Origin of the sequence: Geodermatophilus obscurus (assembly GCF_900143215.1) — a bacterium.
Lineage (GTDB): Bacteria > Actinomycetota > Actinomycetes > Mycobacteriales > Geodermatophilaceae > Geodermatophilus > Geodermatophilus obscurus_A.
This window is the reverse complement of the sequence record NZ_FRDM01000030.1, coordinates 1-48,749: the sequence shown is the minus strand read 5'-3', so window position 1 is coordinate 48,749 and position 48,749 is coordinate 1. Positions and strand designations below refer to the sequence as shown.

45 protein-coding genes, 2 tRNA genes, 1 other RNA gene and 1 pseudogene are annotated in these 48,749 nt (G+C 74.5%); 15 read left to right on the top strand and 34 right to left on the bottom strand.

The window, feature by feature from the left end; translation table 11 throughout:
* Positions 1-35: 35 nt before the first annotated feature.
* Positions 36-1,304: an aspartate kinase gene (locus tag BUB17_RS19835; protein ID WP_072920408.1), complete on the bottom strand. Its 1,269-nt coding sequence runs from the start codon at positions 1,302-1,304 to the stop codon at positions 36-38.
* Positions 1,305-1,378: 74 nt separating this feature from the next.
* Here BUB17_RS19835 and BUB17_RS19830 point away from each other — a divergent pair, with 74 nt between their 5' ends.
* The 4 genes from BUB17_RS19830 (at position 1,379) to BUB17_RS19815 (ending at position 6,501) form a co-directional block, all read left to right on the top strand.
* The gene (locus tag BUB17_RS19830; RefSeq protein WP_072920407.1) at positions 1,379-2,971 is read left to right on the top strand and encodes a phospholipase D family protein; all 1,593 of its coding nucleotides are present in this window, start codon (positions 1,379-1,381) and stop codon (positions 2,969-2,971) included.
* 202 nt (positions 2,972-3,173) lie between these two features.
* Positions 3,174-3,809, top strand: a complete 636-nt coding sequence (locus tag BUB17_RS27000; protein WP_072920406.1) for a helix-turn-helix domain-containing protein — start codon at positions 3,174-3,176, stop codon at positions 3,807-3,809.
* A gap of 175 nt (positions 3,810-3,984) precedes the next feature.
* Complete coding sequence (gene leuA, locus BUB17_RS19820) at positions 3,985-5,730, top strand: 2-isopropylmalate synthase (RefSeq protein WP_244277389.1); 1,746 nt, start codon at positions 3,985-3,987, stop codon at positions 5,728-5,730.
* Positions 5,731-5,760: 30 nt separating this feature from the next.
* Positions 5,761-6,501, top strand: coding sequence for a VOC family protein (locus BUB17_RS19815; RefSeq protein WP_072920405.1), 741 nt, complete (start codon positions 5,761-5,763; stop codon positions 6,499-6,501).
* Here the strand turns inward: BUB17_RS19815 and mnhG are convergent.
* From mnhG to BUB17_RS19780, 7 genes are all read right to left on the bottom strand, one after another.
* Positions 6,489-6,896 carry a monovalent cation/H(+) antiporter subunit G gene (mnhG, locus tag BUB17_RS19810; protein WP_072920404.1) on the bottom strand — a complete coding sequence of 136 codons (408 nt, stop codon included), beginning with the start codon at positions 6,894-6,896 and terminating at the stop codon, positions 6,489-6,491. The two genes, BUB17_RS19815 and mnhG, sit on opposite strands and share 13 nt — an antisense overlap.
* Entirely contained in the window at positions 6,893-7,222 is a 330-nt protein-coding gene (locus BUB17_RS19805; RefSeq protein ID WP_072920403.1) for a monovalent cation/H+ antiporter complex subunit F, read from the bottom strand. Before BUB17_RS19805 ends, mnhG begins: the two co-directional genes overlap by 4 nt.
* Positions 7,219-7,785, bottom strand: coding sequence for a Na+/H+ antiporter subunit E (locus BUB17_RS19800; RefSeq protein ID WP_072920402.1), 567 nt, complete (start codon positions 7,783-7,785; stop codon positions 7,219-7,221). The genes BUB17_RS19805 and BUB17_RS19800 overlap by 4 nt, the downstream gene beginning before the upstream one ends.
* Positions 7,782-9,485: a Na+/H+ antiporter subunit D gene (locus BUB17_RS19795; protein WP_072920401.1), complete on the bottom strand. Its 1,704-nt coding sequence runs from the start codon at positions 9,483-9,485 to the stop codon at positions 7,782-7,784. Before BUB17_RS19795 ends, BUB17_RS19800 begins: the two co-directional genes overlap by 4 nt.
* Positions 9,482-9,973, bottom strand: coding sequence for a Na(+)/H(+) antiporter subunit C (locus BUB17_RS19790; RefSeq protein ID WP_072920400.1), 492 nt, complete (start codon positions 9,971-9,973; stop codon positions 9,482-9,484). The genes BUB17_RS19795 and BUB17_RS19790 overlap by 4 nt, the downstream gene beginning before the upstream one ends.
* Complete coding sequence (locus BUB17_RS19785) at positions 9,970-12,846, bottom strand: Na+/H+ antiporter subunit A (protein WP_072920399.1); 2,877 nt, start codon at positions 12,844-12,846, stop codon at positions 9,970-9,972. Before BUB17_RS19785 ends, BUB17_RS19790 begins: the two co-directional genes overlap by 4 nt.
* 169 nt (positions 12,847-13,015) lie before the next feature.
* Positions 13,016-14,827 carry an ABC-F family ATP-binding cassette domain-containing protein gene (locus tag BUB17_RS19780; RefSeq protein WP_072920398.1) on the bottom strand — a complete coding sequence of 604 codons (1,812 nt, stop codon included), beginning with the start codon at positions 14,825-14,827 and terminating at the stop codon, positions 13,016-13,018.
* On the opposite strand from BUB17_RS19780, the pseudogene BUB17_RS28615 reads away from it, so the two are divergent.
* The 6 genes and pseudogenes from BUB17_RS28615 to BUB17_RS19755 form a co-directional block, all read left to right on the top strand.
* A pseudogene (locus BUB17_RS28615) lies at positions 14,721-15,272 on the top strand (glutamate ligase domain-containing protein); the annotation flags it as partial. The gene BUB17_RS19780 and the pseudogene BUB17_RS28615 overlap by 107 nt on opposite strands.
* A 163-nt stretch (positions 15,273-15,435) precedes the next feature.
* Positions 15,436-15,570: a hypothetical protein gene (locus tag BUB17_RS28320; RefSeq protein ID WP_280173895.1), complete on the top strand. Its 135-nt coding sequence runs from the start codon at positions 15,436-15,438 to the stop codon at positions 15,568-15,570.
* Positions 15,571-15,648: 78 nt separating this feature from the next.
* Positions 15,649-16,560, top strand: coding sequence for a DUF5996 family protein (locus BUB17_RS19770; protein ID WP_072920397.1), 912 nt, complete (start codon positions 15,649-15,651; stop codon positions 16,558-16,560).
* Positions 16,561-16,594: 34 nt separating this feature from the next.
* A complete protein-coding gene (locus BUB17_RS19765; RefSeq protein WP_072920396.1) occupies positions 16,595-17,563 on the top strand; it encodes a pirin family protein in 969 nt (322 codons plus the stop codon).
* A 99-nt stretch (positions 17,564-17,662) separates the two neighbouring features.
* Positions 17,663-18,742 carry a GGDEF domain-containing protein gene (locus BUB17_RS19760; RefSeq protein WP_072920395.1) on the top strand — a complete coding sequence of 360 codons (1,080 nt, stop codon included), beginning with the start codon at positions 17,663-17,665 and terminating at the stop codon, positions 18,740-18,742.
* A 67-nt stretch (positions 18,743-18,809) separates the two neighbouring features.
* On the top strand, positions 18,810-19,244 hold the full coding sequence (locus BUB17_RS19755) for a PPOX class F420-dependent oxidoreductase (protein ID WP_072920394.1): 435 nt from the start codon (positions 18,810-18,812) through the stop codon (positions 19,242-19,244).
* Positions 19,245-19,311: 67 nt separating this feature from the next.
* On the opposite strand, the gene BUB17_RS19750 is transcribed toward BUB17_RS19755, so the two are convergent.
* Both BUB17_RS19750 and BUB17_RS19745 read right to left on the bottom strand, forming a co-directional pair.
* Positions 19,312-20,076, bottom strand: a complete 765-nt coding sequence (locus BUB17_RS19750; protein ID WP_072920393.1) for a VOC family protein — start codon at positions 20,074-20,076, stop codon at positions 19,312-19,314.
* Positions 20,077-20,154: 78 nt separating this feature from the next.
* Complete coding sequence (locus tag BUB17_RS19745; RefSeq protein ID WP_072920392.1) at positions 20,155-22,218, bottom strand: TPM domain-containing protein; 2,064 nt, start codon at positions 22,216-22,218, stop codon at positions 20,155-20,157.
* Positions 22,219-22,320: 102 nt separating this feature from the next.
* Between BUB17_RS19745 and BUB17_RS19740 the strand changes: the two genes are divergently transcribed.
* Complete coding sequence (locus BUB17_RS19740) at positions 22,321-22,677, top strand: Rieske (2Fe-2S) protein (RefSeq protein ID WP_072920391.1); 357 nt, start codon at positions 22,321-22,323, stop codon at positions 22,675-22,677.
* A 58-nt stretch (positions 22,678-22,735) separates the two neighbouring features.
* Here BUB17_RS19740 and BUB17_RS19735 read toward each other — a convergent pair whose 3' ends face one another.
* From BUB17_RS19735 to BUB17_RS19705, 7 genes are all read right to left on the bottom strand, one after another.
* The gene (locus tag BUB17_RS19735) at positions 22,736-23,923 is read right to left on the bottom strand and encodes an ABC transporter ATP-binding protein (RefSeq protein WP_072920390.1); all 1,188 of its coding nucleotides are present in this window, start codon (positions 23,921-23,923) and stop codon (positions 22,736-22,738) included.
* The gene (locus tag BUB17_RS19730) at positions 23,920-24,990 is read right to left on the bottom strand and encodes an ABC transporter ATP-binding protein (protein WP_244277388.1); all 1,071 of its coding nucleotides are present in this window, start codon (positions 24,988-24,990) and stop codon (positions 23,920-23,922) included. Before BUB17_RS19730 ends, BUB17_RS19735 begins: the two co-directional genes overlap by 4 nt.
* Positions 24,991-24,994: 4 nt before the next feature.
* Positions 24,995-25,936: an ABC transporter permease gene (locus BUB17_RS19725; RefSeq protein WP_072920389.1), complete on the bottom strand. Its 942-nt coding sequence runs from the start codon at positions 25,934-25,936 to the stop codon at positions 24,995-24,997.
* A 97-nt stretch (positions 25,937-26,033) separates the two neighbouring features.
* Positions 26,034-27,038: an ABC transporter permease gene (locus BUB17_RS19720; protein WP_072920388.1), complete on the bottom strand. Its 1,005-nt coding sequence runs from the start codon at positions 27,036-27,038 to the stop codon at positions 26,034-26,036.
* A 93-nt stretch (positions 27,039-27,131) separates the two neighbouring features.
* On the bottom strand, positions 27,132-28,841 hold the full coding sequence (locus BUB17_RS19715; RefSeq protein WP_072920387.1) for an ABC transporter substrate-binding protein: 1,710 nt from the start codon (positions 28,839-28,841) through the stop codon (positions 27,132-27,134).
* Between the two features lie 341 nt (positions 28,842-29,182).
* Positions 29,183-29,782, bottom strand: a complete 600-nt coding sequence (gene recR / locus BUB17_RS19710) for a recombination mediator RecR (RefSeq protein WP_072920386.1) — start codon at positions 29,780-29,782, stop codon at positions 29,183-29,185.
* A 34-nt stretch (positions 29,783-29,816) separates the two neighbouring features.
* A complete protein-coding gene (locus tag BUB17_RS19705) occupies positions 29,817-30,152 on the bottom strand; it encodes a YbaB/EbfC family nucleoid-associated protein (RefSeq protein WP_072920385.1) in 336 nt (111 codons plus the stop codon).
* A 128-nt stretch (positions 30,153-30,280) separates the two neighbouring features.
* Here BUB17_RS19705 and BUB17_RS19700 point away from each other — a divergent pair, with 128 nt between their 5' ends.
* Complete coding sequence (locus BUB17_RS19700; protein WP_072920384.1) at positions 30,281-30,721, top strand: ArsR/SmtB family transcription factor; 441 nt, start codon at positions 30,281-30,283, stop codon at positions 30,719-30,721.
* Positions 30,718-31,200 carry an SRPBCC family protein gene (locus BUB17_RS19695; protein WP_072920383.1) on the top strand — a complete coding sequence of 161 codons (483 nt, stop codon included), beginning with the start codon at positions 30,718-30,720 and terminating at the stop codon, positions 31,198-31,200. Before BUB17_RS19700 ends, BUB17_RS19695 begins: the two co-directional genes overlap by 4 nt.
* Before the next feature lie 85 nt (positions 31,201-31,285).
* On the opposite strand, the gene BUB17_RS19690 is transcribed toward BUB17_RS19695, so the two are convergent.
* From BUB17_RS19690 to BUB17_RS19635, 12 genes are all read right to left on the bottom strand, one after another.
* Complete coding sequence (locus tag BUB17_RS19690; RefSeq protein WP_072920382.1) at positions 31,286-33,547, bottom strand: DNA polymerase III subunit gamma and tau; 2,262 nt, start codon at positions 33,545-33,547, stop codon at positions 31,286-31,288.
* Between the two features lie 273 nt (positions 33,548-33,820).
* The gene (locus BUB17_RS19685; RefSeq protein ID WP_072920381.1) at positions 33,821-34,966 is read right to left on the bottom strand and encodes a pyridoxal phosphate-dependent aminotransferase; all 1,146 of its coding nucleotides are present in this window, start codon (positions 34,964-34,966) and stop codon (positions 33,821-33,823) included.
* Between the two features lie 23 nt (positions 34,967-34,989).
* Complete coding sequence (locus BUB17_RS19680; protein ID WP_072920380.1) at positions 34,990-35,895, bottom strand: amidohydrolase family protein; 906 nt, start codon at positions 35,893-35,895, stop codon at positions 34,990-34,992.
* On the bottom strand, positions 35,892-36,866 hold the full coding sequence (locus BUB17_RS19675; RefSeq protein ID WP_175561428.1) for an ABC transporter permease: 975 nt from the start codon (positions 36,864-36,866) through the stop codon (positions 35,892-35,894). Before BUB17_RS19675 ends, BUB17_RS19680 begins: the two co-directional genes overlap by 4 nt.
* The gene (locus BUB17_RS19670) at positions 36,863-38,377 is read right to left on the bottom strand and encodes a sugar ABC transporter ATP-binding protein (protein ID WP_072920379.1); all 1,515 of its coding nucleotides are present in this window, start codon (positions 38,375-38,377) and stop codon (positions 36,863-36,865) included. The genes BUB17_RS19675 and BUB17_RS19670 overlap by 4 nt, the downstream gene beginning before the upstream one ends.
* A gap of 4 nt (positions 38,378-38,381) precedes the next feature.
* Positions 38,382-39,599 (bottom strand): substrate-binding domain-containing protein, encoded by a 1,218-nt coding sequence (locus BUB17_RS19665; protein ID WP_072920378.1) that lies wholly within the window; start codon positions 39,597-39,599, stop codon positions 38,382-38,384.
* Positions 39,596-40,633 (bottom strand): ABC transporter permease, encoded by a 1,038-nt coding sequence (locus BUB17_RS19660; protein ID WP_072920377.1) that lies wholly within the window; start codon positions 40,631-40,633, stop codon positions 39,596-39,598. Before BUB17_RS19660 ends, BUB17_RS19665 begins: the two co-directional genes overlap by 4 nt.
* Positions 40,630-41,874: a M20 family metallopeptidase gene (locus BUB17_RS19655; protein WP_072920376.1), complete on the bottom strand. Its 1,245-nt coding sequence runs from the start codon at positions 41,872-41,874 to the stop codon at positions 40,630-40,632. The genes BUB17_RS19660 and BUB17_RS19655 overlap by 4 nt, the downstream gene beginning before the upstream one ends.
* Complete coding sequence (locus BUB17_RS19650) at positions 41,871-42,341, bottom strand: pyridoxamine 5'-phosphate oxidase family protein (protein WP_072920375.1); 471 nt, start codon at positions 42,339-42,341, stop codon at positions 41,871-41,873. Before BUB17_RS19650 ends, BUB17_RS19655 begins: the two co-directional genes overlap by 4 nt.
* The gene (locus BUB17_RS19645) at positions 42,341-43,183 is read right to left on the bottom strand and encodes an IclR family transcriptional regulator (protein WP_175561427.1); all 843 of its coding nucleotides are present in this window, start codon (positions 43,181-43,183) and stop codon (positions 42,341-42,343) included. Before BUB17_RS19645 ends, BUB17_RS19650 begins: the two co-directional genes overlap by 1 nt.
* 205 nt (positions 43,184-43,388) lie before the next feature.
* An RNA gene (gene ffs / locus BUB17_RS19640) (signal recognition particle sRNA small type) lies at positions 43,389-43,484 on the bottom strand.
* 208 nt (positions 43,485-43,692) lie between these two features.
* Positions 43,693-43,777: transfer RNA gene (locus BUB17_RS19635), tRNA-Ser, on the bottom strand.
* 148 nt (positions 43,778-43,925) lie between these two features.
* On the opposite strand from BUB17_RS19635, the gene BUB17_RS19630 reads away from it, so the two are divergent.
* Both BUB17_RS19630 and BUB17_RS26995 read left to right on the top strand, forming a co-directional pair.
* A complete protein-coding gene (locus BUB17_RS19630; RefSeq protein WP_072920374.1) occupies positions 43,926-44,273 on the top strand; it encodes a hypothetical protein in 348 nt (115 codons plus the stop codon).
* Positions 44,274-44,313: 40 nt separating this feature from the next.
* Positions 44,314-45,963, top strand: coding sequence for a serine/threonine-protein kinase (locus BUB17_RS26995; RefSeq protein ID WP_175561426.1), 1,650 nt, complete (start codon positions 44,314-44,316; stop codon positions 45,961-45,963).
* A 106-nt stretch (positions 45,964-46,069) separates the two neighbouring features.
* Here the strand turns inward: BUB17_RS26995 and BUB17_RS19620 are convergent.
* The 5 genes from BUB17_RS19620 to BUB17_RS19600 form a co-directional block, all read right to left on the bottom strand.
* Positions 46,070-46,154 (bottom strand) — tRNA-Ser (locus tag BUB17_RS19620).
* A 10-nt stretch (positions 46,155-46,164) separates the two neighbouring features.
* Entirely contained in the window at positions 46,165-46,629 is a 465-nt protein-coding gene (locus BUB17_RS19615; protein WP_072920373.1) for a nucleoside deaminase, read from the bottom strand.
* An 85-nt stretch (positions 46,630-46,714) separates the two neighbouring features.
* The gene (locus BUB17_RS19610; RefSeq protein WP_072920409.1) at positions 46,715-47,374 is read right to left on the bottom strand and encodes an HAD-IA family hydrolase; all 660 of its coding nucleotides are present in this window, start codon (positions 47,372-47,374) and stop codon (positions 46,715-46,717) included.
* Positions 47,375-47,484: 110 nt separating this feature from the next.
* Complete coding sequence (locus BUB17_RS19605) at positions 47,485-47,982, bottom strand: tRNA adenosine deaminase-associated protein (protein ID WP_072920372.1); 498 nt, start codon at positions 47,980-47,982, stop codon at positions 47,485-47,487.
* Complete coding sequence (locus BUB17_RS19600; RefSeq protein ID WP_072920371.1) at positions 47,979-48,641, bottom strand: O-methyltransferase; 663 nt, start codon at positions 48,639-48,641, stop codon at positions 47,979-47,981. The genes BUB17_RS19605 and BUB17_RS19600 overlap by 4 nt, the downstream gene beginning before the upstream one ends.
* Between the last annotated feature and the right edge of the window lie 108 nt (positions 48,642-48,749).

The following is a 48,749-nucleotide window of genomic DNA, read 5'->3' as shown; positions in this document are numbered from 1 at the left end:
GACGCCGACGCGCAGCCCGTCGCTGCTGAAGAGGCTCATCGTCCCGTCCCTCCGTAGACGACGGCCTGCGCCTCGTCGGTGCCGAGGTCGAAGGCGTCGTGCACCGCGCGGACGGCGAGGTCCACATCGGTGTCCCGGCACACCACGGAGATGCGGATCTCCGAGGTGCTGATTAGCTCCAGGTTGACACCGGCGTCGGCCAGCGCGCCGAAGAAGCGCGCGGACACACCCGGGTGCGAGCGCATGCCCGCCCCGACCAGCGACACCTTGCCGATGTGCTGGTCGAAGGTGACGTCGGTGTAGCCGATGGTGTTCCTGACCTTCTCCAGCGCGGCGAGGGCCGCCGGCCCGTCGCTCTTGGGCAGCGTGAAGGAGATGTCGGCGAGCTTGCTGGCCGCGGCCGACACGTTCTGCACGATCATGTCGACGTTGACCTCGGCCTCGGCGAGCACGCGGAACAGCTGCGCGGCCTCGCCCGGCCGGTCGGGCACCCCGAAGACGGTGATCTTGCCCTCGGAGCGGTCGTGCGCGACGCCGGTGATGATGGCCTGTTCCACCGTGAGGTCCTCCATCGAGCCGGTCACCGTGGTGCCGGGGAGCTGGGAGTAGGAGCTGCGGACGTGCACCGGGATGCCGTAGCGGCGGGCGTACTCGACGCAGCGGAGCATGAGCACCTTCGCCCCGGAGGCGGCGAGCTCGAGCATCTCCTCGTACGTCACCGTGTCCAGCCGCCGGGCGTTGGGCACGATCCGCGGGTCGGCGGTGAAGACGCCGTCGACGTCGGTGTAGATCTCGCAGACGTCGGCCCGCAGCGCCGCGGCGACGGCCACGGCGGTCGTGTCGGAGCCGCCGCGGCCGAGCGTGGTGACGTCCTTGGTGTCCTGGCTGACCCCCTGGAAGCCGGCGACGATGACGATCGAGCCCTCGTCGAGGGCGTCGCGCAGCCGGCCGGGCGTGACGTCGATGATCCGCGCCTTGCCGTGGCTGGACGTGGTGATCACCCCGGCCTGGGAGCCGGTGAACGACCGCGCCTCGTAGCCGTGGGTGTTGATCGCGATGGCCAGCAGGGCCATGGAGATGCGCTCGCCCGCGGTGAGGAGCATGTCCAGCTCGCGGCCGGCCGGGTTGTCGGTGATCTGCGCGGCCTGGTCGAGCAGCTCGTCGGTCGTGTCACCCATCGCGGAGACCACGACGACGACGTCGTCGCCGGCCCCCTTGGCCGCCACGATCCGCTCGGCGACGCGCTTGATGTGCGCTGCGGAGGCGACGGACGAGCCGCCGTACTTCTGGACGACGAGGGCCACGGGTCCACAGGCTACCGAGGTCCCGGGGCGCAGCCGTGCTTGCGTCCCCCTGAGCAGGGCGCTGTGATCACCGGGTGGACGACGTGGAGCGCTGGCTGCTGACGGCCGAGGAACGCGGCAACCCGGCGACGTCCCTGCCCGCTTGCACCGAGGGCAACCTCGTCGAAGCGCTCGTGCACGGCGGTCCGTACTTCGACCGGTTGGTCGAGTGCGTCGAGCGGCTGGACGCCGGGGACCACCTGTTCTTCACCGACTGGCGGGGCGACCCGGACGAGGAGCTGCGCCCGGGCGGCCCCACCGTGGCACAGCTGTTCACCGACGCGGTGCGGCGCGGGGTCTGCGTGCGCGGTCTGGTGTGGCGCTCGCACGTGGACTGGATGTCGTTCAGCGCGGCGGAGAACCGGGCGCTGGACGACGAGGTCGAGCACGGCGGCGGCGAGGTGATCCTCGACCAGCGGGTGCGCCGCGGGGGCAGCCACCACCAGAAGCTCGTCGTCCTGCGGCACGACCAGGACCCGACCCAGGACGTCGCCTTCGTCGGCGGGATCGACCTGTGCCACGGCAGGCGGGACGACGCCGAGCACAGGGGCGATCCGCAGCCGCTCGCGATGTCGGCGGCGTACGGGGAATCGCCACCGTGGCACGACGTGCAGCTGATGCTCCGCGGGCCGACCGTCGGCGTCCTGGACACCATCTTCCGCGAGCGCTGGGACGACCCGACCAACGCCGACTCGGGCAACCCGATCGCGTGGGTCCTCGACCGGCTGCGCGGCGCCCGGCTGGACCCCACCCCGCTGCCGCCGCAGCTGCCGCCCCCGTCGCCGTGCGGGCCGCACGTGGTGCAGAACCTGCGCACCTACCCGGCGATCCGGCCGCCGTACGACTTCGCGCCACGCGGCGAGCGGTCGGTGGCCCGCGGCTACTCCAAGGCGATCCAGCGAGCCCGCCGGCTGGTGTACCTGGAGGACCAGTACATGTGGTCCGGTGACGTCGCCCGGCTGTTCGCCGACGCGCTGTCCGCCAACCCGGAGCTGCACCTGGTCGTCGTGGTGCCGCGGGTGCCCGACCAGGACGGCGCGGTCGCCGAGCGGTCGCAGTACGTCGGGCGCTGGCAGGCGCTGGAGATGTGCAAGCGTGCCGGGCGCAACCGGGTGCACGTCTTCGACGTGGAGAACCACGAGGGGACGCCGGTCTACGTGCACGCCAAGGTCTGCGTGGTGGACGACGTGTGGGCCAGCATCGGCAGCGACAACTTCAACCGGCGCTCCTGGACCCACGACAGCGAGCTCTCCTCCGCCGTGCTGGACACCACGCGAGACCCGCGTGAGCCCCGCGACCCGGCCGGCACCGGTGACGGCGCCCGGACCTTTGCCCGCGACCTGCGGCTGGAGCTGGCCCGCGAGCACCTGGACCGCGCGGCCGACGGGAGCGAGGACGACGACCTGATCGACCCCGACGCCTTCGTGGCGGCGATGGATGACTCGGCTGCCGAGCTCGACGCCTGGTACGCCGGCGGCCGCCGGGGTCCGCGCCCGCGCGGCCGGCTGCGCGAGCACTCCCCGCCGCGGTTGTCGCTGCCCACCCGGCTGTGGGCGACCCCGGTCTACCGCCTGGTCGACGACCCCGACGGCCGTCCCTGGCGCATGCGCCTGGCCAAGGAGTTCTGAGCCCTCGCGGCTCCGCCACCGTGGACAGCAGTGGACACGGGCGGGGTGGGTCGTCCCGGTCCCTCAGCCCCTGCTTCGCCCTGTGAGCAGCGCCCGAGGATGCCGGAGGGGGTATCCCGCGTCTGGCTTCGGACGATCAGGACTCGTCCACAGGTGCGGCCGGTTCGGCCCGTGCACGCGCCTTCCACCGCACCATGGCCCGGTGGCGGACGGCTTCGACCTCAGCGGAGTGCTCCGGCGCATCCGGCGCACCGCCGACCTGTCACAACGGGAACTGGCCTCGGAAGCCGGGCTGAGCGTGTCGGCCGTGGCCCACGCCGAGGCAGGGACCCGGGACCTGCCGTCGCGCGCCCTGGCGCGGGCGGCAGGGCTGGCCGGGTTGCGTCTGGTCCTGCTCGACGCCGACGGACGGGAGGTGGCCGGCATGGACCCCGGCGGTGCACGGGACGCGACCCGACGCCGGTTACCCGCCCACCTGGACACCGAGCACACCGAGGCGGTGGCCGACCGGTGGGCGCACCGCCCGGACCGGCGGCAGCCGTGGTTCACCTTCGGCCTCGACCGCACCGCGCGGGACCGCCGGCGGGCACGGGCCGGGACGCCGGAGGACCACGACGTGCCTGTGCCGGGGAATTCGCCGGCCGAGCGGCGGGCCCGGCGGCAGGAGGCGGCGCGCCGGCGCGCGGCGGAGGAACGGGAACGCCGGCGCGCGGCCGCCGGGGAGCCGGCCGACGACGGCCTGACCTGCGCGTGTCCACCCGGGTGCGACGAGGTCGACGACGGCTCGGGACCGCCCAGGCATGCCGTGGACTGCCCGTGTGGCTGTGACCTCGCCTGACTCGCTGCTACCGTGGCCCTGTGCGCGGCAGCCTCCTGCTTACCCGCCGCGGCGAGGCCCTCTCCTAGGTCGGCCCCCTCGCCGCGGGGACCCGCCGTGACCGAGAGCGTCCTCGGCGCCTGCTGACCGCCCCACCGGAGCTGCGTCCAGCCCGCGCCCAGAGGAGCGAGAACCCGTGAGCAGGAACCTGAGCGAGAACCATCCGCACGTCCGGTACCCCCAGCAGCCGTCGGGGATGCCGATCTCCCGCTATGCCCCCTTCGAGCCGATCGTGCTGCCCGACCGCACGTGGCCGGAGGCGGTGACCACCCGGGCCCCGCGCTGGTGCGCCGTCGACCTGCGCGACGGCAACCAGGCACTGATCGACCCGATGACGCCTGATCGCAAGCGGCGGATGTTCGAGCTGCTGGCCCGGATGGGCTACAAGGAGATCGAGGTCGGCTTCCCGGCGGCCAGCCAGACCGACTTCGACTTCGTCCGCCAGCTCATCGAGGACGACCTGGTACCCGACGACGTCACCATCCAGGTGCTCACCCAGGCCCGTGACGAGCTCATCGAGCGCACCTTCGAGTCCCTGCGCGGCGCGAAGCAGGCGATCGTCCACCTGTACAACTCCACCTCCACCCTGCAGCGGCGGGTCGTGTTCGACTCCGACCGGGCCGGGATCGTCGACATCGCCGTCCACGGCGCGCAGGTGGTGCGCAAGCTGGCCGAGCAGATGACCGGCACGGAGGTCTTCTACGAGTACTCCCCCGAGTCCTTCACCGGCACCGAGCTCGACTTCGCCGTCGAGGTCTGCAACGCGGTCACCGACGTGTGGGAGCCCACCCCCGACCGGCCGACGATCATCAACCTGCCGGCGACGGTCGAGATGGCCGAGCCGACGGTCTACGCCGACCAGATCGAGTGGATGCACCGCAACCTGGGCCGCCGGGACGCCGTCGTCCTGTCGCTGCACCCGCACAACGACCGCGGCACCGCCGTCGCCGCCGCCGAGCTGGGCTACCGCGCCGGCGCCGACCGCATCGAGGGTTGCCTGTTCGGCAACGGCGAGCGCACCGGCAACGTCGACCTGGTCACCCTGGGCCTGAACCTGTTCAGCCAGGGCATCGACCCGCAGATCGACTTCTCCGGCATCGACGAGATCCGCCGCACCGTCGAGTACTGCAACCAGCTGGGCGTGCACGAGCGGCACCCCTACGGTGGCGACCTGGTCTACACCGCCTTCTCCGGCTCGCACCAGGACGCGATCAACAAGGGCCTCAAGGCGCTGGAGGTCGACGCGGCGGCCGCCGGCAAGCCGGTCTCGGAGATGCCGTGGGCGGTGCCGTACCTGCCCATCGACCCCAAGGACGTCGGCCGCACCTACGAGGCCGTCATCCGGGTGAACAGCCAGTCCGGCAAGGGCGGCGTCGCCTACATCATGAAGACCGAGAACCAGCTGGACCTGCCGCGCCGGCTGCAGATCGAGTTCAGCGCGGTCGTCCAGCGGCACACCGACGACGAGGGCGGCGAGGTGACCGCCCGGCAGATGTGGGCGGCGTTCTCCAGCGAGTACCTGCCCGACCCCGACGCCCCGTGGGGCCGCTTCTCCCTCAGCGGTCACCGGCACCGGGCGCACGGCGACCAGCTCGACGAGATGGTGGTCGAGCTGGTCGACGGCGGCGTCCCGATGACCGTCGAGGGCCGCGGCAACGGGCCGATCGCCGCGTTCGTCGACGCGCTGCGGTCGGTGGACGTCGACGTCCGGGTGCTCGACTACGCCGAGCACGCCATGTCCGCGGGCGGGGACGCGCGCGCCGCGGCCTACGTCGAGTGCGCCGTGGGCGACCGGGTGCTGTGGGGCGTGGGCATCGACCCGAACATCGTCACCGCCTCGCTGCGCGCGGTCGTCTCGGCGGTGAACCGGGCCCAGCGGTAGCAGCAGGAGTCCACCGCCGGAGGCCCCGCGATGTCACAGCTGACGCCCTACCTCACCGTGCGCGACGCCCGGGCGGCGACGGCCTGGTACGCCGACGCCCTCGGCGCCCGCCTGGTGGGTGAGCCGCACGTGATGGACGACGACCGCATCGGGCACGCCGAGCTCGACGTCGGCGGGGCGACGCTCTACCTCGCCGACGAGTACCCCGAGCTGGGGCTGGCCGCGCCGGACGCCGGCCGGGTCGGCGTCACGCTGCACCTCGCGGTGTCCGACGTCGAGGCTGCCGTCGACCGGGCCGCCGCAGCCGGCGCGACCGTGGAGCGGCCGCCGTCCGACGGCCCCGGCGGGCGCACCGGCGTCGTCGTCGACCCCTTCGGGCACCGCTGGATGCTGCAGACGCCGGATCGCGGACCGGCTGCTGCGCGACCGCCGGTCCGGCCCGGCGACACGGTCCACCTGACGCTGCAGGTGCCCGACGGCGCGCGTGCCCGCGACTTCTACGAAGCGGTGCTCGGCTGGTCGCTGGGCCCCGGGCGGGTCGACGACGGCTGGGAGGTGCCGGGCCAGACGCCGACGGTGGGCCTGCACGGCGGGCAGACCTCCGACCTCGGCGCCGTCCCCTTGTACGCGGTCGACGACATCGAGGTCGCCGTGGCCGCGGTCCGGACGGCGGGCGGGCGGGCCGACGAGGTCACCGGGCAGCACTCCGGCCGGATGGCGGAGTGCCGGGACGACCAGGGACTGCCCTTCCGGCTGGCTCAGCTGGGCTGAACGGGCCCGGGCTCCTCGGGCGGGGCGTCCTTGGGCTCGTCCCCCTGGTACCACACGTCCTGGTGGCCGGCCCCGCGGAACTCGTCGACCAGCAGCAGGTCGCGGCGGACGTGCCGGCGGCGGTAGGCCACCCGGCTGATCAGGTGCGCGCTGACCGGTGCGGTCAGCAGCTGGAAGGCGGCCACGAGCAGCAGCATCCAGGCGTTGGCCCAGCCGTCGAGCCGGATGGCGGCGCCCACCATCACGAGCAGGACGCCGAGCACCTGGGGCTTGGTGCCGGCGTGCATCCGGGACAGCACGTCCGGGAAGCGCACCAGCCCCAGCCCGGCGGTGAGGCACAGGGCGGCGCCGGCCAGCAGGCAGGCGAACGCGACGACGTCGGCCAGCGCCGTCACGGCTGCTCCCCCTGCGCCTCGGCCGCCAGCGGCAGGCCGAGGTCGCGGCCGTCCCCCGTGCGGGAGCGCAGCAGCATCCCGCCGATGTAGCGGGCGACCGAGACCGAGCCGACGAAGGCCAGCAGCGACACGACCACCAGCACCGGCACGACCGTCGGGGAGCGCTCCAGCGCGGCGTAGACCGCCAGGCCGGCGGAGATGATGACCAGCAGGGTGTCGGTGGCGACGACCCGGTCGAGCAGCGAGGGGCCGAGGGCCAGCCGCACGAGCGCCAGCAGCGCTCCTGCACCGATCAGCGCGTACAGCGCGAAGCCCACCACCGTCACGGCGCCAGCACCCCCTCATCCCGGTGCCCGTCGAGGGCGGCGAGGTCCGCGGCCGAGCCGAACGCCCGGACCAGGCGGCGTTCCACCACCAGGATGTGGGCCTTCTTCCGCTCCACGTCCTCGAGGTCGCGCGCGGGCAGCAGGTGGCAGGTCATCACCCGCAGCTCCCGGTCCAGGTCGAGCACCAGGGACCCGGGGACGAGCGAGGTCGCCTCGGCGACCATCGTCAGCAGCAGGTCGGAGTCCGCGCGCAGCTGCACCTGCACGATCGCCGTCCGCCGGACACCGCCGGGGCGCAGGGTCTGCCAGGCGACCTCGGCCCCGGACACGAACAGGTCCGCCGCGAAGTGGCCGAAGAAGACCAGCATCGGCAGCGGCCGCACCCGGGTGCCGCCGACCACGTGCGGCAGCGGCAGCAGCGTCAGCACGGCCAGCGCGACGAGCAGGCCGGAGAGCAGGTTCGCCCAGGACCAGGTGCCCCAGAGCAGCACCCACACCACCACCAGCCAGACGACGAGCGGGACCTGGTGGCGCAGCCGGGTCGCGGCGGGCTCGATCGTCATGGCACCTCTTCCGTCCCGAACACCGACGTGGTGTAGGGGGTGCGGTCGATCAGGTCGGTCGCTGCCCGGTCGGCCAGGCCGTAGAGCGGTCCGGCCAGTCCGGTGAGGGCCACGGTGAGCGCGACCAGCGCCGTGGTGGCGCCCACCATCGTCCGCGGCAGCGGGCGCAGCGCCCGGACCGCTCCGGCCGCGGGTGGCAGGTCGGGCTCGGCCGCCGTCGCCACCGCGGTGTGCCGGCGCCAGGCGTCCTGCAGCGCGGTGCGCGACCCGCCGTCCGCGGTTCCGCCACCGTCACCCGAGGCCGCGCCGTTCCCCTCCGGCCGGCGCCGCAGCGTGGCATCGGCGGCCGCGGCCGCGGCGGTGTCCTCGACCGGCGACTGGTTCGGGGACCGCCAGAAGGCGCGGGTCCAGATGCGGGCGACCGCCAGCAGCGTGAGCAGGCTGGTCACCACCCCTCCGGCGACCAGCGTGAACGCGACTGCGCTGCCCTCGGCGACCCCGGCCTGCAGCAGGCCGAGCTTGCCGATGAAGCCCGACAGCGGCGGGATCCCGGCCAGGTTCATCGCCGGGACGAAGAACAGCACCCCCAGCAGCGGCGAGCGCCGGGCCAGCCCGCCGAGCCGGTCCACCGCCGTCGTCCCGCCCTGGCGCTCGACCAGCCCCGCGACCAGGAACAGCGTCGTCTGGATGGCGATGTGGTGGGCCACGTAGAAGACGGCACCGGCCAGCCCCGCCGCCGTCCCCAGGGCGATGCCGAACACCATGTAGCCGATGTGGCTGACCAGGGTGAACGACAGCATCCGGCGCAGGTCCCGCTGCGCGACCGCGCCGAGGATGCCCACCAGCATCGTGGCCAGCGCCGCCCACATCAGCAGGTCGTCGAGCGCGCCCCCCGGGAACAGCAGCGTCTGGGTGCGGATGATCGCGTACACGCCGACCTTGGTGAGCAGGCCGGCGAAGACGGCGGTGACCGGGGCGGGTGCGGTCGGGTAGCTGTCGGGCAGCCACGCCGAGAGCGGGAACACCGCGGCCTTGATGCCGAAGGCGATGAGCAGCATCGACTGCAGCAGCACCTGGGTGCCCTCGGGCAGCTCCCCCAGCCGCACCGCCAGCTGAGCCATGTTCACCGTGCCGGTCGCGGCGTAGACCAGCCCGATCGCGGCGAGGAACAGCAGCGAGCTGGTCAGGCTGACCACGATGTAGGTGATGCCGCCGCGGATGCGCGCCGCCGTCCCGCCCAGGGTGAGCAGCACGTAGGAGGCCATCAGCAGGATCTCGAAGCCGACGTAGAGGTTGAACAGGTCGCCGGCGAGGAAGGCGTTGCTCACGCCCGCGACCAGCACCAGGAACGTCGGGTGGAAGATCGACAGCGGCGTCTCCTCCGACCCGTCGGCCGCACCCTGCCCGACGGCGAAGACGAGGACGCCGAGCGCCACGGTCGAGGCGACGACGAGCATCAGCGCCGACAGCCGGTCGACGACCAGCACGATGCCCAGCGGGACCGGCCAACCCCCGACGGAGACCGAGGTGGCGCCCTCGGCGTCGGCCACGAACATCAGGACCACCGAGATGGCGAGCACCGCCGTGAGCACGGTGGTGCTGAGGGCGCGCTGGAACGACGGGTGCCCGGAGACCAGCAGGGCGCCGGCCGCCCCGAGCAGCGGGAGCAGCACCGGCAGCGGGGCCAGGACCTCGATCACCGGGTGCCGCTCCCCGCCGGCAGGTCGACGTCGTCCGCCAGCTCCTCCAGGTCGCCGGCGAGGGAGTCGGCGTGGCCTGCGATGCGGTCCTCGGGGGCCAGCTCGTCCGGGTCGAGCTCGTCGGCGTCGGGAGCCTTCCGGGCGGCGACCCGGCGGTCCTCCTCGTCGGTGCCGACCGCCTCGTTGCGGGCGAGCCGCCAGGAGCGGTGGATGATCGCCAGCAGGAACGCGGCGACGCCGAAGGTGATGACGATCGCGGTCAGGACCAGCGCGTGGGGCAGCGGGTCGTTGAACTGCTCCGGGTCGGCGTAGCCGAGGATCGGCGCCAGGCCCGCGGGCCCGCCGGCCGACAGCACCAGCAGGTTGGTGGCGTTGCCCAGCAGCAGGAAGCCCAGCAGCACGCGGGTGAGGCTGCGGTCGAGCAGCAGGTAGACCCCCGCCGCGTAGATCCCGCCGATCATCAACGGCAGCACGATCGTGGGGGTCATCGCAGCACCACCTCCCCGGGGGACAGCTCGATCGGGTCCTCCTGGTCCTCCTGGCGGTCCAGCTCCGCACCCAGGCTGCGCAGCACGTCGAGGACCAGCCCGACGACGATCAGGTACACGCCGAAGTCGAAGAACAGCGAGGTCACCAGCTTGACGTCGCCGAGCACCGGCAGCGTGACCTGCAGGATCGCCGTCTGCAGCACCCCGGCACCCAGCAGCAGTCCCGCCACACCCGTGCCGCCGGCGAAGAGCAGCCCGCCGCCCAACAGCAGGCCCGGTGCGACCGGCGCGGCCTCGCCCAGTTCGTAGCGTCCACCGGCCAGGTAGCGCAGCACCAGCGCGAGGCCGGCGACCAGGCCGCCGGCGAACCCGCCACCGGGCTCGTTGTGCCCGGAGAACAGCAGGTACAGCGAGAAGACCATGATCGTGTGGAACAGCAGCCTGGTGATGACCTCGAGCACCACCGAGCGCCGGGCCGGGTCGAGCGTCGCGGTGGCGGCCAGCCAGCGGTCCCGCGGAGCCCGCCGGCCGCGCTCGCGCTGCTGCGTCAGGTCCGCGCGGGTCACGCGGTCGACCCCGCCGGTGCGGCCCCGGAGGAAGACCAGGCTGGCCACGCCGGTGGCGGCGACGACCACCAGGGAGATCTCGCCGAGGGTGTCCCAGGCGCGGATGTCGACCAGCGTCACGTTGACGACGTTCTTGCCGCCGCCGAAGTCGTAGGCCGGCCCCGGCCAGCCCGCCGACACCGGCGTCGCGGTGCGGGCGGACAGCGCCACCGCGCCCACGGCGGCCATGAACGCGCCCACCGCGACCGCGATGACCCCGCGGACGGCGCGCTCGCGCGGCCGGTGCCGCTCGGAGATGTCCTTGGGCAACTTGCGCAGCACCAGCACGAAGACCACGAGGGTCAGCGTCTCGACGAGGAACTGGGTGAGCGCGAGGTCCGGGGCACCCTGCAGCACGAAGACGACGGCGATGCCGTAGCCGGTGACACCGACGACCAGCACCGCCGAGAGCCGCTGGCGGATCCGCAGGGTGAGCGCGGCGGCGGTCACGACGACGACGCCCACCATCGCCTGCACCGGGGTGTCCCAGGCCCGCCACTCGCCCGGCCACGGGGCGCGGGTGAGCAGCAGCGTGCCGGGCAGGGCCAGCACCACGACCAGGATCGTGCCGAGGTAGGCCGGCAGGGAGCCGCGCTGCGTGGTGCCGGTGACCAGCACCGAGAGCCGGTCGATCCCCTGGACCACGTTCCAGTAGCCCTCGTCGGCCGAGGCGCCGACGGCGACCCGCCGCTGCAGGCGCGAGACCGGCCCGCGGACGGCGAACAGCGCGGCACCGCCGCCGACGGTCAGCGCCGACAGCGCCAGCGCGGGCTGCCAGCCGTGCCACAGCGCCAGGTGCTCGGCCTCGGGGGCCAGCAGCGGCAACGTCTCGGCGTAGGCGACGACCAGCGGGTCCAGCAGCGGACTGGCCGGCCCGAGGACCAGCCCGGTGAGCGCCAGGACGGCCGGGGCGGCCAGGAACAGCGGCTCCGGCGGGTGCTCGAGCTCGCTGTCCTCGACGCCGGGCTTGCGGGCGAAGGCACCCCACACGAAGCGCGCGGTGTAGGCGGCGGTGAGCACCGAGCCCGCGACCACGCCGGTGAGGACGACGAGCGCGGCGGTGCGGTCGGGCACCCCGCCGTCCAGCAGGGCGGTGAACGCCGCCTCCTTGCCGACGAACCCCAGCAGCGGCGGCAACCCGGCCATCGAGGCCGCGGCGGCGGCGCCGATGGCGGCGAGCAGCGGCAGCCGCCGGCCGAGGCCGGACAGCCGGCGCAGGTCGCGGGTGCCCGTCGCGTGGTCGACGACGCCGACGGTCAGGAAGAGCGTGGACTTGAACAGCCCGTGCGCCAGCGTCATGGCCAGTCCGGCGGCGGCCAGCTCCGAGCTGCCCGCACCCACGAGCGTCACGAGGAAGCCCAGCTGGCTGACCGTCCCGAAGGCCAGCAGCAGCTTGAGGTCCTTCTGGCGCAGGGCGCGGTACCCGCCGACCAGCATGGTCGCCACGCCCAGGCCCAGCACGACCGGCCGCCAGCCGGGGACGTCGGCGAAGCCCGGTGCCAGCCGGGCGACCAGGTAGACGCCGGCCTTCACCATCGCCGCGGCGTGCAGGTAGGCGCTGACCGGCGTCGGCGCCTCCATGGCCGCGGGCAGCCAGAAGTGGAACGGCACGAGGGCGGACTTGGTGATCGCCCCGGCGAGCACCAGGGCCACGCCGACGGTCACGCCGGTGCCGCCGCCGGGCTCGGCGACGATCTCCGACAGCAGGTAGGAGCCGCTGGCATGGCCGATGAGGATGAGGCCGACCAGCATGGCCAGCCCGCCGGCGGTGGTGAGGATGAGCGCCTGCGACGCCGCGCGCCGCGCGGCCACCCGCCGTCCCGAGCCCCCGATCAGGAGGAAGGAGAAGACGGTGGTCAGCTCCCAGAAGACGTAGAGCAGGAAGACGTCGTCGGCGAGGACGAGGCCGAGCATGGAACCGGCGAAGGCGGTGAGGTAGCCGGCGAAGCGTCCGGTGCCCTCCTCGTCCGGGGCGAAGTAGCGGGCGCAGTAGACCAGCACCAGCGCGCCGACGCCGGTGACCAGCGCGGCGAAGGTGAGCGCCAGGGCGTCGAGCCGCAGGGCGACGTCGAGCTGCAGGGCGGGGATCCACGGCACGGTCTCGCGCAGCTCCTCGCCCGCGAGCACCGGGCCCAGACGCGACAGCACCCAGCCGAAGCCGGCGGCGGGCACGAGCGCCAGGGCGAGGAAGGCCTGCCGCCCCCACCACCGCACGAGAACGGGCGCCAGCACGCCGGCGATCAGGTGGAGGAGCAGCAGTACGAGCACGTGTCTCCGGGAGTCGTGGGGCGGCTCGGGGACACCAGGACGTCGGTCGGACGACGGCCGGCGGTGGCCCCCAGCCTACCCGGCCACGATCAGGTCACCTGATCCCAGCGTGTCCTCCCCGACCGCCCACGGTGCGGGAGGACACGCTGCGGTGCGGGAGGAAGGCGGCTCAGCCCTCGGCGACCTCGGCGGCCTCCAGCCAGTCGGTCTCCACCTGTTCCTTCTCGGCGAGGACGGCACGCAGCCGCTCGTCGAGCGCCAGCACCTGCGCGTGGTCGGTCGCGGCCGCGGCGAGCCGGCCGTGCAGCTCCTCCTCCTCGGCCGTGAGCTTCTCCAGCCGCCGCTCCAGCCGCGCGGCCTCCTTGCGGGCGGCGCGCACGTCCCCGGACGAGCGGGCCGGGGTCGCGGTATCGGCCGCCGTCGCGGTGGACGACGAGGAGCCGGAGGGCAGCGCCGCCTCCCCCGCCGCCCGGCGGGCCAGGTACTCCTCCACCCCGCCGGGCAGGGCGGCCAGCGAGCCGTCGCCCATGAGCGCGACCACCGAGTCGCAGACCCGGTCCACGAAGTACCGGTCGTGACTGACCACCAGCACGGTGCCGGGAAAGCCGTCGAGCAGGTCCTCCAGCGCGGTCAGCGTGTCGATGTCGAGGTCGTTGGTCGGCTCGTCGAGCAGCAGCACGTTCGGCTCGGCCATGAGCAGCCGCAGCAGCTGCAGCCGGCGCCGCTCGCCACCGGAGAGGTCGCCGACCGGCGTCCACTGGCGGGAGGCCGGGAACCCGAACCGCTCGGCCAGCGACGACGCGGAGATCTCCTGGTCGCCCACCCTGGCCACTCGCTTGATCTCCTGCACCGCCTCCAGCACCCGCAGCCGGCCGGGCAGCTCGGTGACGTGCTGCGACAGGTACGCCGGCGCCACGGTCTGCCCGCGCACCACCCGGCCGCGGTCGGGCTCGGTCTCGCCGACCAGCAGCCGCAGCAGCGACGTCTTCCCCGCCCCGTTGACCCCGACGACGCCGATCCGGTCACCCGGGCCGACGTGCCAGGTCAGGTCCGCGAAGAGGGCGCGTGGTCCGTCGTCGGTCGGGACCGCGTAGTCGACGTCCTCCACGTCGTAGACGGTCTTGCCGAGGCGGCGGGCGGCGAAGCCCTTGAGCGCCATCGTGTCGCGCGGCGGCGGCTCGTCCTCGATCAGCGCCTGGGCCGCCTCGATGCGGAACCGGGGCTTGCTGGTGCGTGCGGGCGGCCCGCGGCGCAGCCAGGCCAGCTCCTTGCGGACCAGGTTGAGCCGGCGTTCCTCGGTGGCCGCCGCGATCCGGGCCCGCTCCGCCCGGGCGAGGGTGTAGGCCGCGTAGCCGCCCTCGTAGGCGTGCACCCGGCCCTCGGCCACCTCCCAGGTCCGGGTGCAGACCTCGTCGAGGAACCAGCGGTCGTGGGTGACGACGACCAGCGCGCCGACCCGGTCCTTGACGTAGTCGGCCAGCCAGGCGACGCCCTCGACGTCGAGGTGGTTGGTGGGCTCGTCGAGGACCAGCAGGTCCAGCGGGCGGACGAGCTGCGCGGCCAGCGCCACCCGGCGCCGCTCGCCGCCGGACATCGGCGCGACCGGGGCATCCAGCCCCAGCCGGTCGAGCTCCAGGCCGGTCAGCACGCTGCGCACGGCCGGGTCGGCGGCCCACTCGTGCTCGGCGGCGAACAGGCTCCCGGGCAGGACGACGTCGCGCACCGTCGCGCCGGGCGGCAGCGTGCCGGACTGGTCGAGGACGCCCAGCGCGAGGTCCCCGCGGCGGGTCACCCGGCCGGAGTCGGGTTCCTCGCGGCCGGTGAGGACGCCGAGCAGCGTGGACTTGCCGCTGCCGTTGCGCCCGACCACGCCGATGCGCTCGCCGGCGGCGATGCCGAGCGAGACGTCGTCGAGCAGGGCCGTGGTGCCGTGTGCCTTGTGCACCCGCTCGAGGTTGACCAGGTTGAGGGGTGCGCTCATCGCCCTCCAGTATCCGCGCGGCCGGTCCGGGCCGGGGAGGCGACCACCGCGCGCACGGACCCGTCCGGGCGACCGGCCGGGGGACGTGCCGGGCCTCCGGCCGGCGGAACCCGGGTGTGTCGTGCACGTCCCGGTGCGTCAGCGGCGCGCGAGGTCCGGGCACGGTGAGCGGCCCGGCCTGCGCGGCCCCGGCGGGCGGGTGCACCTGGTGCTCGGCGCGCGTGGCCGGCGCGACCGGTACGAGCGCCAGGGGTGGGCGGCCCGCGCCGCCGACTGCGTGTGGCTGACCAGCGAGGGCAGCCACGGCGAGGACCCGGCCGCGATCAGGGCCGAGCTCCGCGTCGGGCTGCTCGGCTCGCCGGCAGCGGTGTGCACGGTCCCCGACCGGCGGGAGGCGATCACCGCGGCGGTGCGTGCCGCCGGGCCGGCCGACGTCGTCCTGGTCGTGGGGCGCGGCCACGAGACCCGGCTGCTGGACGCCCTCGACCCCCGCGACGCGGTCCACCTGGACGACGCCGAGGCGGATCGACGCCGGGTAGCCGCCGTCGAGTGCGGCCTCCTGCCGTCCGACGGCGTGTCCGCGGGGGACACGCCGTCAGCCCGCGCCGGTGACCACCCGGACGAACGCCCGGGGGGGCGTCCTGCGAGGGGTGGTGGCCCGCGCCCGGCTGGACGACCAGCCGGGCAGCGGAGAACGGGTCGGCGTCCTCGACGGGACGGTGCGGGGCGAGACCACGCCCTGACCGCTCCCCGGCGGCGGCTTCCGCACCGCCCCCCGGATCGGCATGCTGGCTCCGACCGGTACCCGAGGAGGAGCCGCCGTGTCCGTCTTCCCGCCCCTGCCGCTGGCCGAGTGGGCCGACACCAAGGACACCGTGCACCGGTTCCTGCAGATCGTCGGCAAGCTGCGCCTGGCCAACGCCCCGCGGCGCAACCACTGGTGGCACATCCCCTTCCACCTCACCGGCCGGGGCCTCACCACCCGGCCGATGGGCTTCGACCCGGTCTTCGCCGTCGACCTCGACCTGGTCGACCACCGGCTGGAGGTGGCCGTCGCCGACGGACGGCGGGCCTCGTTCCCGCTGCCCGGGCTCAGCGTGGCGGCCTTCTACCGGCAGCTGCGCGCGACGCTGTCCGCGCTCGGCCTCCCGGCGACCGTCGACCTGCCCGTCCCGTTCGACCTGGCCGACCGCACGCCGTTCGCCGAGGACGAGCACCACGCGTCCTACGACCCGGCCATGGTGACGCGCTACTGGGTGGTGCTGGGGCAGGTGGCGCAGGTGCTCGAGGAGTTCGCCGGGCGCAGCTACGCCAAGACCAGCCCGGTGCACCACTTCTGGCACACCTTCGACCTCGCCGTCACCCGGTTCTCCGACCGCCGGGTGGAGCAGCCCGCCGGCGTGGACCCGGTCACCCGCGAGGCCTACTCGCACGAGGTCATCAGCGCCGGCTTCTGGTTCGGCGACGACCAGGTGCCCGAGCCGGCCTTCTACTCCTACACCGCTCCGGAGCCGCCGGGCCTGGTCGACGAGCCGCTGCGGCCGGCCGCGGCACGCTGGATCGACAGCCGCGGGGCGCACCTGGCGCTGCTGACCTACGAGGACGTCCGCAGCGCGGCCGACCCGCGCGCCGTCGTCCTGGACTTCCTGGAGAGCGCCTACGTCGCCGGCGCCCGGCGCGCCGGCTGGGACCTCGGCGCCCTGCGCTGCCCGACCGCGCCCGAGCCCCGATGACCACGACCGCCCACACCGTCCGGAGGCCCACGCCATGAGCAACCTCGACCGCCGCCCGCCCGCCCGTGAGCTGGGCGGGCTGGCGGGCACCCCCGCCGGCCCGGTGCTGGACCTGCTGCCGGGCAAGGAGGTGCTGCTCGGCGAGAGCACCCGCGTGCGGAGGCTGCTGCCCACCCTGGGCCGCCGGCTGGTCGGCGCCTGGGCGTTCGTCGACCACTACGGCCCCGACGACATCACCTCCACCCCCGGCATGCAGGTGCCGCCGCACCCGCACACCGGACTGCAGACGGTGTCCTGGCTGTTCGAGGGCGAGGTGCACCACCGCGACTCGGTCGGCAGCGACGCCCGCATCCACCCCGGGGAGCTGGCCCTGATGACCGCAGGGCACGGCATCGCGCACTCCGAGCAGTCCCCGGCGGTGCACCCGCGGTACCTGCACGGCGCCCAGCTGTGGGTGGCGCTGCCCGAGGCCGCCCGCGACACCGCGCCGGCCTTCGCCCACCACACCGCCCTGCCCGGCTTCACCTCCGACGGGCTGACCGCGACCGTGCTCATGGGCGGCCTCGGCGGAGCCACCTCGCCGGGCACCGCGCACACCCCGCTGGTCGGCGCCGACCTCGACCTGGTCGCGGGCGCCGACGTCGAGCTGCCGCTGGAGCCGGACTTCGAGTACGCCCTGCTGGCCTCGTCCGGGGCGGCCGAGGTGGAGGAGGCGCCGCTGGAGGTCGGCGCGATGCTGTACCTCGGCACCGGACGCCGCTCGGTGCGGCTGCGCGCCGCCGAGCCGACCCGGCTGCTGCTGCTCGGCGGGGAGCCGTTCGAGGAGCGGATCGTCATGTGGTGGAACTTCGTCGGCCGCTCCGGCGAGGAGATCGCCGAGTACGCCGAGCGGTGGAACGCCGAGGACGAGCGCTTCGGCACCGTCGTCGGCTACGACGGCGCCCGGCTCGACGCGCCGCCGCTGCCCCCGGTGCTGCTCAAGGCCCGCGGTCGGGAACGGTGAGGACCACGGGCGGCACGGCGGGGCGGGCCCTCCCTCCGACGGGGTAGAGGAACGGCCAGGTCTCTGTGGAAACCGGGCGGCCGGTGCGATGACAGGAGCATGAGAGCGCTGGCCCAGGACGAGGAGCGCGTCGCCTTCTGGCGGCGGCACACGATCAGCGGCATCGTGCTGTGCGAGGTGATCCCGGCGATCATCGCCGTGCGCACCCTGACGACCGACCCGCCCCGTGCCGGACTCGTGCTCGCGCTGGCCGCGGCGGTGGCCGGATCGGCTCCGCTGCTGGCGCTGGTCCCGGTCGCCCGGCTGGTCCGCCACCCGCGGGGCCGGCTGTTCTTCGACGCCTGGGAGGCCCTGGGCATCGCCCTGGTGATCGCGTTCTGCCTGCTCGACGAGGCGGCCGACAGCCCGTACGTGCTGTTCCTCTTCGTCCTGCTGGCGCACGCCGCGCTGGCCTATCCACCGGTCGGTGTCGCGCTGGCCGGCGGCACCATCCTGGTCGGCTACCTGGGCATGGGCCTCGGCGTCGGCGGTGCATCGGCCGACGACGTCCTGGTCGGTGCACTCGCCCTGGCGGTCGCCACGGCGACCTGTGCCTTCGCGTCGGCGAACCACCAGCGGGCCTACCAGCGCACCGCCGCCTACGCCCGGCAGGTCGCCCTGCTCGCCGAACGCGACGGGCTCACCGGTGCGTTGAACCACCGCACCTTCCACGAGCGGCTGCGCACCGAGGCGGCCCGCACCACGGCCGACCGGCCGCTCAGCCTGCTGCTCGTCGACGTCGACGAGTTCAAGACCGTCAACGACACCCTGGGGCACCTGGCCGGTGACGCGGTGCTCCGCCTGGTCGCCGAGTCGCTGCAGCACCTGACCCGCGGCGAGGACGTCGTCGGACGCCTGGGCGGCGACGAGTTCGTCCTCCTGCTGCCGGACACCGAGCTGCCGGAGGCGACCGGGATCGCCGACCGGCTCGTGGCCCACGTGCGCACCGCCGCCGCTCCCTACGCGGCCACGGTGAGCGTCGGCGCGGCAACGGTCACGTGGGGCGACCCGGTCGGGCTCCAGGCGGCGGCGGACGCCGCGGTGTACCGCGCGAAGCACAGCGGCCGGAACCGCGTCTGCGTCCCCCCGGCGGCCCCGGACGGCGCTCGGTCGGCACCCCTGACGCCGTCCGGACGCTGACCCCCGGCCCCGGCCCCGGCGACGGACGGCAGAGCACAAGACGGAGCGGGACGACGTTCCTGCCGGCATGAGCGCCGCCGTGGACCCCCGCATGCTCGCCTTCGTCGCCACGCAGCACGCAGGTGTGCTGGCCACCCTCAAGCGGAACGGCCGCCCTCAGCTGTCCAACCTCTTCTACGCGTGGGACGACGACTCGCAGCTGGCCCGCATCTCGGTCACCGCCGACCGCGCCAAGACCCGCAACCTGCAGGCCGATCCGCGGGCGACGCTGCACGTGACCTCGCCGGACTTCTGGACCTGGGTCGCCGTCGAGGGCACCGCCGAGCTCAGCCCGGTCGCGACCGACCCGCACGACGCCACCGTCGAGGAGCTCGTGGCCTGCTACCGCACCCTCAGCGGCGAGCACGACGACTGGGACGCCTACCGCGCGGCCATGGTCGCCGACCGCCGGCTCGTCGTCCGGCTGCGGCCCGAGCACACCTACGGCCAGGTGCGCAGCTGAAAGAGGCCCCCCTGCCCCCCACCACTCGCACGCTCGCGGCGGGACCCTGCAGGGGGGCCACCCTCGTTCAGCTACCCGCGGGCGGCTGCATCACCGACAGCGGGGCGCCCCACGGGTCCTCCACCACGGCGAAGCGGCCGAACTCGGTGTCCATCGGGGCCATCGTCACCTTGCCGCCGCCGGACTCGACCGTGGCCACCGCGTCGTCGGTGGAGTCGACCGCGAAGCACACCGTCCAGCCCTTCGGCGAGCCCGGCTGGTGGCCGCCCAGGCCACCCAGGGGGCGGTCGCCGCTCGCGAAGGTGGTGTAGCCCTCCGCGCCGGGGACCTCGGCCCAGGTGAACCCGAAGACCGCCGTGTAGAACTCCCGCGCGGCGGCCGGGTCGTCGACCGCGGCCTCGCTCCACACCAGCGAGCCGTGCTCGTCGAAGACGCGGCAGCCGGTGTGCTCCCCGGACTGCCACAGGCCGAAGGCGTTGCCCTGCGGGTCGGCGGCGATGACCATCGTGCCCATCGGCCCGACCTCCATGGGCTCCACGACGACGGTGCCGCCGGCCTCGCGGATGCGGGCGGCCGTGGCCGCGGCGTCGTCGGTCGCGAAGTACGTCGTCCAGCCCGGGGAGTCGCCCGGGTTCATCAACGGGCCGAGGCCGGCGGCGTACTCGCCGTTGCGCATGGCGTTGAGGTACCCGCCGTACTCCTCGGGGTCACCGCCCTCGAACTCCCAGCCGAACAGACGGCCGTAGAAGTCCTTGGCGGCGTCGATCTCCGAGGCGCCGTAGTCGATCCAGCACGGGGTGCCGGCCGGCCACGGGGTGTTCCGAGTGGGCATCGCTCCTCCTCGTCGAGTGGGGAGGGCCACCCTGGCACCGGGGTCCGACAGTTCCCAGGGTCAGAGACTCTCAGGGGGTCAGAAACGACCGCCTCCGGAGCGGCCCCGGCTGCGCGAGCCACCGAAGCTGCCCGAGCGCCGCCCGCCGCCGCGGGACCGGCCACCGCCGCCGGACCCACCGCCGACGCCGCCTCCGTAGCTCCCGCCGTAACCGCCGGCGCCGCGGCCGCCGCCGAAGAGGATCCCGCCGAGCACCAGGCTGCCCAGGTCCACACCGCCCCGGCCTCCGCCGTAGCCCCCGCCGAACCCGCCGGGCCCGTACCCACCGCCGTAGCCGCCGCCGTACCCACCGGGACCGTAGCCGCCGCCCCAGCCGGCCACGTCGGACTGCGCGTGCTGCAGCGCCTGCTGGGCCAGCGCGTCGGCCAGCTGGGCCTCCCGCAGCGCGCCGACCGGATCGGTACGGCCCTGCGCCACCGCGAGGTCCAGGTGCCGCTGCGCCTCGGCCAGCCGGGTGCGGGCCTCGGGGCCGACGGCGCCGCGGCGGGTGCTGATGAAGTCGTCGGCCGCCGCGATGCCCGACCGGGCGGTGAGCAGCGCCGGATCCAGCGACGCCGCGGCCCGACGCGCCCGCTGGTCGGCGTCCCGGGCCAGGCCCAGGGCCTGCTCGAGCGCGATGTCGGCCTCCTCCAGCCGGCGGAGCGCCGTCATCGGGTCGGGCCGGCCGCCGTCGGCCGGGTGCAGCGCGGTGTCGGCCGCGGCCAGCGCCGCCTCGGCCCGGGCCACCTGCGGGCGCAGGCCCCCGCCGGTGCCGCCGGCGAGCAGCGCGCGGGCCTCGGCGAGGTCCTCCTCGGTCTCGGCCCGCACCTGCGCGACCCGGGCCTCGGCGGCCTGCAGGTCGGTGCCCAGCCGGGCGACGGCGTCCAGCAGCGTGCCGGACTGGGCCAGGGCGTCCTCGGCGACCCGGATGTCCCCGACGGCGGCGCCCGCCCGCCCGGCGGCGATCTCGTCGCGGGCCTCGGCGATCTCCTGCTCGGCCGCGTCCAGCCGCGCCCGGGCCTGCGCCAGGTTGTCGGCGACCGGCGCCAGCGCGGCGGCGGCGTACCGGCGCTGCAGGGCGGCGAAGCGCTCCTCGTCGGCGGGCAGCCGGCCGCGCAGCGCGGTGGCGCGGGACGCCAGCGCATCGAGGGCCTGCGGCGCGGTGCCCTCCAGGTCGCGCAGCCGGTCGAAGGCCTCGGCCTGCTCGTCGAGGCGGGCGTCGGCCGCGGCGGTCAGCTGGAGCATCTCGGCGAGCACCCGCCGCCTCGCCTGCTCGGCCGTGCCGGCTTCCCGCCCGCCCGACTCGTCGTCGAGCTGCTGGCGCAGCGCGAAGGCCCGGGTCAGCTCCTGCTCCGAGGCCGTCAGCGCCTCGGCGAAACCGGCGACCGCCTCCTGGCCGTACTGCAGGCGGGCGTAGTCGAGGTCGAGCCGGGAGGTCTTGACCGCCTCGTCGAGCTCCAGGAGCGCCGTGCTGGCCTGCGCCTCCAGCTGCTCGGTCGGCACGCCGGCGTGCGGATCCGGTCGCTCCAGCCGCTGGGCAGGCGGTGGCCCCTGCCGGCGCCGGCGCGACCGCGTGACGAGGTAGGCGCCGCCCGCGACCGCCGCGATGCCGCCCACCACCGCGACCGTGCCCAGCCCGCTGCCGCCGCCGTCGCTGCCCAGGCCCGCGGCGAAGGCGACGGCGGCCCCGTCGAAGTCCCCGGCGGCGAGCTCCGGCTCGACGTCGGAGGCGATCAGTTGCTGGATCTCCTGGTCGGAGAGCCGGAAGTCCGCGGGCGGGTTGTACGTGTAGAGGCGGTCCTCGACGGCGACGGCGAACAGGACGTCGTTGCCGCCCAAGCCGGACAGCTCGGCGGTCCGGGTCGCCCACTCGTCCGGATCGAGGCCGTCGAAGGTGTCGACGTAGACGACGAACAGCTGCAGCTGCTCCTCGGCCTGCAGCTCGGCGACCGCGGCCTCGACCGCCGACTCGTCCCCGACGAGCACGCCGGCGCGGTCGGTGACCTGCTGCGGCACGTCGAACGGGGGTTCGGCCAGCGCCGGGCCCCCGCCGAGGAGGACCACGGCGGCCAGCGGAGCGAGGACGGCGAGCAGCCGGCGCACGGGGGACCTCCGGGAGTCTCGGGTGCGGCGACCCTACCCGGGCCGGGCGGTCTGAGCCGTCCGCTCGCGGGTAGGGAGCGGGCCCGAGACCGTGGAGGACGCATGACCGAGCCCGACCGGATCCCCGCCGCCGACCTGCCGCCGGGAGCGGTCCGCCGCGTCGGCGACTGGGCCGTCGGCAACCGGGACGGCCGGTACTTCGCCGTCTCCCGGCGTTGCCGCCACCAGCTCGCCGACCTCTCCGAGGGCAGGGTGGACGCCGACGGCTGCCTGGTCTGCCCGTGGCACCAGAGCCGCTACGACGTCCGGACCGGTGAGATGGTCGAGGGTCCGCACGGCTTCCTCGGCTACCACGGCCCGACTCCCGGCTACACGCAGTTCGTCCGCGCCTACGCTCGCGTCCTGCGGCTGCGAGTCCGTCGGGCGCTGCGCCGGGGGGACGACGTCGTCCTGGAGTGAGCAGAAGGACCCCGTCCTCCCCATCCCTCGCACGCTCGGGCGGGGCCCGGGACGGGGCCTACCGGCGCTCGATCGGCTCGTCGACGCCCTGGAGCAGCGCGTCGGTCTCGAAGCCGCCGTCCGCGCCGGTGGCCCGCACCGACACGCCCTGGGTGGCGGCGACCTCCTCGGCCGACTTGGGCTGCAGGACGCCGTCCCGGATCTCCTCGGCCCAGTGGCAGCCGACGAGGTGGCGGGACGGGTGGGGGTCGGCAGAGTGGCGCGGTTGGTGGGGGCCGGCGGTGTGGCCCGCCAGCTCGCGCAGCACCGGCACCTCGTCGTCGCAGCGGGTCTCCTGCCGCCACGGACAGCGGGTGTGGAACCGGCAGCCGCTCGGCGGGTTCGCGGGCGAGGGCAGGTCGCCGGCCAGCAGGATCCGCTCGCGGCGCTCCTCGACCACCGGGTCCGGCACCGGGACGGCGCTCATCAGCGCCCGCGTGTACGGGTGCAGCGGCTCGTCGTAGAGCGCCTCGGCCGGCGCCTGCTCGACCAGTGAGCCGAGGTACATGACGCCGACGACGTCGCTGATGTGGCGGACCACGGCCAGGTCGTGGGCGATGACCAGGTAGGTGAGGCCGAGGCGCTCCTGCAGCTCCTCGAGCAGGCTGACCACCTGCGCCTGCACGCTGACGTCCAGCGCGGAGACCGGCTCGTCGGCGATCAGCAGGTCCGGCTCCAGCGAGATGGCCCGGGCGATGCCGATCCGCTGCCGCTGTCCGCCGGAGAACTCGTGCGGGTACCGGCGCAGCGCCGCGGACGGCAGCCCGACGGCGTCGAGCAGCCCCCGGATCTTGTCCGCGATCCCCGCGGTCCCGCCGCCGAGACCGTGCGCCCGCAGTGGCTCGGACAGCAGCGACTCCACGTTCTGGCGGGGGTCGAGGCTGCCCAGCGGGTCCTGGAAGACCATCTGCATCCGCTGGCGCATGTGCCGGAGCGGTTCTCCCCGGAGAGACGCGACGTCCGTGCCGTCGAAGAGGACCCGACCGGCGGTCGGCTCGACCAGCCGGAGGACGGCCCGGCCCAGGGTCGACTTGCCGCAACCGGACTCCCCCACCAACCCGTAGGTGGTGCCGCGGTCGATGGCCAGGTCGACGCCGTCGACGGCGCGGACGTGGCCGACCGTGCGGTCGACGAACACCCCGCGCTTGATCGGGAAGTGCACCTGCAGGCCTTCGACCCGCAGCAGCGGCTCGCTCGCGGCGGTCACCGCCCGGCTCCGGACGCGGTGGCCCCCACGGGGGACGACGGGTAGGTGAGCGGGTGGCGGCAGCGCAGCTCGCGGCCGGGCCCGTCGTACTCCAGCGGCACGGTGCTCCCCGCGACCTCGGTGAGGCAGTCGTCCTGGGCGTTGTCGCAGCGCGGGGCGAAGGCGCAGCCCTCGGCCCACGGGATGGCGTCGCGGGCCGAACCGCGGATCGGCGTCAGCGGGACCCCGCGCCCGGCGTCCAGCCGCGGCACCGAGGCGAGCAGCCCGCCGGTGTAGGGCTGGCGGGGCCGGGCGAACAGGTCGTACCGGTCGGCGGTCTCGATCACCTTGCCCGCGTACATCACGTGCACCCGGTCGCAGAGCCCGGCGACGACGCCGAGGTCGTGGGTGATCATCACCAGCGCCGTCCCCGTGTCGACGACGAGCTCGCGCAGCAGCTCCAGGATCTGCGCCTGGATGGTGACGTCGAGGGCCGTCGTCGGCTCGTCGGCGATGAGCAGCCGGGGCGAGCAGGCCAGCGCCATCGCGATCAGCGCCCGCTGGCGCATGCCGCCCGAGAGCTGGTGCGGGTACTCCTTGAGCCGCCGGGCGGGGTCGGGGATGCCGACCCGGTCCAGCAGCTCGGCGGCCTCGGCGGCGGCCTCCTTCTTCCCCATGTCCCGGTGCTCGACGAGCACCTCGGTGACCTGGGTGCCGATCGGCACGGTGGGGTTGAGCGAGGACAGCGGGTCCTGGAACACCATCGCCATCTCCGACCCGCGCAACCGGCGCAGCGTGCGGTCCGGCGCCCCGAGCAGCTCCGTGCCACCGAGCCGCACCGAGCCGCCGACCTGCACGCCGCGCCGCGGGAGCAGGCCCATGACCGCCAGCGAGGTGACCGACTTCCCGCAGCCGGACTCCCCCACCAGGCCGATGGTCTCCCCGGCCGCGACCGAGAAGCTGACCCCGTCGACGGCCCGGGTGGGCTGCTCGCCGCGCCGGGCGAAGGTGACCGACAGGTCCTCGACCTCGAGCACGGGGACGTCGGTGCGCAGCGCGCCCTCGGGCGGCAACGCCTCGATGCTCACCGATCTACCTCCGGAACTTGGGGTCGAGGGCCTCCCGCAGCGACTCCCCGAGCAGGGTGAAGCCGAGCGCGACCACGATGATGCACACCGCCGGCCAGACGGCCAGAGCCGGCCGGACCGACAGGAAGGCCTGCGCGGTGGACAGCATCGCGCCCCACTCCGGCCGGGCGATGTCCGGGTCGCCGAGGCCGAGGAAGGAGAGGGCGGCCGCCTCGATGATCGCCGTCGCCAGGGACAGCGTGCCCTGCACGATCACCGGTGACAGCGAGTTCGGCAGCACGTGGCCGAACACGATCCGGCCACGCTTGACGCCCAGGGCCCACGCCGCGAGCACGTAGTCGCTGCCGCGCTGGGCGAGCATCGAGCCGCGCAGCAGCCGGGCGAAGACCGGCACCTGGGTGACCGCGATGGCGATCATCAGCGCGTACTGGTTCTGGCCCAGCAGCACCGAGATGCTGATCGCCATCAGCAGGCTGGGGATCGACAGGACGATGTCGATGAACCGCATCACCACGGTGTCGACCCAGCCGCCGAAGGCGCCGGCCAGCACGCCGAGGGCCATCCCGACGACCGCGCCGAGCACCGTCGACACCACACCGATGAGCAGCGACTGCCGTGAGCCGTAGACCAGCCGGGAGAGCAGGTCGCGACCGAGCTGGTCGGCGCCGAGCGGGAAGCCCTCCTGCGCACCGGGGATGAACCCGGGGCGGACCTGACCCAGCAGCGTCTGCGCCAGCGGGTCGCGCGGGGCCAGCCACGGGGCGAACGCGGCGACGAACAGGAACACCACGACGATGACCGCGCCCAGGATCGCCACCGGGTCGCGCCGCAGCCGGCGGAAGGCGCTCCTGACGAGCGACACCCCGCCCTCGCCCTCCGGCACCTGCCCGGCTCGGGCGGCGAGCTCGTCGATCCGCTGCCGTCGCACGTCCCCCATCGCCGTCATCGGCCCTGCCCCCGTCCGGTCCACGGGCTCATCGGCTCTGCCCACTGGTCCGATTCCGCAGGCGTCATCGGCTGTGCCCCTGTCCGGTGTCGCAGGCTCACCGGACCCGCACCCTCGGGTCGAGCAGGCCGTAGGAGATGTCGACCAGCAGGTTCACCAGGACGTAGACCACCGCCAGCATGAGGATGAAGCCCTGCAGGACGGCGAAGTCGCGGGTGAAGATCGCGTCGTAGATGGCCGACCCGACCCCTCCGAAGGCGAAGACGGTCTCGGTGAGCACCGCGCCGGACAGCAGCAGGCCGGTCTGCAGGCCGATCGTCGTGGACACCGGCAGCAGGGCATTGCGGATGACGTGCCGCCGGCGCACGGTGTCGGCCGACAGGCCCTTGGCGTTCGCCGTCCGGACGTAGTCCTCGTTGACGACGTCGAGCACCGAGGCCCGGGTGATCCGCACGATGATGGCCAGCGGGATGGTGCCCAGCGCGATGCCCGGCAGGACCAGGTGCAGCAGGGCGTCCCAGGCGGCGTCCCACTCGCGGGTCAGCAGGCCGTCGAGGACGTAGAAGTTCGTGATGTGGGTGGCGTCGATGCGCACCTCCTGGCGGCCCGAGCCGGGCAACCAGCCGAGCTCGACGGCGAACAGCAGCCGGAGCAGGTAGGCGAGGAAGAAGACCGGGATCGCCACGCCGAGCAGCGAGCCGATGACGGCGCCGGAGTCCAGCCAGCTGCCGTGCCTGCGGGCGGCCAGGTAGCCCAGCGGGATGCCGACGCCGATGGCGAAGACCATGGCGAACAGCGTCAGCTCGACGGTGCCCGGCATCCGCTCGAGGAACTCGGTGGTCACCGTGCGGCCGGTGCGGGACGACGTCCCGAAGTCCAGCCGCACGGCGCGGCCGAGGAAGCGCAGGTACTGCACCCAGATCGGCTGGTCGAGGCCGAAGAGCTCGTTGTAGCGGGCGATGGCCTCGGGCGTCGCCCGCTCGCCCAGGGCGGCCTGGGCCGGGCCGCCGGGCAGGGCGCGCAGCCAGGCGAAGAGCAGGACCGACAGGCCCAGCAGGATCGGGACGAGCTGCAGGAGCCGTCGGACGATGAAGCGGAGCACGGCGTGCGGGTCAGCCTTCCCTGGGTCCGGCGTCGGTCACGACACCGTCCCCGTCGGCAGCCCGGGAGCTGCCGACGGGGACGGGCTCGGGGGTCACTCGCTGATGGAGACCGTGGAGAAGACCTCGGCGGTCAGCGGGCTGGGCTCCAGACCCGAGACGTTCTCCGCGACGACCAGGGCCGGCGGCGAGTGGGAGATCGGGACACCCGGCAGGTAGTCCATGATCAGCCGGTTCGCCTCCTGGTAGAGCCGGGTGCGGGTGGCCGCGTCCGGCTCCTGGTCGGCCCGGGCCAGCGCCTGGAAGATCTCCGGCGCGCTGAACGCCCCGAACTCCGCCGACGCCTGGTTGTTCGACGCCTCGGCGAAGAAGGTGCCGATGAAGTTGTAGGCGTCGTTGTAGTCACCGGTCCACCCGAGCAGGTGGATGTCGGCCTGACCGGACTGGACGGCGTTCAGGTAGTCCGGGTTCCACGGCAGCGCGACCGGCTCGATGGTGAAGCCGGCGTCGGTCAGGTTCTGGCTGATGACCTGGAACATCGCAGCCGGGTCCGGCAGGTAGGGCCGGCTGACCTCGGTCGGGTAGTAGAACCGCAGGGTCGTGCCCTCGGCGCCGGCCTCCTGCAGCAGCTGCCGCGCCCGGTCCGGGTCGTACGGGTAGGTGGTCACGTCCTCGGCGTAGCCGTCGACGGTCGGCGGCATGAACTCGACGGCCGCCTCGGCGCCCTCGGGGAGCAGCGAGCTGACGATCGTGTCGCGGTCGATCGCGTGCGCGATCGCCTGCCGCACCCGCGGGTCCTGCAGCGCTGGGTTGGCGCTGGTGCCGGGGACGTTCCCGCCGTTGAAGCCCAGGTAGAGGATGTTGAACGGGTCGCGGACCAGGACCTGGAGACCCTCGTCCTGCAGCGTCTGGTAGTCCGCCGGCGAGACGAAGTCGTAGCCGTCGATCGAGCCGGCCTGCAGCTCCTGGCGGCGGGTGTTGCCGTCCGGGATGGTGCGGATGATGAGCTCGTCGAGCAGCGCCGGCTCGCCCCAGTACTCCTCGTTGCGGACCAGCGTGACCTGACCGTTGCCGCGGTCCCAGCTCTCGAACCGGAAGGGGCCGGTGCCGGTCGGGTGCTCGAGGGCGTACTCGGGGTAGGTCAGCGCGTCCTCGGCGCCGGACAGGTTGTCGGCGTCGTACTCCTGCAGGGCCGTCGGGCTCTGGATGGAGAACGCCGGCAGCGCGAGGGCCGCGGGGAACTTCGAGGTGACCTGGGTGAGCCGGATGACCGCGGTGTTCTCGTCGGTCGCCTCGCAGCTCTCGTAGATGCTCGGGGTGTCCGGCGTGCTGGCGAAGCCGCCGAAGACCGCCTGGTAGTAGTACGAGGCGCTCGGGCTGGTGGCCAGGCCCTCGAAGTTGTACCAGCGGTCGAAGTTGAAGCAGACCGCCTCGGCGTTGAACTGCGTGCCGTCGTGGAACTGGACGCCCTGCTGCAGGTTGAAGGTGTACTCCAGCCCGTCCTCGCTGACCTCCCAGTCCTCGGCCAGCTCGGGGACCGGGTCGGTGCCGCCGAGCTCGTTGCCGAGCAGGCCCTCGAAGATCTGGCGGGAGACGCGGAAGGTCTCCCCGTCGCTGCCGAACGCCGGGTCGAGCATCGCCGGGTCGCCGGTGGCGCCGAAGACCATGGTGCCGCCGGACTGGGCCTCACCACCGCCCTCCGCGCCGCCACCGGAGTCCCGGTCGCTCGAGGCACAGGCAGCCAGGGTGACTGCGGTGAGCGTGGCCGCCGAGGCGGCGAGCACGCGTTGGGGACGACGCTGCATCGCGGAAGACCTGCCTTCTCGGCCCCCGTGGGCCGGATGAGTTCCCGACTTCGCGGCCGGAGGGCGCAAGCCCTCACGGACGTGCGTCGGACCCTAGGCGGGACGTCCGCGCCACCGTGAGCCGGGGAGCCTCATCGACACCATCCTGTGACCTGGTATCGGGCCAGGTCAGGCAGGTGACGCCCGCCGGCCCCGACCGACGGTGTGCGCCGGTGTGCAGTCATCCGCGGACGACCTGCGCACCAGCGCACAGCGTCGCCGCGCCCAGCGCCTCAGGGTCCGCCGTGAGCGTGCGGGTGGCCGGGGGGGCCTCACGAGGGAGCGGGGGCAGGGGTCCGCTCTCACGCGTCGATGCGGCGGCGGCCCTCGAACGCCCGGCCCAGCGTGACCTCGTCGGCGTACTCCAGGTCGCCACCCACCGGCAGGCCGCTGGCCAGCCGGGAGACCGCCAGCCCGAGCGGGCTGACCAGCCGCGCCAGGTAGGCCGCGGTGGCCTCGCCCTCGAGGTTGGGATCGGTGGCGATGATCAGCTCGGTGACCGCGCCGCTCGTCAGCCGGGTCATCAGCTCCTTGACCCGCAGGTCGTCGGGGCCGACGCCCTCGATCGGGCTGATCGCGCCGCCGAGCACGTGGTAGCGGCCGCGGAACTCGCGGGTGCGCTCGATCGCGACGACGTCCTTGGGCTCCTCGACGACGCAGATGACGTCGTCGGCCCGCCGCGGGTCGCGGCAGATGCGGCACTGCTCGCCCTCGGCGACGTTGTAGCAGGTGCTGCAGAACCGGACCTCGGCCTGCACCCGCTGCAGCGCCGCGACCAGCCGTCCGACGTCGGCGGACTCCGCCGCCAGCAGGTGGAAGGCGATGCGCTGGGCGCTCTTCGGCCCGACGCCGGGCAGCCGGCCGAGCTCGTCGATGAGGTCCTGGACGGCCCCCTCGTACACGGTGTCCCTCTCGTCAGGGGGTGTGCCGCGACCTCTACAGGCCGGGCAGCCCCAGGCCGCCACCGAGGCCGCCGGCGAGCGGCCCCATGCGGCTGGCGGTGAGTTCGTTGACGGCGCGGGAGGCGTCGCGGAAGGCCGCGACGATCAGGTCCTGCAGGCTCTCGACGTCGTCCGGGTCGACGGCCGCCGGCGCGATCGTCACCGCGGTGACCTCGCCCTGCCCGGTCATCGTCACGCTGACCAGGTTGCCGCCGGCCGTGCCGGTGACCTCCTCCTGCGCCAACTGGTCCTGCGCGGCAGCCAGCTGCTGCTGCATCTGCTGCGCTTGCTCGAGCAGGCGTGCCATGTCGGGCTGGCCTCCGGGGAACATGACCCGAGAGTAGGCCGAGGGACCGACAGGCGTGGGGACGTCGGCATCCTCAACCAGACGGTTGACAACAGTGCCGGATGGGTGCACGCTTCTCCTCAACCGAACGGTTGAGGAAGGGAGGACACCCGATGGCCGCCGATCCGCTCTCCCGGGTCTTCGCGGCCCTGGCCGACCCCACCCGGCGCGACATGGTCGCCCGCCTGGCGGTCACCGATTCCACCGTCGGCGAGCTCGCCGAGCCCTACGCCGTCAGCGTCCAGGCCGTCTCCAAGCACCTGCGGGTGCTCGAGGACGCCGGCCTGGTCAGCCGCAGCCGCGACGCCCAGCGACGTCCGGTGCACCTCGAGGCGGAGGTCCTCGACCTCATGACGACGTGGATCGAGCGCTACCGGCGGCAGGCCGAGGAGCGCTACCGCCGTCTCGACGACGTCCTGGCGTCCATGCCGGACGACGTCGCCCCCACCGACGTCTCCCCCACCCACCCCACCGACGTCTCCCCCACCCAGCCCACCGACGTCTCCCCCACCCACCCCACCGATGCGACACCCCCAGGAGGGAACCCGTCATGACCACCAGCACGCACGAGACCCGGATCGACGTCGACCCCGAGCTCCCGCTCGTCCGCATCACCCGCGAGTTCGACGCGCCGCCGGCGAAGGTGTTCCGCGCGCACACCGACCCGGAGCTGGTCGTCCAGTGGCTCGGCCCGCGCGGACTCGAGATGACGATCGACCACTACGACTGCCGCACCGGCGGCTCCTACCGCTACGTGCACCGGCAGGACGGCGAGGAGTACGGCTTCCACGGCAGTTTCCACGAGGTCCGGCCGGACCAGCTGATCGTGCAGACCTTCACCTTCGAGGGCATGCCCGACGGCGTCGCGCTGGAGAAGCTCGTCCTCGAGGACCTCGGCGACGGCCGCACCCGGCTGACCTCGACCTCGCTCGTGGACTCCTTCGCCGACCGGGACGCCATGATCGCCAGCGGCATGGAGGTCGGCATCCGCGAGGGCTACGAGCGCCTTGACGAGCTCCTCGCCCGCAGCTGAGCCCGGCCCCGGCCTCGCCCCGACTGGATCGGCCCCGTCCCGGGTCCCACCCTGAGCTCGCGAAGGGTGGGGAGGACGGGGTCCTTCAGTCGATCGGGCGGGCGCCGAGGTGGGTGCGCAGCAGTGACAGCGCCGCCTGCTCCGGGTCGACCGCCGGCTCGTGCTCCGGGTCGCCCCCGGTGTCCTCCGCCGCCCGCTGGGCCATGAGCTCGCTCGCCTCGGCGGCCTCCGCGGCGCGCGCCGCCTCGCGCGCGGCCTCCGGCGAGACGGTGCGGTCCGCCGCGGGCCGGCCGGGAGCCTCGACGACGGTCTGCACCTTCCAGCGCACGCCGAGCAGCTCCTGCAGCGCCGTGCGGACGACGTCCTTGTTCAGGTCGTCGCCGAGCATCTTGGCCAGCGCCGGCGAGGTCATCGACAGGGTCAGCGTGCCCGCGGCCACGTCGTGCACCTGCGCGGACTTCAGCAGCGCCTCGGTGGTCCGCTTGTGCCGGCGGACGACGGCCAGCAGCTCCGGCCACACCCGGCGCACGTCGCCGGCGTCCAGCTCGCCGTCCGCGGCGCCCGGCTCCGGCGGGTTGGCCGTCACCACGGGCATCGGCTCGCTGCCGCGCGGGGCCGGCGAGGACTCGGCCGCGGCCCGGGGCGCCGACGACGCCGTCGGCCGGGGCTGCTCCACGCGCGCCGCCGCAGCCGCGGCCGCGGCCGGCTGGGCCGGGTGCGGCCAGTCCTCGTCGTCGGCCGGCTCCGGAGGCAGCGGGATGTCGGGCTCACCCACGGCGGCGCGGGCGCGCCGCGACTCCTCGGCTGCGGCCGGCGGGGTGGCGGCCGGCGGGGTGGCGGCCGGCGCCGACGGGCGGGGCGGGGCACCCGACCCCGGCGGGGTGGTCGCCGGCCAGCCGTCGTCGGCCGGCGGGCGGACCGCGACCGGCTCGGCGCGCGCGGGCTCCGGACGCGGTGGCTCGGGCCGCTCCGGCTCGGCGCGCGGCGGCTCCGGCGCCGGCTGCGCGGGTGCCGCCGGGGCGCTCGGCGCCTGCGCGACGACCTGCGACCTGCGCACGAACTCGCGCACCGGGCGACCGGGCTGGTCAGCTGCCGGCGGCGCGGCGGCGGGCTCCGGTCGGGACTCGTGCACCGGCGCGTCGAGGACGGCGGGCTCGGCGATCGGTCGGCCCGCGTGCTCACCGGCGATCGACATCCGACGCTCGAGGCGTTCCAGCCGCTGCAGGGTGGCCGCCGCCGAGCCGTCGGTCCCGGGCAGCAGCATCCGCGCGCACACGAGCTCGAGCAGCAGCCGCGGGCCCGTCGTCCCCCGCATCTCGGTGAGGCCCGCGTGCACCGCGTCGGCCATCCGCGACAGCGTCGCCGACCCCAGCGCCGAGGCCTGCGAGCTCATCAGGTCCAGCCGGTCGGGCGGGCAGTCCAGCAGCCCGTTGCCCCCCGCGTCCGGAACGGCGTCGAGCACGATGAGGTCCCGCAGCCGGTCGAGCAGGTCGGTGGCGAACCGGCGCGGGTCGTGCCCGGCCTCCACCACCCGGTCCACGGCGCGGAAGACGCCGGGCGCGTCGTGCGCGGCGAGCGCGTCGATCGTCTCGTCGAGCAGTGCGTCGTCGGTGACCCCGAGCAGCCCGACGGCGCTCCTGTAGGTGACCCCCTCCTCGCCGGCCCCGGCCAGCAGCTGGTCGAGGATCGACAGCGAGTCACGGACCGAGCCGCCGCCGGCGCGGACGACCAGCGGGAAGACGGTCGGCTCCACCTGCACACCCTCGGCGGCGCAGGTCTGCTCCAGCAGTCCGCGCAGCGTCGTCGGCGGCACCAGCCGGAACGGGTAGTGGTGCGTGCGCGAGCGGATGGTGGGCAGCACCTTGTCCGGCTCGGTGGTCGCGAAGACGAAGACGAGGAACTCCGGCGGCTCCTCGACCACCTTGAGCAGGGCGTTGAAGCCCTGCGTGGTGACCATGTGCGCCTCGTCGACGATGTAGACCTTGAAGCGGCTGTTCACCGGTGCGAAGAACGCCCGTTCGCGCAGGTCGCGGGCGTCGTCGACACCGCCGTGGCTGGCCGCGTCGATCTCGATGACGTCGAGCGAGCCGGGGCCGTCGGGCGCCAGGGCCACGCAGGAGCCGCAGGTGCCGCACGGGGTCGACGTCGGGCCCTGCTCGCAGTTCAGCGACCGGGCGAGGATGCGCGCCGAGGAGGTCTTGCCGCACCCGCGCGGTCCGCTGAACAGGTAGGCGTGGTTGATCCGCCCGCCGTCGACGGCGTTGACCAGCGGGGCCGTCACGTGCTCCTGCCCGACCACCTCGGCGAAGGTCGCCGGGCGGTACTTCCGGTAGAGCGCCAGAGCCACGCGACGAGGTTACGTGCCAGGGCGGACGGGAACGGCGACCTCCGCCGCAGCCCGTGGCGACACCGGCGATCTCACCCGGAGGCGCGCCCCGGAGCGCGGGATCGGCGATCTCGCCCCGATCGACGGACGACGTCCCGCCTCCTCGAGCAACTCCGGATCGGCCAGGGACGACAGCCCCTCCCGGTCACCCGGCACCGTGACCGCGAGCGCGCCCGCGCAGGATCGCCACGAGCCCGGTCTCGCGCAGCACCGGTCCCGGCTGCCTGCGCGCGGTCATCGGGCCTTGCCCATGCGCCGGATGCCCTCGATCAGGTCCTCGGTGGCGGTGGCCAGGGACAACCGCACCCAGCCCTCGCCGAGCGGCCCGAAGGTCGTGCCCGGCGCCACGGCCACGTGGTGCTGCCGCAGCAGGTCCATCGCCCAGGTCGCGACGTCCCCGGAACTGCGGTCCCGGACGTCCACCCACAGGTAGAAGGCGCCCTCCGGGGTGAGGTAGCCCATGCCCTGTGCGTCGAGCTGGGCCAGGGCGAGGTCCCGCCGCTCCCGGTAGGCCGCCCGCATCACCGCCACCTCGTCCTGCGGACCGCGCAGCGCGGCGAGCGCCGCCGCCTGCGCGGGGGCGTTCACGCAGGCCAGCATCGGCTCCTGGAGCTTGGCGGACTGCCGGGCCACCTCCTCAGTGGTGACCAGGTAGCCGACCCGCAGGCCCGTCATGGCGTAGGTCTTGGAGAAGCTGAACGCGCTCAGCACCCGGCCGTCGCGGTCGAACCGGCCAGGGCTGACGTGCGGCTGCCCGAAGGTGAGCGCGTCGTAGCACTCGTCGGACAGCAGCCACAGGTCGTGGTCCTCGGCCAGCCGGACCAGCGCCTCGACGTCCGTGGCCGGCAGTACCGTGCCCAGCGGGTTGGACGGCGTGTTGACCACCAGCACCCGGGTCCGCTCGGTGACCAGCCGGGCGAGGTCGGCGGGGTCGGGGCGGAAGCCGTTCCCCGGCCGCAGCGGGTAGCGCACCGGTACCGCCTGCAGCAGCTGCACCGCCATGGCGTAGTTCGGCCAGCCGGGATCCGGGATCAGCACCTCGTCGCCCGCGCTGAGCGTGAGGGAGAAGGCGTTGTGCAGCGCCTGCGCGCCACCCGCCGACACCACCACCTGGCCCGGGGTGACGTCGAAGCCGTTGGCCGTGCTGACCTTCTCGGCGATCGCGGCGCGCAGCGCGTCGGTGCCGGCGTTGGGGACGTAGTGGGTCTCTCCTGCCGCGTAGGCCGCCCGCGCGGCCTCGACCACGTGGGCGGGCGACGGAAAGCTCGGTTCGCCCACGTGCAGCCCGATGACGGGGTCGGGCAGGCTCCACGCGAGGTCCATCACCTGTCGGATGCCGGAGCGGGGCATCGACTCCGCGCCGGGTGCCAGGGTGGGCATGTGCGGTCTCCTCGTTCGGTGGATCAGGTGGCCGGACCGGCCAGCCGGGGGAACAGCGCACGGGCGGTGCCGCCGAGGACCCGCGCGAGCCCGCGCTCGTCGAGGTCGGGCAACGCCGACGGCACCAGGCCGGGCAACGCGGCGTACCCCGGCACGTCGCTCGGCCAGGGGTGGTCGGAGCCCCACAGCAGCCGATCGGCGCCGTACGCCGCCGCGAGCCGCCGGGTGACGGGGAACAGGTCCGCGTAAGGGGGTTCACCGCTGGACAGGGCGTACTGGCCGGAGACGAGCACGTACGTGCTCGGCGCGTCGGCGAGCCGGACGAGGCGCTGCACGAGCGGCTCGGGGAACGGGTCGTCGAAGCGGGGCCGCCGGTGCTCGTCGACCCACATGTCGTGCGGGCAGAACCCGAGGTGGTTGAGCACCACGGGCAGGTCGGGCAGGAGCCCGACGAGCTCCTCGAGGAGCCGGAGCTGCTCCGGCGGCAGATAGCTCCAGAGCGGCAGTTGCTCCGCGGCCATCCACCGCAGCACCGGCAGGGCCGGGGAGTCGGCCACCGGCCGGCCGGGCTCGCCCAGCCAGCGGAACCGCAGGGCCCCGAACGGCAGGCGCTCGCGTCGCGCCCGCGCCGTGTCCACCGGGTCGACGCCGGCGGTGCCGAGCTCGGCCGGGTTGGCCACGGCCACGGCGGCGAACCGCCCGGGATGGCGCTCGATCGCGTCGGCCACGTCGTCGTCGGCGCCGTCCAGGGCCACGAGCACCGCCGCCTGCACGCCGGCGTCGGCCATGCGGGCCAGCAGTTCCTCGGCCGGCGCCTCCCGCTCCGCGGGAGCGAGCTCGTCGATGCCCCGGGGGGAGGCAGCGGCGGAGCGGAAGACGTGCGCGTGCCCGTCGACCACCCCGGGAACGCTCGGTCCGGCGCCGGTCACCGTCGCACCTTGGCCACGAAGAGCGCGGCTGCCGCGAGGATCACCACGCCGCGGATGAGCTCGGTGAGAGTGGCCGGCAACTGCAGCAGCGTCACCGAGCTGCTGACCAGGGACAGCAGCAGGACGCCGCCCATGGTGCCGACGAGGCTGCCTCGACCGCCGAGCAGCGAGGTGCCACCCAGGACGACGACGGTGATCGCCGACAGTTCCAGGCCCTGCCCCGCCGTCGGCGACCCGATGGTGGCCCGGGCGGCCAGCAGGATCCCGGCCAGCGCCGCGAGCACCCCCGCCAGGACGTAGGCGGTGACGAGGACCTTCTCCACCGGGACACCGCTGGACCGCGCCGCCGGCAGGTCGCCGCCGACGGCGTACAGCTGCCGCCCGAACGCCGTCCGGCCCAGGGCGAAGGCCACTGCTGCCAGAGCCACCACGAGGACGGCGAAGGAGTAGGGCACCGGACCGATCCGCTGGAGCGCGACCGAGGACAGCGCGCTGGTGACCTGCCCGGTCGGGGTGGTGCTGATCGTGAAGGCCGCGCCCTGGATGAGGTACAGACTGGCCAACGTCACGATGAACGGGGGCAGGCCCACCCGGGCGACGAGCAGCCCGTGGAGCAGGCCGATGACCCCACCCAGCAGGAGCATCCCGACCAGCACCGGCACGGTCCGGATCGGGTATCCGTCGAGGAGGATGGCGGTGAGCAGGGCCGACAGCGTCGCGGTCGAGCCGACCGCGAGGTCGATCCCGCCGCTGAGCACGACCAGGTGCTGACCCAGCGCGGCCAGCCCCAGGACGACCGTGGCGGTCAGCACGTTCGCGATGTTGGCCGGTGCCCAGAACCCGCCGGCGTCGGTGACGGTGAGGGCCACCACCGCGACCAGGACGACGATCCACACGGCCGCTCCCGTGCGCGTCAGGTCGGCGAGGGAGAACCGCCGGGGACGGATCTCGAGGGCCGCTGCGGCGCTCACCGGGACGATCCCGCGGTGTCCAGGGCGATGTGCATGACGTTCTCCTCGTTGATCGCCGCCCCGGCCAGCTCACCGGCGACCCCGCCCCCCCGGCACACCAGCACGCGGTGGGAGAGCCCGATGACCTCCGGCAGGTCGCTGGAGACCATGACCACGGCCATCCCGTCGGCGGACAGCGCCGCGACCAGTCGGTAGATCTCCGCCTTCGCGCCGACGTCCACGCCGCGGGTCGGCTCGTCGAGGAGCAGCACGCGCGGGCCCCGGCGCAGCCACTTGGCGAGCACGACCTTCTGCTGGTTGCCACCGGAGAGCTGCCAGGTGCCCTGCTCGGGGTCGGACGCCCGGATGCCGAGCCGGGCCTGCTCCTCGCGGAACACGTCCCGCTCCCGGCGGGTGGACAGGAAACCGCCGCGCAGCACCTGTCCGAGCGCGGCCAGGGTGGTGTTGGCCCGCACCGGCAGCGGGAGGACCAGCCCCTCGGTCTTGCGCTCCTCCGGGACGAGTGCGACGCCGGCCGCGATCGCGCGCCGCGTGCCGGTGGGCACCGGGCGGCCCGCGACCTCCACGGTCCCCGCCGCGCGCGGGTGCTCGCCGGCCAGCGAGCGCAGCAACCGGCTGCGGCCCGACCCGACCATCCCCGCGACGCCGACGATCTCACCGGCGCGCACGTCGAGGTCCAGCGGCTCGGGTGCGCGGCCGCGGCTCGCCGGCACCAGCCCACGCACCCGCAGCACCACCTCGCCGGTCGGCTCCGGCAGCGGCGGGAAGACCGCGTCGACGTCGCGGCCGACCATCTCGCGGATGATCCGCGGGATGTCGTACTCCGCCGCCGGCCCGGTGGAGACGACCGCGCCGTCGCGCAGGACGGTCACGTCATCGGCCAGGTCGGTGACCTCCTCGAGCAGGTGGCTGATGTACACCACCGCCACGCCTTCGGCGGCCAGACCGCGGACGACGGTGAAGAGGGCCTCCAGCTTGTCGCCGGAGAGCACCGCCGAGGGCTCGTCGAGGACGATGACCCGGCTGCGCCGCACCAGCGCGCGGGCGATCTCCACCAGCTGCTGGTTGGCCAGGGACAGGTCCTCGGCCCGGGTCCGCGGGTCCAGGTCGCCGAGGCCCACCCGGGCCAGCGCGGCTCGGACCTCCCGGTCCTGGGCCGCCCGGTCCAGCAGGCCACGGGAGGTGCGCTCCTGCCCGAGCATGACGTTGTCGGCCACGCTCATCGCCGGCAGCACGGTCAGCTCCTGGTAGACGGCGCTGATCCCTGCGGCCATGGCCTCGCGCGGGCCCGCGAAGCGGACCGGCTGGCCGTCGAGCAGCACCTCGCCCTCGTCCGGGCGCTGGTTGCCGGTGAGGATGCGGACCAGCGTGGACTTGCCGGCCCCGTTCTCCCCGACGAGGGCGTGGACCCGACCGGGCCGACACGTGAGGTCGGCCCGGTCGAGCGCCCGCACGCCGGGGAAGGACTTCGTCAGCCCCCGGGCCTGCAGGACCGCCGTGGAGGACGCCATGGGGTCAGCACAGCCCCAGTTCACGCAGCTGCTCGTCCGGGAGCGCGGAGGGGACGAACAGGTTGTCGGTGCACTCGGGCCGCACGTACTCGTCGATCTGCTCGTGCGTGAAGCTCGGGCTGTTGATGTAGACCTTGTCCAGCACCGGCTCGCCCGCGAGGGCCGCCATGGCGGTGTCCAGGCACTGCATGCTCTGCTCCGGCGGGAAGGACGACAGCGCGAACCGGACGTCGGTCCCCTGGACGGCCTTGAGGAACGCGTTGATCGCGTCACCGGTCACCGGCGGGACCGGGCGGCCGGCCTCCTGGTAGGCCTGCACGACGCCGAGGTCGCCGTAGCCCGAGTCCGACCAGATGCCGTCGAGGTCGGGGTACTGGGTGACGAGGTTGGCCGCCACCTGCTTGGCCACGGTCGGCGACCACTCGGTGTACTGCTCGGTCACCACCTCGATGCCCGGGTGCTCCGCGAAGACCTCGAGCGCGGCGGCCTTCTGGTACTCGGCCGTGGGGACGCCGGCCAGGCCGCTGAGGACGGCCACCTGCCCCTCACCACCGAGCTGCTGGACCAGCCACTCCGCATAGGCCGAACCGAGCAGCTCGTACTGGCGGGTGACGGTCGAGACCACGCTGCTGCTGTCGCTGAGCCGGCCGGCACACAGGACGACCGGGATGCCCTGGCCGGCGGCGGCCTGCACCTGGCCGGTGATGCCGTCGCCCATCGGCACCACGACGAGCGCGTCGGGGTCCTGCGAGGCCAGCTGCTGGATGTTGTCCACCTGCGCTGTGGCGTCACCGTTCGCGGAGGCGTAGAGCACCTCCACACCCACTTCCTCGGCGCGCTGCCGGAACGCCTCCTCGTTGGTCAGGCCCCAGGAGTTGGTGGGTCCCTGGGCGGCGAAGGCGATCCGGTAGGTCTCGCCGTTCTTCGGCTCGGCGGCCCACGGCGCGGTGTCGACCTCGCAGACCTGCTCCTCGGTGGGCTCCAGGTTCTCCAGCCCCAGCTGCTGGGCGGTCTCGGTCCAGGCCTGCTCGTAGGACGCCTGGGCCTCCTCGGCGTTGGCGCACTCCTCGCCGCTCGCGCCCCCTCCCCCGCCACCGCCACCGCCGGCAGTGGCCCCCTCCTGCTCGGTCCCGCAGGCCGTCACGAGCACGGCCGTCAGACCGATCGCCAGCGGCAGGCGCAGCGGCCGCGAACGGCGCGAGGTGCTGCTGTGGATCCTCATCGCACTCCATCCCTCTGCTTGATCCGACGAGGGGACCGGGCGGCCCACCCGCTGCCCTGGAGCCAGACGGCGAGCAGGATCACCGCGCCGCTCACCACCAGTTGCGCCCCCGCACCCGCGCCGAGCTGGCGCAGCCAGGCCAGCAGGACCGCGAGGAGCGTCACGCCCACGACGGTCTGGCCGATGCGGCCACGTCCCCCGGTCAGGGCGATGCCACCGATGACCGCGGCGGCGACGGAGTTCGGGTCGAGGCTGCGGGACAGCCGCGCGTCCACGTAGCCGATGTAGCCGGCGTTGATCAGGCCGGCCAGGACGGCGAGCAGCCCCGAGGCGACGAAGCAGCCGGCGATGATCCACCGTGTCCGCACCCCGGACAGCGCGGTCGCCCGCTCGTTGGCGCCCGTGGCGTACAGCCGGCGCCCCAGTCCCGTCCGGCCGAGGACGACCCCGGCGACGACCGCCACGACCAGGAAGGCCCACAAGGGCACCGGGATCCCGAGCCAGCGGCCGATGCCCAGCGGGGACAGCTCCCCGGGGATGTTCCCGCTCGGGGCGCCACGGGTCCACGCGGTGATCACGCCCTGCACCAGGACGAAGGTGGCGAAGGTCGCGACGAACGCCGGCACCTGCCGGCGCACCACGAGCAGGCCGTTGAGGAGCCCTACTCCGGCCCCGGCCGCGGTGGCGAGGAGGATCGCGACACCCAACCGCTCGCCGTCCCCCCGGCTGTGCTCGGCGATGACCACCGTGGTGAGGCCGATGACGGCGCCGATGGACAGGTCGATCCCGCCGACGAGCAGGACGAGCGTCTGCCCCACCGCGGTCACGCCGATGAGGCCGATCTGGAACAGCACCAGCTGCAGCACGCCGGCGCTGTAGAAGCCTGGCGTGGTCACCGCTGCCACCAGCAGGAGCACGGCCAGCCCCGCCAGGGGGGCGAGCAGCGACAGGGCACGGCGCACCACGTCCCGCCCGGCCGATGCGCCGGCGCGGGCCGGCCCGGCGGCTTCCGTCGGCGGCGCGCCGGTGGTCACGGGCGGCCGTCCACGGCCGGCGCGTCCTCCGCCGCGCAGTACCGGCGGGTCAGGTCCTCGTACAGGTCCACGGACCGTCGGACGGCGGCGACCGAGACCCACTCGTCAGCACCGTGGGCCCGCCGCAGCAGGCCGGGGCCGAGCGCAGGGAGCGTGGCGATGCCCTGACCGGCGTCGAACCAGGTGGCGTCGGTCGTCCCGGGGAAGACCGCCAGCGGTGGCGTGCTGCCCAGGACCCGGGCGCAGGCCGCCTGTGCCGCCCGGGCGACGGGGTGCCCGGCCGGGACGGCGGCCGGCGGCAGCCAGTCGTTGGGCGCGGCGTCGTACTCCACCGCGAGATCGGCCCCGGTCACACCGGCCACCCGGTCGGCCAGGCCGGTGAAGGCTGCGGTCACCGCGGAGCGGTCCATCCCCGGGAGCAGCCGTACCTCGGTGTCGACGGCGACCCTGCCGGGGAGGACGCCGTAGCCGACGCCGCCGCGGTAGGTCATGCCGGTGTTGACGGTCGCGGCCCAGCCCTCCAGCTCGTCGACGTTGCGGGGGACGTCGAGGACGAGCTCATCGGCCACTGCCGTCACCAGGCGGGCGGCGTCCACCCCGGCGTTGCGGGTCCCGGGGGTACCGGACAGGCTCGAGTGGCCCTGCCGGCCCCGGGCGATCAGGCGCAGCCGCGCGATCCCGCGACTGACCAGGTGCACCCGGTCGAAGTCGGTCTCGATCCCCCCGGGCTCGCCGATGACGACGGCGTCGGCGTCCAGGGGCCGGGTCCCGGCGACGTGGTGGGCACCGAACGTCGCGCCGTCCTCCTCGTCGGCGGTGAACAGCAGGGTGAGCCGGCCTCGGGCGAGCGGGTTCCGGGCCAACCGGGCCGCGGCGACGAGCATGGACGCGACCGCACCCTTCATGTCCGCCGACCCGAGGCCGTACAGGCGGTCGCCGTCGAGGTCGGCGCCCAGGGGATCGACCGTCCACCGGGCGTCACCGACCGGCTTGGTGTCCAGGTGCCCGGAGAGCACCAGGTGCCGCCCCCCGGCGCCGAAGTCGAGCGTGAGGAGCACGTTCGGACGACCGGGATCGAGCGCCAGGACCTCAGCGGCCGGCAACCCGAGCATCGGGAGGACGTCGGTGACGGCGGCGGCCACGGCGCGCTCGTCCCCCGGCGGGTTGGGGCTCGGGGTGCGCACGAGCGTGCGCGCGAGCTCGACGACGTCCAGGACGTCCCCGGCCGGTCCGTCGGTCACTTGTACCGCCCAGCCCAGTCCTGCCCCTGCCAGGTCTGCAGCGTGACGGGGACCAGCCGGTAGAGCCACCGCGGCTTGTCCAGCGTCGGCTCCAGGTACTTCGGTCCGTTCTCGCCCAGGTAGCGCGTGGCCATCCGCTCGGCCACCGGGACCCACTGGCCGCCGACGTTGGGACGCTCGACCAGCTCGGCCCGGCACTGGGCGACGACCTTGCGCTGCGCCCCCTCCTCGTCGACGGTGATCGCACAGCGCGGGTCCGCCTCCAGGTAGCGGCCCCAGGCCGCCCGCTCCCGCGGGACGACCCAGAAGGCATCCCCGTCCCACTCCTGCCAGCAGGGGACCACGTAGGGCCAGCCGTTCTCGTCCAGGCAGGCCAGCCGGGCGATCTTCGGCTCGGCCAGGAACGCGGCGACCGCGTCCTCGCCCAGCCTGCCGACCGTGCCCCGCCAGCTCTCGTCCTCGCTCATCACACGCTCCTCTCGGTGCCCGGGGTCGCCGGGCCGGTGGTCACGTCGTCAGGACCCGGGGTCGCGCCGAGCCGCCGCGACAGCTCGGAGGTCACCCGCACCACGTCCGGCGCCAGTCGTCGGACGTCGTCGGTCGAGAACCGGTAGGCGGGGGCCGAGACCGACAGCCCCGCGACGACGGAGCCGGTGTGGTCCCGGACGGGGGCGGCGACGCAGCGCACCCCCTCCTCGTTCTCGATCTCGTCGATGGCGAAGCCGCGTTCCCGGACCCCACGCACCTGCCCCAGCACGGCCGCAGGGTCGGTGAGCGTGTTCTCCGTGCGCCGCTCCAAGGGCTCCACCAGCAGCTCCTCGACCTCCGCGTCGGTCAGCCCGGAGAGCAGGGCCTTGCCGATGCCGGTGCAGTGCAGGGGGTTCCGCGAGCCCGGTCGCGCCGCCGGTCGCACCGGCTTCGGGCTGTTCACGGCCGCCACGTAGAGCACCTGGGACCTGTCGAGGACGCCGAGGAAGCAGGTCTCGCCACTGATCTCGACGAGCTCCTCCATGAGTTCCGCGGCCTGCGCGCGCAGGTCGAGGCGGTCGAGGAAGGACTGACCCCATGCCGCCACCCGAGGACCGAGGGTGTAGGTACCGGTTCTGTCCACCCGGAGCACCTCGGCTCGGCACAGCACGTCGAGCAACCGCAGAGCCGTGGGGCGGGGGACCCCGCTCACCTGCACGAGGTCGACCAGGCGCAGAGGGCGGTCGCTCTCCGCGACGTGCTCGACGAGCGCCAGTCCCTTGACCAGCGCCTTGGCCGAACCTGCAGATGTGGACGCCAGGTCCAGTCCGGGTGTGGACACGGCGTCGATTGTGTTGGAGATCACACCGGGCGCAAGGCCTGTGGCGCCGCCCGTTCGTCACGGGTCGTCACGGGCACGCTCGCCGCAGGACGGGCAGAAGTCGGTCCACGGCCGCCGGCCGAAAACTTCCCGAAGGGCAGCGGCGATCTCGCACGGGTGCGCCCGGAGCGAGCGGGATCGGCGATCCCACGCCTGCGTCCGGAGAGAAAGGGACCCCCCGCGCACCCGCCAGAGCCCGCTTATCCTTGCTGCCTTCCGGCCCTGGGGAGGTTCACAGGGTGACGCCACACGAGGGGTCTGCCCACGAGTGTAGAGGAACGGAGCGGAGGCCGGGCGCACCCCCCGCCATCCTGCGTGCCATGACGCCCCGGCTCACCGGGAGCACCACGGGCTGACCTGATCCGCCACCAGTTGCTCGCCGCCGCGGCCGAGCGGGGGCCGTCGGGACCGCACGACCGGGACCCGGGGACGACGGAGGCCGGGCCCCGTGCGGAGCCCGGCCTCTGCTGCGGAGGATGGGAGATTCGAACTCCCGAGGGGTTGCCCCCAACCCGCTTTCCAAGCGAGCGCCATAGGCCACTAGGCGAATCCTCCAGCTGCGCCCGTCAGGGTACCGGGCCGGGTGCGGCCGGTCAGCCGCGGTACCCGGGGCGCGGTACGGGGTGGTTACGCCTCCCTCCCTCAGGGCACGCTGGGGGCTGCGCCGGACCGGCGACGCGCCGACGACAGGAGAGCAGCCCCCATGAGCGAGACCGACCGGCTCCGGCCCGACGTCGTGGAGGCGATCGTCGCGGTGCTCAAGGGAGCCGACCCCTCGGAGCTGCCGGCCTCGGCGACCAAGGAGGAGAAGGACGCCGCCAAGGACCGGTACCTCTCGGAGTTCGTCGCCGAGCGCAGCAAGCGGGACCGGCAGACGCGCGCCTGGGAGCTGCTGCTGACCCGCAGCTACGACGAGCCCCCGACCTGGCAGCGCCTCTTCGACGACCTCTCCTCCGACGTGGTCGAGGAGCTCGGCGAGCTCTACGACGTCCTGCCCGCGGGTGCCCAGGAGGAGTACGCCCGCCGGTACGGCGTCCCGACCGGCGTCTGACCGCGGCTCCGGTGCCGGCGGCGAACAGGGGGGATCCACGGTGAGCGGACCCGGCCACGTCGTGGCCGGGCGCTACCGCCTGGTCGAGCGCATCGGCGGAGGCGGCATGGGCGCCGTCTGGCTGGCCTCCGACGAGGTGCTCGGACGTCAGGTCGCCGTCAAGCAGGTGCTCCCGCCGCCGACCGCCGACGAGACCGTCATCGCCCAGCAGCGCCAACGGGCGCTGCGGGAGGGCCGGATCGCCGCGCGGCTGTCCCACCCGCACGCCGTCGCGGTCTACGACGTCGCCCTCGAGGACGGCGCGCCGTGGCTGGTGATGGAGTACCTGCCCTCCCGCAGCCTGGCCGAGGTGCTGCACCAGGACGGCGTCCTGCCGGTCGACCAGGTCGCGCAGATCGGTGCCCAGGTGGCCGACGCCCTGTCCGCCACGCACGCGGCCGGCATCGTGCACCGCGACGTGAAGCCGGCCAACGTCCTCATCGGGCAGGGGCCGCGGGTCGAGGGCCTGGTGAAGATCACCGACTTCGGCATCTCGCACGCCCGCGACGACGTCACCCTCACCCAGACCGGCCAGATCACCGGCACCCCGGCCTTCCTGGCCCCCGAGGTCGCCCGCGGCGGGGAGGTGACAGCGGAGAGCGACGTCTTCTCCCTCGGCGCGACGCTCTACACCTGCCTGGAGGGCCAGCCGCCGTTCGGCATGGACGACAACGCCCTGCGGCTGCTGCACCGCGTCGCGGGCGGCGAGCTGATCCCCCCGCGCCGCGCCGGCTCGATGACCGCGCCGCTGATGCGGATGCTGGCCGTCGACCCCGCGGACCGGCCGACGACGACCGAGGCCCGCGACGAGCTCGCCCGGCTGGCGGTCGGCCGGGACGGCGACCCGACGACCGTGCTGCTGGCGCGCACCAAGCTGCGGTCCTCGAGCAACCGGGCGCGCACCGAGGAGCTGGGTACCGGAGCGGTGCCGGCCGCGGGAGCGGGCGCCGCGGCCGCCGCCGGGTACCGGGACCCGGGCACCGCCGTCCACGTCTCCCCCGCCGGGCCGCGCACGCCGCCTCCGCCTCGCCAGGCGGAGGACCGGCCTCCCGCCGCCGCCCCGGCGCCGAGCCCCCGGCGGCGCCGCGGGCCGCTGCTGGCCGCACTGCTGCTGCTCGCCGTCCTGCTGCTCGGCGGCGGGCTCTGGCTCAGCACGCGGGGCGACGCCGGGTCCAGCGCCGCCGCTCCGGCGTCGTCGCCGCCCGTCGACGACGCGACGCCCCCCGCGGAGGACGCTCCCGCGCCGGAGACCCCGGACACCGAGCCGACGCCGTCCACCGGTACGGACACGCCGTCGAGCGAACCGTCGTCCGACGAGCCGGCCGAGGACCCGGCCGAGGTCGTCGAGGAGACGCTGGACCAGTACTACGGACTGCTCCCCGACGACCCCGACGCCGCCTACGACATGACCGGTCCGTACCTGCGGTCGCAGGCCAGCCGGAGCTACTACCGCGACTTCTGGGCACCGTGGGAGGAGGTGGACCTGCGGGAGGTGCGCGGCGCGGAGCAGGCCGAGGACGGCGTCGTCACGGCCACGACCGAGGTCGAGTTCACCGGGGCCGACGGGCGCGAACAGACCGAACGCCACCAGGTCCGCCTGGTGCGGGACGACGACGGCGACTGGCTGGTCGACCTGGACCTGGTCGCGTGATGAAGGACCCCGTCCTCCCCACCCCTCTCAGGCTCGGGGCGGTGCCCTGGACGGGGCCGGAATCGCGACGGCGGCGCCCCGGAGTCGGGACGCCGCCGTCGATCTGCGGTGGCGGTGGGATTTGAACCCACGGAGGCTTGCACCTCACACGCTTTCGAGGCGTGCTCCTTCGGCCGCTCGGACACGCCACCGTCGACCAGACTACAGGCCCCGCTGACGACGGAAGAACGCGCGCAGCAGCGTGGCGGACTCCTCGGCCCGGACCCCGCCGGTGACCTGCGGACGGTGGTTGAGCCGCCGGTCGCGGACGACATCCCACAGCGATCCGGCCGCACCCGCCTTGGGGTCGTCGGCGCCGTAGACGACGTGGCCGACGCGGGCCAGCACGCTCGCGCCGGCGCACATGGTGCAGGGCTCGAGGGTGACCACGAGCGTCGTCCCGGTCAGCCGCCAGCCGTCGCCGTGCACCCGCGCGGCGGCGCGCAGCGCCAGGACCTCGGCGTGCGCGGTCGGGTCGCCCTGCTTCTCCCGCTCGTTGGCCGCCTCGGCGAGCACCGCGCCGTCCGGCCCGAGGACGACGGCGCCGATCGGCGTGTCGCCCCACTCGACGGCGGCCGCGGCCAGCTCGAGCGCGCGGCCCATCGCGGCCTCGACGTCCACCGTCATGGCGTCCCCACCGGGGTGCTCCGTCGCCGGGTGCCCGGGCACTCGGCGGCGGAGCAGTGCGGGGACGGGTGGGCCGGCGTGGGGGTCACGACCCGGCGCCGCCCCGCAGCTCGATGCCGACCAGCGCCGACAGCTCGTCGAGCGCGGCGGCCGGGTCGGTCACCTTGACCGTGTGCATGCCCATCGCGCGGGCCGGCTTGAGGTTGATGCCGAGGTCGTCGAGGTAGGCGCAGTCCGAGAAGGCGAGGTCCCGGCCGACCGCCGCCGAGAGCCGGGCCAGCGCGCGGCGGTAGATCTCCGGCTCGGGCTTGCGCACGCCCTCCACCGAGGACTCCACCACCGCGTCGAACAGCTCCAGCAGCTCTCCCAGCCGGCCGGTGCGCTCCATCGGCGTCACGTTGTTCGACAGCAGCGCGAGCGGCAGCCCCGCCGCCCGCAGCCGCCGCACCGCCTCGACCATCTGCGGGCGCACCTCGCCGGCCAGCGCGGCCAGCACCCTCCGGGCGTCCAGCCGGTGCCCCGCGGCCAGGGCCTCGGCCTCGAAGGCGTCGGTGAACCCGGCCGCGTCGAGCTCGTTGCGCTCGAACCGGGCCCAGGCGTTGGTGTCGGGGTCGGTGCTGTTCAGCCGTACGATGAGACCCTCGGGCAGCCCGGCCTCGGCCTCGTAGGCGGCGAAGGCGGTCATCGGGCTGTCGGTGATCACCCCGCCGAGGTCGAAGACGACCGCGGTCGCCGGAGCACTCACGGTGTCCTCGGGTTCGCTCCCGCCCGGCGGAGCCGGTGGGACGGCGGAGCCGCTCACGGGGTCCTCGGGTTCGCTCCTGCCCGGCGGAGCCGGTGGGACGGCGGAGCCGCTCACGGGGTCACCGCCGCGGCGAGTTCGTCGGCGAAGCCCAGCCGCGCGGCGATCGCGGCGACCATCTCGTCGGCCCACAGGTCGTCGGCGGTGACGATCGCCCGCAGCTGCTCGGCCGACAGCCCGTCGTCGGCGAAGACGTCCAGGTCGCCGCCGGGCCAGCCGGTCTCGTCGTCGTCGAACGCCCCTTCGGCGTCGACCGCGATGCCGTACCGCTCCACCACCTCGGCGGCGAGCAGCCACTCCTGCATGGTGGCGTCGGAGACCAGCGCCCGCACCAGCCCGCCGGGTCCGTGCCGGAGGACGACGAAGTACAGCCGCGAGTCGACGACCACGACGAACGGCCCGGGCCAGTCCCCGGCGCCCGGGTCGCCGAGCGCCCGCTCCAGGGCCGGCAGCTCGTCCCCGGCGTCCGCGGCGAGCAGCTCCACCCGCCAGGCCCCGTCGGGACGGCTCACCCGTACCGCCCAGCTGGCCGGCGTGTCCGGTGCGCTCATCGGCGCCGCAGCATCGTCAGGCCGTCGGACAGCGGCAGCAGCACCGTCTCCCAACGGGGGTCGGTGGCCAGCGCGGCGTTGAGCTCGACGAGCGCCCGGTCGTCGTCGCTCTGCGGGTCGAGCACCCGGCCGCCGCGCAGGGTGTTGTCCAGCAGCACGACGCCGTTGCCGGTCATCCGTGGGTGCAGCTGGTCGACGTAGTCGGCGTAGCCGGTCTTGTCGGCGTCGACGAACGCCAGGTCGAAGGTGGGCTCGGCCGGCAGCGCGCGCAGCGACTCGTGCGCGTCGCCGAGCCGCAGCTCGATGCGGTCGGCCAGCCCCGCGCGGGTCCAGTACCGCCGGGCCACCGCCGTCCACTCCTCGCTGGTGTCCAGGCACAGCAGCGAGCCGTCCTCGGGCAGCCCGCGGGCCACGCACAGCGCGGAGTAGCCGGTGAAGGTGCCGATCTCGATCGCCCGGCGAGCGCCGAGGGCGCGGGTGAGCAGCTGCATGAAGGTGCCTTGCTCGGGCGCGATCTGGTAGGTCGGCGGCACCTCGCCGCGGTCGGCCAGCGCCGTGGTCTCGGCGAGCAGGTCGGTGACGACGTCGTCCGGCGGCTCGGAGCCGGCCCGCACGTAGTCGCCGAGTTCCGGGGTGAGGAGGAACGACCGCGGCGTCATGGCGTGGAGGGGTGGAGCGCGGGGGTCGCGGCGCGCGGGGGCCGGAGGAGCGCGGGGGTCGCGGCGCGCGGGGGCCGGAGGAGCGCGGGGGTCGCGGCGCGCGGGGGC

Bases quoted from the DNA above. Each gene is read 5' to 3' on its own strand.
- BUB17_RS19790 (WP_072920400.1), bottom strand. From the start codon at position 9,973: ATGACCCCCACGATCGTGCTGCCGTTGATGATCGGCGGGATCTACGCG.
- BUB17_RS19715 (WP_072920387.1), bottom strand. From the start codon at position 28,841: ATGCAGCGTCGTCCCCAACGCGTGCTCGCCGCCTCGGCGGCCACGCTC.
- BUB17_RS19605 (WP_072920372.1), bottom strand. From the start codon at position 47,982: ATGAGCGCACCGGACACGCCGGCCAGCTGGGCGGTACGGGTGAGCCGT.
- BUB17_RS19815 (WP_072920405.1), top strand. From the start codon at position 5,761: ATGTCACAGCTGACGCCCTACCTCACCGTGCGCGACGCCCGGGCGGCG.
- BUB17_RS19780 (WP_072920398.1), bottom strand. From the start codon at position 14,827: ATGAGCGCACCCCTCAACCTGGTCAACCTCGAGCGGGTGCACAAGGCA.
- BUB17_RS19665 (WP_072920378.1), bottom strand. From the start codon at position 39,599: ATGAGGATCCACAGCAGCACCTCGCGCCGTTCGCGGCCGCTGCGCCTG.
- BUB17_RS19615 (WP_072920373.1), bottom strand. From the start codon at position 46,629: ATGACGGTGGACGTCGAGGCCGCGATGGGCCGCGCGCTCGAGCTGGCC.
- BUB17_RS19600 (WP_072920371.1), bottom strand. From the start codon at position 48,641: ATGACGCCGCGGTCGTTCCTCCTCACCCCGGAACTCGGCGACTACGTG.
- BUB17_RS19740 (WP_072920391.1), top strand. From the start codon at position 22,321: ATGACCGAGCCCGACCGGATCCCCGCCGCCGACCTGCCGCCGGGAGCG.
- BUB17_RS19725 (WP_072920389.1), bottom strand. From the start codon at position 25,936: ATGACGGCGATGGGGGACGTGCGACGGCAGCGGATCGACGAGCTCGCC.
- BUB17_RS19755 (WP_072920394.1), top strand. From the start codon at position 18,810: ATGAGCGCCGCCGTGGACCCCCGCATGCTCGCCTTCGTCGCCACGCAG.
- BUB17_RS19705 (WP_072920385.1), bottom strand. From the start codon at position 30,152: ATGTTCCCCGGAGGCCAGCCCGACATGGCACGCCTGCTCGAGCAAGCG.
- BUB17_RS19760 (WP_072920395.1), top strand. From the start codon at position 17,663: ATGAGAGCGCTGGCCCAGGACGAGGAGCGCGTCGCCTTCTGGCGGCGG.
- BUB17_RS19750 (WP_072920393.1), bottom strand. From the start codon at position 20,076: ATGCCCACTCGGAACACCCCGTGGCCGGCCGGCACCCCGTGCTGGATC.
- BUB17_RS19700 (WP_072920384.1), top strand. From the start codon at position 30,281: ATGGCCGCCGATCCGCTCTCCCGGGTCTTCGCGGCCCTGGCCGACCCC.
- BUB17_RS19685 (WP_072920381.1), bottom strand. From the start codon at position 34,966: ATGCCCACCCTGGCACCCGGCGCGGAGTCGATGCCCCGCTCCGGCATC.
- BUB17_RS19650 (WP_072920375.1), bottom strand. From the start codon at position 42,341: ATGAGCGAGGACGAGAGCTGGCGGGGCACGGTCGGCAGGCTGGGCGAG.
- BUB17_RS19670 (WP_072920379.1), bottom strand. From the start codon at position 38,377: ATGGCGTCCTCCACGGCGGTCCTGCAGGCCCGGGGGCTGACGAAGTCC.
- BUB17_RS19695 (WP_072920383.1), top strand. From the start codon at position 30,718: ATGACCACCAGCACGCACGAGACCCGGATCGACGTCGACCCCGAGCTC.
- BUB17_RS19765 (WP_072920396.1), top strand. From the start codon at position 16,595: ATGAGCAACCTCGACCGCCGCCCGCCCGCCCGTGAGCTGGGCGGGCTG.
- BUB17_RS19800 (WP_072920402.1), bottom strand. From the start codon at position 7,785: ATGACGATCGAGCCCGCCGCGACCCGGCTGCGCCACCAGGTCCCGCTC.
- BUB17_RS19630 (WP_072920374.1), top strand. From the start codon at position 43,926: ATGAGCGAGACCGACCGGCTCCGGCCCGACGTCGTGGAGGCGATCGTC.